This window comes from Streptomyces sp. NBC_01591, assembly GCF_035918155.1.
GTDB lineage: Bacteria > Actinomycetota > Actinomycetes > Streptomycetales > Streptomycetaceae > Streptomyces.
Genome location: NZ_CP109327.1, coordinates 2870186 through 2926731, shown reverse-complemented (window position 1 = coordinate 2926731; position 56546 = coordinate 2870186). Strand labels below are relative to the sequence as shown.

Below are 56546 nucleotides of genomic sequence, written 5' to 3'. Positions count from 1 at the left end.
GACATCAGGCCGTGCGGTTCGGCGGACTTCCGGGCCGGCCCGCGCACCGTGACCATGACGGTCGTCTCCGTGTCACCCGGCGGCAGATAGCCGTGGACCCGGACCGAGGCGTCCCGCACCCCGGCGCCGTCCAGCGCGTGCCGGATCAGTTCGCGGACCCGTGCCCCGTCCAGACCGCGCTCGAACAGCTCCTGATTGGCGGCGTCCAGCCGTGCCAGATGCAGATCGAGGCCGCGTACCTTCCCGTCCCTGACCTGCATGGCCGTGAAATGGCCGTAGCCGAGGAAGGCCGGAATCCGCAGGTCCGATTCGGTCGCCGGGTGTCCATCGAACTCGGCGTACGGGAAGGGCGCGGGCGGGGGAGTCGTCATGCGCTCCACCGTATGCCGCGACGCCCGGTGGCGGGGCCCGGCGGAAGGGCTTGACCTCAACCATGGTTGACATATGAGTCTCTTCGCATGGACCTCACCACAGCACCCTCATCCACCGCACCCACGACCGGCTCCACCGCACCCCTGAAGGTCGCGGTCATTCTCGCCAGCAACCGCGAGGGACGGTTCGCCCCCGTCATCTCCGACTGGTTCCTCTCGCACACCGGCCCCCGCCCCGACATCCGGACCGACCTGGTCGATGTCGCGGAACTCGACCTCCCCGTCGCCCTCTCCTTCCGGCCCGACGCCGACGCGCAGCCCCGACTCGCGGCCGTTTCATCCAGGTTGGCGGCGGCCGATGCCTTCGTCGTCGTCACCCCCGAGTACAACCACTCGTACCCGGCCCCGCTGAAGAACCTCATCGACTGGCACCGCGACGAGTGGCAGGCCAAACCCGTTGCCTTCGTCTCGTACGGCGGAGTCTCCGGCGGGCTGCGCGCCGTCGAACACCTGCGGCAGGTCTTCGCGGAACTGCACACCGTCGGCATCCGCGAGACCGTGTCCTTCCCCAACGCGGGCGCCCTCTTCGACGACGAGGGCAGGCACCGGGACCCGGCGGGCTGCGACGCGGCGGCCAAGGCGCTGCTCGACCAGCTGGTCTGGTGGGGGCACGCCCTGCGCGACGCCAAGGCCGTCCGCCCGTACGGCGTCTGACCCGGCGGCGCTGCGCCGCGCCGCGGCGTCCCCGACAATCGACGGGTACCGGGACACCCCCGCAACCCGACCCCGCAGGAGCCGAAGGTGACGACGCCGGCATGGCTGACCGTACTGACCACGACGGACAGCGAGGAGAAGGCCCGTTCCCTGGCGCAGGGCGCGGTGGAGGCGCGGCTCGCCGCCTGCGTACAGATCGCCGCGCCCGTCACCTCGGTCTACCGCTGGCAGAACGCCATCGAGACCACCGAGGAGTGGCAGCTGCTGTTCAAGACGACGGCAGAGCGTTACGACGAACTGGAGGCCCATCTGCGGGCGGCGCACGACTACGAGACCCCGGAGATCATCGCGATCCCGGTGGTACGGGGCAGCGCCCCGTACCTTGCGTGGGTCTCGGCCGAGACCGCCCCGGTCACGTCCCTGTAGCGCGGGGGCCGCGGTAGCCCCGGGCCCCTTCCTGGGCTACCGCCCGTGCGCCGCCAGCGCCTCCCCGATCCCGGGCTCCCGCGGCCCCAGGAAGTGCGGATCGGGCTTGAACACGGCGTCCAGCGCCGCCTTCCCCGCCGCGAACACCTCCCGCGTCCCGCCGTAGTACCAGGTCGCGTCGTGCACGGCGTCCACGCCCACCCCGTACGCGTCGATCCCCGCGGACCGGCACAGCGCGATCGCCCGGCGGATGTGGAACCCCTGGCTCACCAGCACCGCGCGGTCGACCCCGAAGATCTTCTTGGCCCGCACGCACGAGTCCCAGGTGTCGAACCCGGCGAAGTCGCTCACGATCCGCTTGTCCGGCACCCCGTGCTCCCTGAGATAGGTGCGCATGGCATCCGGCTCGTCGTACTCCTTCCGGCTGTTGTCACCGGTCACGAGCACGACCTTCACCTTCCCGTCCCGGTACAGCTCGGCGGCGGCCTTCAGCCGGTTGGCGAGATACGGCGAGGGCCTGCCCTGCCAGAGCCCCGCCCCGAACACCATGGCCACCTGCTGCGCGGGCGCGTCCGCGGTCGTCCTGACCCGGGCGTCGGCGACGGCGTACATCCAGGTCGCGGGCGTCAGCGCGAACACACACGCGACCATCACCCCCTGCACGGCCCGCCGCTGCCCACGCCGCGTCCGCGGCCACCGCGGCCGCAACCGCCCGAGCAACTGCCGTCCCGGCCACTTCACCCGCATGGGAGCCCCCCTCTTTCCGTGCCGTGCTCCGTCGTCCCACATGATCGGACGATTCACAGGCCGAAAGGGTTCTCGAGCGGGCAGGATGAATGCCATGAACCGAACCGAAGCCGAGGACGACTGGGTGACGATCGCCGCGTACGAGAACGTGAAGGGCGCCCCGCACCCAGCGGCCGCCGCCCGCGCCTGACTGCGGGACCGGGGCATCGACTGGATGCCGATACCTGCCGGCGAACTGCTCTGCGACCTGGCCTGCGCCCCTGGCCCGGACGGCCACTGGCACGGCTGGATCACCGTCCGTGCCCGCGCCTCGGCGCTGCGCCCCCTGGGCCTCCACCCCGACCAGCCCACCTCCCGTCCCACGGTCCCCTCGCCACCGGGGTGGTGGCACGCGGCGGCGGAGCGGGCGGCACGGCGGTCCCGGTGAACCGGGCCGCGCCCGGCCGACGAGGGAGAACCTGATGAACATCTCCGGGCGGCCGCCTGAGCCCTCTTGTCGGCCCGGCCGTTTACTGTCGGAACCATGGACGGCATGGACGGCACGCACGGCACACAGGACCACGGCACGGCCCCCTACGGCGCGGCCGACGCCGAGCGCTGGGACACCGAGCCGGACAAACGGCCGGGCCGTACCGCGTTCCAGCGCGACCGCGCCCGGGTGCTGCACTCCGCCGCGCTGCGGCGGCTCGCCGGGAAGACCCAGGTCGTCACCCCGGGCACCCGCAGCCATGCCTGGGACGCCAGTCCGCGTACCCGGCTCACCCACTCCCTCGAATGCGCCCAGGTCGGCCGCGAGCTCGGGGCCGCGCTCGGCTGCGACCCCGACCTCGTCGAGACGGCCTGCCTCGCCCACGACCTGGGCCACCCGCCGTTCGGGCACAACGGGGAGCAGGCGCTCAACGACTTCGCGTCGGACTGCGGCGGCTTCGAGGGCAACGCCCAGTCGCTGCGTCTGCTGACCAGACTCGAACCGAAGCGGTTCGTGCCCGACACCCGCACCGGCGAGCTGGTCAGCGTCGGACTCAACCTGACCCGTGCCGCCCTGGACGCCGCCACCAAGTACCCGTGGCCGCGCGGCGCGCACCCCATCGACCCCGGCTCGCCGAAATTCGGGGTCTACGAGGACGACCTGCCGGTCTTCGAATGGGCCCGCAAGGGGGCGCCGAAGGACCGCAAGTGCTTCGAGGCCCAGGTCATGGACTGGTCCGACGACGTCGCCTACTCCGTGCACGACTTCGAGGACGGTCTGCACGCCGGGCACATCGACCCCAACTGCCTCCACGCCGAACCGGAGCGGAACGAGATCTGGGCCGTCGCCATCGGCCGCTACGTCCCGGCGGACACCGAGCCCCAGGAGCTGGCCGACGCCCTGGACCGGCTCATCGCCCAGGACTGGTGGCCGCACGACTACGACGGATCCGCCGTCGCCCAGGCCCGGCTGAAGGACGCGACGAGCCAGCTGATCGGCCGGTTCTGCCTCGCCGCCGAGAGCAGCACCCGGCAGGCGTACGGGACGGGCCGCCTCGGCCGTTACGCCGCCGAGCTGGTCGTCCCCCGCGAGGCCCGCAACGAATGCGCCGTGCTCAAGGCGGTCGCCGACCGGTACGTCATGCAGCGCGCCGAGCAGGAGGCGATCCGCGCCGACCAGCGGATCGTCATCGCCGAGCTGGCCGCCGCGCTGACCGCGCGCGCCCCGGAGGGACTGGAACCGCAGTTCCGGGCGCTGTTCGACGCCGCCCGCGACGACCGGGCCCGCAAGCGGGTCCTGGTCGACCAGATCGCCGCCCTGACCGACGCCTCGGCCCGCTCGCTGCACGCGGCGCTCACGGAACGTAGACACTGGGTGTGACCTGATCGGGGTACACCCTCTTTCGCCATCACGCTGCGTGCGGGACGCTCGCAGTTGGCGGCGCCGCGCAGCAAGCACCGAGGAGGCATCAAGTGGTCGACGCACATCGGACGTTCGTCATCGTCGGCGGAGGACTGGCGGGAGCGAAGGCAGCCGAGACACTCCGGGCGGAGGGTTTCAGCGGCCGGGTGATCCTTCTCGGCGACGAACGCGACCATCCGTACGAACGGCCGCCGCTCTCCAAGGGCTATCTGTCCGGCAAGGAGGACCGCGACAGTGTCTTCGTCCACGAGACCGCCTGGTACGCGGGCGCCGACATCGAGCTGCACCTGGGACAGCCCGTCACCTCGCTCGACCGGGAGGCCCGCGCCGTACAGCTCGGCGACGGCACCGTCGTCCACTACGACAAGCTGCTGCTCGCCACCGGGGCCGAGCCGCGCCGCCTCCCCGTCCCCGGCACGGACCTGGCCGGCGTCCACCATCTGCGCCGCCTCGCCCACGCCGACCGGCTGCGCAACGTACTGGCCGCACTCGGCCGCGACAACGGCCACCTGGTGATCGCCGGGGCAGGCTGGATCGGCCTCGAGGTCGCGGCGGCAGCGCGCGGGTACGGCGCCGAGGTCACCGTCGTGGAACCGGAGCCGACCCCGCTGCACCAGGTCGTCGGCCCCGAACTCGGCCAGATCTTCACCGATCTGCACAGCGACCACGGGGTCCGCTTCCACTTCGGCCTCCGCCTCACCGAGATCATCGGCCAGGACGGCCTGGTGCTCGCCGTCCGCACCGACGACGGCGAGGAGCACCCCGCCCACGACGTCCTCGCCGCGATCGGCGCCGCACCCCGCACCGCCCTCGCCGAGACCGCCGGGCTCGCCATGGCCCCACGCGCGGACGGCGGCGGCATCGCCGTCGACGCCTCGCTGCGCACCAGCGACCCGCACATCTTCGCGGCCGGTGACGTCGCCAACGTGGCCCACCCGCTGCTCGGCGCCCGGCTGCGCGTGGAGCACTGGGCGAACGCGCTGAACAGCGGCCCGGCCGCGGCCCGCGCCATGCTCGGCCAGGACGTCAGCTACGACCGGGTGCCCTACTTCTTCTCCGACCAGTACGACCTCGGCCTCGAATACTCGGGCTGGGCGCCGCCGGGCAGCTACGACCAGGTGGTCATCCGCGGCGACGCGGGGAAGCGGGAGTTCATCGCCTTCTGGCTGAAGGACCGCCGGGTGCTGGCCGGGATGAACGTCAACGTGTGGGACGTCACCGAGACCGTGCAGGGGCTGATCCGGTCCGGCCGGCAGATCGACCCGGACGCGCTGGCGGACCCCTCCGTACCGCTGGAGACCCTGTCCTGAGCCGTGCCGGACAGGCCCGGCCGTCCCGCCCGGCGCTCCCGGACGGGACGACCCGGCCGGTCCGCACGGCACCACCGGGTTCCCCGGATCACATCGGCACGCTCCACGGCTGTCGTACCCCACCCGTAGACTTCACCCGTGGCAGGCAGGATCAATGACGACGATGTGAAGGCGGTACGGGACGCGGTCCCGATCGACGCCGTCGTTTCCGAGTATCTCCAGCTGCGCAACGCGGGCGGTGGCAACCTCAAGGGACTCTGCCCGTTCCACGACGAGAAGTCCCCCTCCTTCCAGGTGAGCCCGAGCAAGGGTCTCTTCCACTGCTTCGGCTGCCAGGAGGGCGGCGACACGATCGCCTTCGTGCAGAAGATCGACCATCTGACGTTCGCGGAGGTCGTCGAGCGGCTCGCCGCCAAGGCGGGCATCACCCTGCGGTACGAGGAGGGCGGCTACAACCCCTCCCACCAGCGCGGCGAGCGCATCAGGCTGGTCGAGGCGCACAAGGTGGCCGCCCAGTTCTACGTCGAGCAGCTGGACGGCCCCGAGGCCGAGATCGGCCGGAAGTTCCTCGCCGAGCGCGGCTTCGACCAGGCGGCCGCCGCCCACTTCGGCGTCGGCTACAGCCCGGCGGGCTGGGACCACCTCACCCGCTATCTGCGCGGCAAGGGCTTCAGCGACAAGGAGCTGATCACCTCCGGCCTCTCCCAGGACGGCAGGCGCGGCCCCATCGACCGCTTCCGCGGCCGGCTGATGTGGCCGATCAGCGACACCTCCGGCGACATCGTCGGTTTCGGCGCCCGCAAGCTGCGCGACGACGACAACGGACCGAAGTACCTCAACACCCCCGAGACCTCGATCTACAAGAAGTCCCAGGTGCTGTACGGCATCGACCTGGCGAAGAAGGACATCGCGAAGGCCAGCCGGGCGGTGGTCGTCGAGGGCTACACCGACGTCATGGCCTGCCATCTCGCCGGGATCACCACCGCCATCGCCACCTGCGGCACGGCCTTCGGCGGCGACCACATCAAGATCCTGCGCCGCCTCCTGATGGACAACGGCAGCGCCCGGGTGATCTTCACCTTCGACGGTGACGCGGCCGGGCAGAAGGCCGCCCTGCGCGCCTTCGAGGACGACCAGAAGTTCGCCGCGGAGACATACATCGCGATCGCCCCTGACGGCATGGACCCCTGCGATCTGCGCCTGGCCAAGGGCGACGAGGCAGTCCGCGATCTGGTCGAACCCCGCACCCCGCTCTTCGAGTTCGCGCTCCGCCAGATCGTCGGCCGGTACGACCTGGAGACCCCGGCGGGCCGCGGCGCCGCGCTCGACGAGGCGGCCCCCGTCGTCGCCCGGATCAAGAACAGCTCCTCGCAGCACGAGGTCGCCGTCCAGCTGGCCGGCATGCTCGGCATCCTGGACACCCAGTTCGTCGTCAAGCGGGTCGGCCAGCTCGCCCGCTGGGCCCGCGAACGGGGCGACCAGCGGGGCCCCGGCCAGACACCCTCCCGCGGCGGCCCCCGGCACCAGCAGGTCCAGGCGCCCGCCGCCGCCCCCTCCGGCCCCGCGCTCAACCTCCGCAGCCCCGCCCACCGCACCGAGCGCGAGCTGCTGAAGCTCGCCCTGCAGAAGCCCGCCCTGGTCTCCCCGGCCTTCGACGCCTACGGGGCCGACGAGTTCACCGCCCCGCCGTACGCCGCCGTCCGGCAGTGCATCGCGGAGGCGGGTGGCGCCGAGCTGGGCGTCCCCGAGACTCGCGAATACCTGGTCCAGGTCCTGGACGTGGCCCCCAACGACACGGTGCGCAATCTGGTCACCGAGCTCGCCGTCGAGGTCTTCCACGGCAAGACCATCGACGAGACCTACGCGGGCATGCAGCTCGTCCAGGTCCGGCTGCGCGCCGTCGACCGCCGGATCAACGACGTACAGGGCAGCCTCGCCCGCCTCGGCAGCAATGTCGCCCCGGACCACCTGGCGGCGGCGCAGAACGAGGTCTGGGTGCTCCAGCAGTACGCCCAGTCCCTGCGCAACAGCGGGGCCGACGCGCTCTGACACGTAGCGCCTTCCGGTGGGAGCGCCCCGCGTAATCGCCCGGTCACGGACCGAACTCAGAAAGTCCCCGCACGCCCCTCGTGGCAGCGATGTGTCTTCCCCCACACTGGGGGCGGTGCCTGAGACATCGGAGCGCGGCCGGCCCATCGAACGGTGGTCCTCCATCCCCGCGGTCCGGCAGCGATCACCTGGAGGTCGCCCCCGTGCAGACCCGGACCCTGACCGAAACCGAGCATGTCTCGGCCATCCCCGCGCAGAACCGGGCCGTGCGCCATCCGGAGGGAGCGGTGGAATCGCCGATACCGAGCGAACCGCCCGAGGCACTCATGGAGGAGACGCCCCAGGCGCCCGAGCCACCCGAGCCGCGGAGCCGTCCGGAGACCGCCGGTCCGTCCTCCGACCTCTTCCGCCAGTATCTGCGGGAGATCGGCCGGATCCCCCTGCTCAGCGCCGCCGACGAGGTGGAGCTCGCCCGCCGTGTCGAGGCCGGGCTCTTCGCCGAGGAGCGGCTCGCGAGCACCCCGGACCCGGACACCCGGCTGGCCGTCGATCTCGACCGGCTGGTGGTCATGGGGAGGATGGCCAAGCGCCGCCTCATCGAGGCCAACCTCCGCCTCGTCGTCTCCGTCGCCAAACGCTATGTCGGCCGCGGGCTGACCATGCTCGATCTGGTCCAGGAGGGGAACCTCGGGCTGATCAGGGCCGTCGAGAAATTCGACTACGCCCGGGGCTACAAGTTCTCCACGTACGCGACCTGGTGGATCCGCCAGGCCATGTCCCGCGCCCTCGCCGACCAGGCGCGGACCATACGCGTCCCGGTCCATGTCGTCGAACTGATCAACCGCGTCGTACGCGTCCAGCGCCGGATGCTCCAGGAAAGCGGCTACGAGCCGACGGCGGAGGAGGTCGCCGGCCAGCTCGACCTCACTCCGGAGCGGGTCGGCGAAGTCCTGCGGCTCGCCCAGGAACCGGTCTCGCTGCACGCCCCGGTCGGCGAGGAGGACGACGTAGCCCTCGGCGACCTGATCGAGGACGGCGACGCCGCGTCCCCGGTCGAGTCCGCCGCGTTCCTGCTGCTGCGCGAGCACCTGGAAGCGGTGCTCTCCACTCTCAACGAGCGCGAGCGGAAGGTGGTCCAGCTGCGCTACGGGCTGGACGACGGGCGGCCCCGCACACTTGAGGAGATCGGCCGGATCTTCGGCGTGACGCGCGAACGCATCCGCCAGATCGAGTCCAAGACCCTCAACAAGCTGCGGGACCACGCCTTCGCCGACCAGCTCCGCGGCTACCTCGACTGACGGCGTGAGGGCTCGCACCGCCGGTCGGCGGTGCGAGCCCTCGGGTCCGAACGGGCGGCGCTCCTAGTCGACTTCGGCGACTGCCTGCGCGAACTGCGCCGAATACAGCCGGGCATAGGCGCCCTCGGTGGCCAACAGCTCCTCGTGCGTGCCCTGTTCGACGATCGAGCCGTTCTCCATCACCAGGATGACGTCGGCGTCCCGGATGGTGGAGAGCCGGTGCGCGATCACAAAGCTCGTACGGCCGTGGGCCAGCCGCGCCATCGCCTTCTGGATCAGCACCTCCGTACGGGTGTCGACGGAGCTCGTCGCCTCGTCGAGCACCAGGATCACCGGGTCGGACAGGAACGCCCGCGCGATGGTGATCAGCTGCTTCTCGCCCGCGCTGACGCCGGAGCCCTCATCGTCGATCACCGTGTCGTAGCCGTCCGGCAGCGTACGGATGAACCGGTCGGCGTGGGCCGCCTTCGCCGCCTCCTCGATCTCCTCGCGGGTGACCTCGCGCGACGCGCCGTACGCGATGTTGTCCGCGATCGAACCGCCGAACAGCCAGGTGTCCTGGAGGACCATGCCGATGCCCTGCCGCAGGTCGTCGCGCGACATCTTCGTCACGTCGACCCCGTCCAGCGTGATCCGGCCACCCGTCACCTCGTAGAACCGCATCAGCAGATTGACGAGCGTGGTCTTGCCGGCCCCGGTCGGTCCGACGATCGCGACCGTGTGACCGGGCTCGACGCTCAGCGACAGATCCTCGATGAGCGGCTTCTCCGGGTCGTAACGGAACGACACCTTCTCCAGCGAGACGCTGCCCCGCAGCTCCTTCGGGCGCTCCTGCTCGCCGGGCGCGGGGTCGGCGCCCTGCTCCTCGGCGTCCAGCAGCTCGAATATCCGCTCGGCCGAGGCGACACCCGACTGCACCAGGTTCGCCATCGCGGCGACCTGGGTCAGCGGCATCGAGAACTGCCGGGAGTACTGGATGAACGCCTGCACGTCACCGATCGACAGCGAGCCCGAAGCGACCCGCAGACCACCGACGACGGCGATCAGCACGTAGTTCAGGTTGGAGACGAACATCATCAGCGGCTGCATGATCCCGCTGTTGTACTGCGCCTTGAAGCCGGCCTCGTACAGTGCTTCGTTCTGCTCGGCGAAGTCCCTCGCGGACTCCTCCTGCCGGCCGAAGACCTTCACCAGGGTGTGCCCGGTGTACATCTCCTCGATGTGGGCGTTGAGCTTGCCCGTCACCTTCCACTGCTGCACGAACTGCGGCTGCGAGCGCTTGCCGACCTTCCTGGCCACGACCACCGAGAGCGGCACCGTCGCCAGTGCGACGAACGCCAGCAGCGGCGAGACCCAGAACATCATGATCAGCACGCCGACGATGGTGAGCAGGGAGTTGATGAGCTGGCCCATCGTCTGCTGCATCGTCTGCGAGATGTTGTCGATGTCGTTCGTCGCCCGGCTGAGCACCTCGCCGCGCTTGGCCCGGTCGAAGTACGACAGCGGCAGCCGCGACAGCTTCGTCTGGATGTCCTCGCGCAGCTGGAAAATGATCCGGTTGATGATCCGGATCGACAGCCGGGTCGCCACCAGCATCAGCAGGCCGGCCCCGACATAGACCGCCAGCGCCACCAGCAGTACGTCGCCCACCGCGCCGAAGTCGATGCCGTGACCGGGGACGAAGTCCACCCCGGAGAGCATGTCGGCCAGACCGCTGTTGCTCTTGCGCAGGCCCTCGATGGCCTGTTCCTTGGTCGTCCCCTCGGTCATCTCCCGGCCGACGACCCCGGCGAAGACCAGGTCGGTCGCCCGGCCGAGGATCTTCGGCCCGATCACCGACAGGCCGACGCTCAGCGCACAGGCTGCCAGCATCACGTACAGCGGGGTCTTCTCCGTCGCGAAGCGCTTCAACAGCCGCTTCGAGGACCCCTTGAAGTCCATGGACCGGTCGGTCGGCGCCCCGCCCGCCATCATGCGTCCGCCAGGCCCGGCCATTACGCGGCCTCCGCTTCCGTCAGCTGGGAGAGCACGATCTCCCGGTACGTTTCATTGCCGTCCATCAGCTCGTGGTGGGTGCCGGAGCCGACGACCCGGCCCTCGTCCAGCACCAGGATCCGGTCCGCGTCGCGGATGGTGGACACCCGCTGCGCCACGATCACCACGGTCGCCTCGGCCGTCTCCTGCGTGAGCGCCCCGCGCAGCGCGGCGTCGGTGGCGTAGTCGAGCGCGGAGAACGAGTCGTCGAAGAGATAGATCTCCGGCCGCTGCACCAGCGTCCTGGCGATGGCCAGCCGCTGCCGCTGCCCGCCCGAGACATTGGTGCCGCCCTGCGCGATCGGCGCGTTCAGACCGTGCTCCAGCGCGGTGACGAACTCCTTGGCCTGCGCGACCTCCAACGCGTGCCACAGCTCCTCGTCGGTCGCGTCCGGGTTTCCGTACCGCAGGTTCGTCGCGACCGTCCCGGAGAACAGATACGGCTTCTGCGGTACGAGACTCACGGTCCTCGCCAGCAGCGCCGGCTCCAGCGTCCGCACATCCGTACCGTCGACCAGCACCTGACCGTCCGTCACATCGAACAGCCGCGGTACGAGACCGAGCAGCGTCGACTTCCCGCTGCCCGTCGACCCGATGATCGCGGTGGTCTCGCCGGGGCGGGCCACCAGATCCACCGACCGCAGCACCGGCTCCTCGGCGCCCGGGTAGCGGAAGTCCGCGCCGCGCACCTCCAGATGACCGCGGGCGAGCAGCTTGCGGACCGGCTCGACGGGCGGGACCACGCTGGACTCGGTCTCCAGGACCTCCTGGACGCGCTCGGCACAGACCTCGGCACGCGGCACCATCATGAACATGAAGGTGGCCATCATCACCGACATGACGATCTGCATCAGATAGGCGAGGAACGCGGTCAGCGCGCCGATCTCCATGCCGCCGCTGTCGATGCGGTGGGCACCGAACCAGAGCACGGCGATCGACGAGACGTTCACGACCGTCATCACGGTGGGGAACATCAGCGCCATCAGCCGGCCCGTGGACAGCGCCACATCCGTCAGCTCGGTGTTGGAGCCGCGGAACCGCTCCTCCTCGTAACCGTCACGGACGAAGGCGCGGATGACCCGGTTGCCGGTGATCTGCTCGCGCAGTACCCGGTTCACCGTGTCGAGCCGCTCCTGCATCGTGCGGAACAGCGGGCGCATCCGCTTCACGATCAGGCTCACCGCGATGCCGAGCACCGGCACCACCGCGAGCAGCACCGCGGACAGCGGGACGTCCTGGCCGAGCGCCATGATGATGCCGCCGACACACATGATCGGGGCCGACACCATCAGCGTGAACGTCATCAGCACCAGCATCTGGATCTGCTGGACGTCATTGGTCGTACGGGTGATCAGCGAGGGCGCCCCGAAGCGTCCGAGCTCACGTGCCGAGAACGACTGCACCCGGTCGAAGACCGACGCCCGGACATCACGGCCGAGGGCGGCCGCGGTACGGGCGCCGTAGTAGACGGCCCCCATGTTGCAGACCACCTGGCCGATGCTGACGGCGATCATGATGCCGCCGAACTCGAGGATGTAGCCGGTGTCCCCCTTGACGACACCGTTGTCGATGATGTCGGCGTTCAGGGTGGGCAGATAGAGGCTGGCGCAGGTCTGCAGCAGTTGGAGGAGGACCAGGAGCAGGATGGGCTTTCTGTACGGACCGAGATAGGCCCGCAGGAGTTTTATGAGCACACGTGTCTCTCGGAGTCGGCAGAGGGCGGGAGTCGACCCATTTTCCGGCACCGGCGGCCGCGACTGCGAGCGATTTTACTCAAGACCAGGTCAAAAAACAGACCGAGTACACAAGTGGAGGGGCTCACCCCCACCGGTGTACCCGGCCCTGTCGTGCAGGCGTACGGACTCAGTTCGCGGAGTCGAACGCCCCCGGGTGGATCTGGTCCCGCGTCGCCACGTACTGCTGGCGCACCGCCTGCCCGACCGCCAGCTCCTCGCCCGGCTCCAGCACCTGCGCCGCGGCACCCTGCCAGGCCGGGGGAGTGAGCGGATCGCCCGTCCCCTGCGAGACCCCCAGTGCCCAGGCCGCCTGCCGGGCCGCGCCCAGCGCCGCGTATTCGGCGGGCTGCGGTACGACCACCTGCGTACCGAACAGCGCCGGAGCGAGCCCCTGCACGGCGGGCAGTTCGGCCGCCGCCCCCAGCAGGAACACCCGGCGCACCTCGACGCCCCGGCCGCGCAGCACGTCGAGCGCGTCGGCCAGCGAGCACAGCATCCCCTCGAACGCCGCCCGCGCCAGGTGCTCCGGCTTCATCGACTCGCGCCGCAGTCCGCACAGGGTCCCCGCGGCGTGCGGCAGATGCGGCGTCCGCTCGCCCTCCAGATACGGCAGGAGTACCAGCCCGGACGCGCCCGGCGTGGACTTCAGCGCCAGCGCGGAGAGCTCCTCCAGGCCCTCCACGCCGAGCATCTCGGCGGTCCCGCGCAGCGCCCGTACCGCATTGGACGTGTGCACCACCGGCAGATGCTTCCCGGTCGCGTCCGCGAACGAAGTGATCATCCCCGACGGATCGGACAGCGCCTCGTGGTGCACCGCCATGACCGAGCCCGACGCACCCAGCGACACCACCGCGTCGCCGACCCCGACACCGAGCCCGAACGCCGCGGCCATCGTCTCGCCGGTCCCCGCGGAGATCAGCAGCCCCTCGGGCGTCGTCCCGGCCGCATCGGCGGGACCGAGCACCTCGGGGAGCGCGGCCTGGTGCCCGAGTGCGAGCTCCACCAGGTCGGGCCGGTAGGAACCGGTGTCCGCCGACCAGTAACCGGTGCCGGACGCGGCACCCCGGTCGGTGGTCCGCCGGGTGGGACGCCCCAGCAGCTGCCACACCAGCCAGTCGTGCGGCTGCAGCACCGCGGCCACCCGCTGGGCGGCCTCCGGCTCGGTCCGTGCCAGCCAGCGCAGCTTCGCCACCGGCTGTGCGGCCTGCGGCACCGCCCCGACCGCCTCGGCCCAGGGCTGCCGCCCGCCGAGTCCGTCGACCAGATCGGCCGCGGCGGCCTGCGCCCGCTTGTCGTTGCCGAGCAGCGCCGGGCGTACGAGATTGCCCTGGTGGTCCAGTGGCACCAGGCCGTGCTGCTGGGCGGAGACGCCGATGGCCTGCACCCCTTCGAGCAGCCCGCCGCCGGCGGCCTCGCCGAGCGAGAGCAGCCATGCCTGCGGGTCGACCTCGGTGGCCTTCGCTTCGACGGGGTGTGCGGCGAACCCCCGGCGCAGCACGGCGCCCGTGTCCGTATCGCAGACGACGATGTGTGTGAAGGCGGAAGAACTGTCCAAGCCGGCGACTATCCCCATACCCAAGATTCTGCCGCACCGCCGGAGCGTTTCCGTACCGGTGGTGCGGCAGTGGCGGGGGCGGTATCGCTACGTGTTGCTGGTGCCCCAGTCGTCCTCGCCGTTCCGGCCGCGGTCCCGCAGCGAGTGCACCCGGTCGGCCACCGAGGCCGGGACCTTCTCGCCGACCTTCTCGCTCACCGCGTGGTACGCCTTGCCGGCCAGCTCACGGCCGCTCTGGGCCGCAGACTCGGCGGTATTGCGCACGGCCGGATTCTGGGCGAACTGACGTGCGGACTTCTTCAGCTGCTCGTAGCGCTCGCGCCCGGCCCGTGCCCCGATCACGTATCCGAGGGCCAGTCCGGCGATGAACGTGAGCCGGTACCGCATGGCTGCCACCCTTCCTTGCTCAGTGCGACGCTCAGTGCGACGTGTGCTGCCCGCCTACCCGCGGGCACCGGAGATCACCCCGGGGGATACCGATTGGCAAAGCACCCCCCTGCTTGCGCTAATGTATGTGTCGCAGCGAACGCGCGCCGCCCGGCAGCAGCCAGGCAGGTAGGGTTCGGTGCATACGCAGCAATCCCCTGTAGCTCAATTGGCAGAGCAGCCGGCTGTTAACCGGCAGGTTACTGGTTCGAGTCCAGTCGGGGGAGCGCGATCCCCTGTAGCTCAATTGGCAGAGCATTCGGCTGTTAACCGGAGGGTTACTGGTTCGAGTCCAGTCGGGGGAGCGGAACGGAAGAGGACCCTTCGGGGTCCTTTTTTCGTGTGCTCGCCGACGGTCGTCACCGTGGTGCGTGTGGGGCGCATGTGACTCTTTCGCGTGCACTTCGCTCCATCCGGAACCGGACGGCCGACGGCGCGGTCTTCATGGTCAGGCGAAGCCGACCATCCGGAGCGAGAGATCGTATGACCGGCTATGCTGCGGCAGACGGCACGCACACTTGTACGCGCCACGCCGAAAAGGGGCGGTAGCTCAGCCGGTTAGAGCAGCGGACTCATAATCCGTCGGCCGTGGGTTCGAGTCCCACCCGCCCCACCAAGAAAAACGTTCTGACCTGCGAAAACGCGGCTGGAGGGTTGTTTTCGCGTGTGGCGTTCGCTTCTCGTCGGCGACGCGGGGCGGGCGCTCCTGGCCTGGCTCACCGGGTCCTAACCCCCTTGACCTGGGGTTTTAGGCGAAACGCGGGTTTGAGTTCATGGCGATGATCTCACGATGAGCCCATGGCCCCTCAGTGTGACACGCAGCACAACGCGCCGAATGTCTTGCGGCCTCTGACCGTCGTCTCGGGGGACGGCTTCGTCGCGGAGATCGACATCGTCACCGGCACGTCTCGTCGCTTTCGACCCGGTCGCCGGGCGTGAGCTGTGGCGCTTCGACCTCCCCCCGAACCTGACCACGGGAGTGGCCGCGCTGGCGACCCGCGGCCGACACCTGGAAGTCGACGAGGCGGTCCGCCATCGCTGCGGCGATGGCGGACCGCTCACCCCCGCACGGCCTGACCACCGCCCAGGCGGGGCAGAACGGCCAAATCCCGTAGTGCCGGGCTGGCTGCCCTACGGTCGACCCGGCTAGCACCAGGAATCCGATACGTGGCTCGCGTCGGCGTTCCAGCAGAGGCAGTACAGCGAGGGCGAGCGTGGCCAGCACGGTGAAGGAAGTGATCCGCCCTTGCAGCACTTCAGCGACGGCCAGTACGAGTAGCAGCCAACCGCTGACATACGGATAGCGGGCTGAACGCGGCCAGGCGGTGGGCCGGAGTGACGACGGATGCATGTACCAAATTGTCGCGCGGGGCCCGTGCGAGGTCATCACCGCACGGGTTGACTCCAAGCCCCCGGCTGGTACTGAGGGGTGACTCCGAGAACCACACCCCGGTGTGACGATTCGCCCCGCCCTCTTGCGAAGACTGTTGAGCAGGAACGCAAGAGGACTGGAGGGATCGATGCACGGGCTGCGGCAGGTGTTGTTCGACTCGACCGGACCTGACCGGGCAACTGCTTCTGTGTCTGAACCAGTGCGGCTTGCTTCTGCGCGGGTGACCGCGGCAGTTGAGGACCTCGCTGCGCCCGGGGCTGCCCGCAAGTCAAAGCAAGACCCTGACCGGAGTCCGCGTAGCACGAAGTCCTCGCAGAGCCTGCGCATACCCGCTCAGGCGGAGACGCTCTGCTGGTTGGCATGCATGTTGTTTGCGACGCTGCTCTCCCTGCTGACAGACCTCTTGCCGCACCGGGTATGGGGGGCTGTGCCGCGGTCGGATACGGTGCGGCGGCAATACTGTCCCACCGGGCCAGTGCCCCTTGGGCAAAGCCGAGCTCTGTGGCCGCGGTGGTGGGGGCTGTACTGGCTCCGCTGCTTCTCCTGGTCGTAGCGGGGACACGCCAGCTCGAAGTTCAGGTGGTTGAGCAGTCCGGGGTGCTGCTGCTGGACTCCGGAAGCCCCTATGTGCCGGCCCCGGCCGCGCTGTGGGAATACAACCCGTACCTGCCTGGGATGGCGCTCTTCGGACTCCCGCGGGCCGTACTGGGTACGGGCTTCCTCGCGGATGCCAGGCTCTGGTTCGGCCTTGTCTTCCTCGGTGCCATGTTCCTGGCCGCGCGTACGGCTGCAGGGAGGACCGGCCGTCGTGCCGTGTCCTGGAGGGTCCTCGGCGGCTCGCCTTCCGGCAGCGTCTTGCCTGCGCTGTGGCTCGCCGCTGCGCCGGTCGTGGCCCTGCCACTTGCAGTGGGCGGTGTTGATCTGCCGGTGATCGGTCTGATGTGCCTGGCTCTGGCCCTCGCGGGACGCGGCGGTTCGGGCGTCGGGGCTGGGCTGGCCATGGGTGCTGCGGCGGCACTCAAGTGGACGGCCTGGCCGCTTCTGCCAGTTGGCCTGGCGCTCCTCCTGGTCACCGCTGGGCGTCGCGTCGCGGTGCGTGCCGCTCTCGTGGCCTTCGCGGTGAGTGTGCTCGCGGTACTGCCCATAGCACTCGCGGCCCCGCATACCTTCGCTGAACATGTCCTGCTTTTCCCGCTCGGAGAAGGGGGTACAGGATCGCCCGCGACCAGCCCCCTGCCCGGCTATCTCCTGACGGCCCACGTTCCGGGGGGCTTCGTGCTCGCGGTGGCAGCTCTCGTGCTGTCTGCGCTCGGCGTGGCCGCCTCGCTGGTCGTCCGGCCGCCGCGTACCACGGTTGCCGCCGCTGACCGGCTGGCTCTGGGGCTTGCACTTGCGATGTGCCTGATTCCCGCCACCCGGTTCGGATACCTCGTCTACCCGCTGGTGCTGGTCTGCTGGTTCCGACTCACGTCGGCCACCCGGCCGACACGGGAGCGCGGATGACTGGCAAAACCGCCGCGCGCTACCGCTCCGGGTGCCTCGTCACTTGGACATATGCGGTACTGCGTGCTTTGAGCAGGCGATTCTCCTTTGTCGAGTCGGAGATCGACGGCCTGCACAAAGTGATCGGGGAGGGGGACGTCTGTCTGGACATCGGTGCCGAGTACGGGCTCTACACCTACGCCCTCTCCCAGGTCACGGGGCCGAAAGGCAGTGTGCACAGCTTCGAGCCATTGCCGGGAGCCCATCGCGTGCTCAGAACCGGAATCCGACTGCTCGGCTGCACGAACGTACACGCCCACCAGCTCGCGTTGAGCATGTGTCCCAAGGAGCAGGCAGTCATGAGCCTGCCCTACCGCCGATGGTTGCCAGTGCACGGCCGCGCCTTCGTGACTGACGGAGCCCAGGGGCTCGGGCCCAACGCTGAGTTCGCCAAAGAAATCCGGCTGAACGTGCGGCTGAGCACCGTGGACGAGATGGTCGCGGTCTCTGCGCTGCATCGAGTGGACTTCATCAAGGCCGACGTCGAAGGCGCGGAACCCTTGGTGCTGGCAGGAGCGGAAGAGACCTTACTGCGTGACCGGCCCACTCTTCTGCTGGAGATCGAAGAGCGTCACCTGGCGAAGTACAACGCGCGCGCCGACGAACTGGCTGATCGGCTGCGATACGCCGGCTATGGAATGTTCCTGTGGCGAGAAGGCAAGTGGCGCCCCGTAGACCAGGTCACCTCCGCGCACCGCAACTATCTGTTCACCGTAAAACCGCTGGAGAGCTGACCCACACATGCCACGAACCCTGATCGTCACCAATGATTTCCCGCCCCGTCAGGGCGGCATCGAAACCTTCGTGCACGCCATGGCCGCACGGTTCCCGCCTGACCGTGTTGCCGTCTACACCTCCAGCAGCCCGGGTGACCGTTCCTACGACGCAGGGCTACCGTTTCCGGTGGTGCGGGACCGCACCCACATGCTGCTGCCGACCCCCCGGGTAACTGCACGCGCCGCGAGGCTGGCACAGGAGTTGGACTGCGACAGCGTCTGGTTCGGTGCTGCGGCCCCGCTGGGGCTGATGGCTGGAGAACTGCGGCGACGCACAGCCGTGGAGCGGCTCGTCGCCACCACTCATGGGCACGAGGTCTGGTGGGCGCGCACTCCCGGGGCCCGGGCACTATTGCACCGCATCGGCGCACAGACCGACTCTGTCACCTATTTGGGGTCCTACACCCGGCAGCGCATCGCTTCTGCCATCGGGCCGAAGTCGGCGGCACGCATGTCCCGGCTTGCGCCCGGCGTGGATCCTGATGTGTTCCGCTGTTCCGGCGAAGGCGCAGCCCGGGTCCGTGACCGATACAGGCTTGGTACGGCCCCCGTCGTGCTCTGTGCGGCCCGCCTCATTCCTCGTAAGGGGCAGGACACGTTGATCCACGCACTGCGACTCGTGAGGCAAAGCGTGCCTGATGCTGTCCTGCTGCTGGTCGGCACGGGGCCGTACGAAGGAGCTCTGCGTCGGCTCGCGGCCAAACAGGGCCTGACGGGAAGCGTGATCTTCGCGGGCGGGCATCCTCATGAGGAAATGCCCGACTTTTACGCGGCCGCACAGGTATTCGCAATGCCGTGCCGTACCCGCCGCGCGGGCATGGAGGTGGAGGGCCTTGGGATCGTCTTCCTCGAAGCTGCTGCAGCAGGGCTGCCCGTGGTAGTGGGTGAATCGGGAGGAGCCCCCGACGCGGTACAGGACGGGGAGAGCGGATTCGTCGTGGATGGCAACGAGCCGCGAGGCGTCGCCGACCGACTCACCGCGCTGCTGAGCGACGCCGAAAGCGCGAGTCGGATGGGCGCGAAAGGAAGGGAGTGGGTGCGCAGGGAGTGGGGTTGGGATACGGCGTACAGCCGGCTGGCTGAACTGTTGAAAGTGACAGGAGAGTGCGCTGTGACGAGTGGGCCCGAGGGATCGCGTCTGCCGTGAGCGGTGGGGGAGCGCCGGACAGGCGGGGGGTATCCGCCCATCCGACGCCGGCTGCCTACGCGCAGCTCATGAGCCACTTGGCGACGATGCCTGCACGGTTGCGTACCCCGTAGCGGTCGAAGAGACGCTGCATGTGAGATTCCACGGTCTTGGGCGACATCCGAAGGGTTCGGGCTATCTCCTTTCCGGAGTACCCCTCCGCGATGAGAGCGACGATCTCAGCCTGGCGTCTGCTGAGCCGCATGGTGTCTTCCTGACGGGTAGCACCACCATGCACTGCAATGGGCGTGGTCAACGTGATCGGCCTCTCCGGTATCAGTGGGCCCTGGATCTCCATGGCCCGGGCTGCGAAGTTGCGGTCGCACAAGATCCTTACTTCATTGACACGATTCCGCGCCGGAGGAACCCCCGGTCCACCCCGGGGGCCCGGGGCCGGTTTGTACCGAACCCAGGGTTCTTTAAATGCCGCAACGCCAGATATATGCCTCTATATGCGATGTGGGCGTTCTTGTTGATGCATGAGCAAACAGTCCGGGGTACGCCGCGCCCCACATGCAAAATGATCATCAACCGGAGCTCTAGCAGGGGGATGTGTGCACAACATGGGGGCCGACCTCCTCGAGAGAGAAAGAGAAGTAGAACAAATCGAGTTGGCGCTTGCGGATGCCTCGGCGGGGCGCGGGCGGGTGGTGGTGATCGAAGGTGACCCAGGAGTCGGCCGGTCGTTGCTTCTCAACGCTGTACGGAAGAAGGCCCAGGGTGCCGGGATGCGTGTGCTCTCGGCTCGAGGCAGCGCGGCGGAGCATGACGTGCCTTACGGGGTCTGCCTCCAGCTCTTCGAGGAACTCTTCGAGAACGAGGAGCGGGAGGGGGGAGAGAGGGCGGCAACCGAGAACAGCACTGCTCCAGGCGGCATGGTCCCCGTCGGAGGAAGCGAGCTTCTTGCTGCTCTCAGCGGAAGCGTCGGGAAAATTACCACAGTGATGGGCCTGGGCGGCGGCGATTCAGGGCCGGCGGCAGCTGCCGGGATAAAACTACTGTGCCGTCTTGCCCTCCGTCTGGCCGCACGTTCTCCGCTTGTCCTGCTGGTCGACGACATGCAGTGGGCAGACGACCTCTCTCTCCAGTTCCTGGCTCACCTTGCCAATCGGCTGGACGACCGGTCGGTCCTGCTTGCGGTTGTGACCGATGCGCGTCACACAGGAACAACTGCCGGCCGTACGGCGGACCTGATGGCCGGGTTGGATTCCACCGTGCCGCTGTGGCTGGCCCCTTTGTCCTTGACTGCTACCGCGCGCGTGGTGGGGGCTCACTGGGCGGCGCCGGCGGATGATGAGTTCGTCTCGGCCTGCCATTTGATGACACGTGGCAACCCGTTCCTGCTGCAGGAACTGTGCGCACAAGCTGCGCGGGATGGAAGGGTTCCCGCGGCTTCGGACATCTCGCGTCTGCGCGCGACACTGCCACGGACCGTCATACGGCGGACTCGTCTCAGACTCCACTCCCTGTCTCCAGAGGCACTGCGCCTCGTCGAAACGGCGTCACTCTTCAACGATGAGGGGGCGACTCTCGACGAAGCCGCCGAAGCTTCGGGCTTGGAGTCAGGGGCGGCGTCGCAAGCCATAGATGAAGCCCTTGCCGCAGGCATGCTGCGCGACGCGGGCCAGGTGTGTCTGGCGCAGCCGTTGCTGGGCAAGGCCATCGCCGAGTTGATACCGCAGGAAGCGCGAGAACGGGGGCACAGGGCCGCCGCACGAGTCCTCGGCATCCGAAAGGCTCCCCCGCTGGAGATCAGCCGTCACTTGCTGCACGTCCTCCCTCTCGGTGATCCATGGACCGCGTCCATCCTTCGCAGCGCCGCCCGCGAAGCCATGGGCCAAGGTCACCCGGGCCAATCAGTCAGACTTCTCCGCCGTCTCCTGCGGGAAAAGGCTCCAGGGACAAGGGAGTACGACGTGCTCGCGGAACTCGGGGCTGCGGAGCTGGCGGCCGGCAGTGCTGAGGCACCACATCATCTGCATCAAGCGATGACCCAGGCACCCACTCCTGAGGCCTGGGTCACCACCGGCATTCACTATGCGCTGGCCCTGGCCCGGCAGGGCCGGCATCCGGCTGCCTTTGCGCTGCTCGACGAACTCTCGTCATGGACACCGAGCCTGGACGACCGCCTGCGCGCCCGGCTGGATGCGGTGACAGCACTGCTGACGCTGGGCCCTGTGGAAAGCCGCTCTGCCATCCGTGACCTCGTTACTGCCAGACAACTCGATCGGGCCGGCCCAGGGCCGGACACATCACTTCTGTGGGCGCTACGTCTGGCGGTGGAACAGGACCTCGACGCCACTGCGGAGAGCATCACACTGCGCACCAGAGACACCAGACACTTGATCGAGTCAGCAAGCGACGAGGTCGTTGGCGTTCCTGCGGTACACATCACCGTCTGTGGACTGGCTGCCGCGGGGCGCCTCACCGAGGCGCACACCCTGCTCGTCGAGGCGTTACCCCATGTCCTTGAGCTCGACGCTCCCATCCACCACCCGGATACCGTCGCGCTGCAGGCCATGCTGGCCTACGGCCAGGGCTGCCTGGCCGACGCGGAACAGCGCGCACGGGCCGTTCTCGACACGCGGACAGAAGCCTGGCCGACCAGCCCTGCCGCCCCCCTTGCTGCAGCAGTTCTCGGCCATGTCCAACTGGATCGGGGGGATAGGCCAGCAGCTGTGCAAACGCTGAAGAGCAACGTGTTGCCCGACCGAGTGCCGGACCACCTGTACTTCGCGCCACTCGCCGATGCCCGCGCACGCCTCTGCGCCGAACTGGGTCTCTTTGATGAGGCGCTGGAAGAGTGGCGCCGCAGCCGCCGCCTGACCTCCAGTGGGCGACTGGGGCTGCACATCACCGGCTCGTGGCATCACATCGCCCTGGCACTCATCGAAACCGGCCGGGCAGAGGACGCCAAAGACCTGGCACGCCAAGAGACGGAGACGGCCGTCTCATTTGGTGCTCCCTTCGCCCTCGCGCGAGCCATAAGAGTCAACGCGGCCCTCTACGGGGGGAGCCGGGGGAAGGGCTGACCATGCTGCTCACCGCATTCGGTATGGCAGGCCGCGCGTTCGACGAAGGCTGCATCGAGCAGGGTGGCGTGCTGCCCGTACGGCATCAGGGACCGCACGCTACCTCTACCGGCTCCTCAGCGGTGACCCCACCACCGCACTGCCGGATCGCAATGCAATCGTGCACCCCGTCGGGTTCACCGAGGAAGCGGGGGCTCGCGTCACCCAGGCTCTGCGCGAGGCCGCAGACCGTGCCCGTGACGGCCTGCACGCAACAATGAGACGAAACGGCTGGAGCCCCCGGCGGCTTCCTCAAGGCGTTACGTCACTCTTCATGCTTGGCCAGTCTTTCAGCACAGCGAACCTGCAGGCTGCATGGCTCAACTACGCTCTGCCCAAGCACCGCCTGATCAGCACGCCCTTCGCGGATCGAGACGTCGTCGAGTACGCGCTGGCGCTTCCCGACCGGCACCGTATCGGGTTCGGGCACGGTCTCACCGTCGACAAGTTCGCCCTGCGTCTTGCCTATGCGGATCGCGGCGTCCCCGCAGGGATCGGGCACCGGATGCAGCAGGCCCGCATCGATTCCATCTCCGCGGTGTTCGCGAACCAGAACTTCGATCTCTGCCGTTCCATCCTTACTCCGGATTCCGTGTTGTGTCGCACGGGCGTGCTGAGTCATACCTTCATCGAGGGGCTCAACCAGGCCCGGGTGCACCGCAACGGGGAAGAGATCGCCCGCCTGTGCGTGATCGAGCGTTGGCTGGAGGGACTGGAAGATGCGTAGCAACAATTCGATGGACGATGGCGAGATTCCAGTCACCGAGCAGACTGGCGATATGAGAATCGCCGACCATCTCATCTTTCGGGAGCTTCCCTTTTGCGGAGTGCTGCTCGACACGAAGCGGTTCACGGTCCATCGCCTCTCCCAGCGCGGATCCGAGGCCCTGCGGACAGCGCTGCATCCCGGCACCCCGAGCCCCTACGAGTTGATTCTCGATAGCAACGCCGAGAACACTGCGCCCCTGTTCCGTCAGCAACTCATAGCGCGCCTCACCGCCGCTGGAATGTTGCACCAGGTCACCGGGGAGCATGACCGTTGAACCCTGGGCTGCCTGAGTTGTCGATGCCCACGGCACCAGATGCCGGAGCGTCAGATGCTCTGAAATGGATCAGCGACCGGCTTGCATTTTTCATGCCGAAACCGCAGCGGGATGCTCCCCGCGACGGGCTCAAGCCACTGAGTGAACTGGCTCTCGTCTATTTCCACCTTGTCCAGGGGCCCGGTGCCCACCTACAACTTGACCGTTGGCGAGAATTCATCACGGCGACATGTTCTGGGGACGTCGTCGACAGAGCCACTACAGCCCCGGCTGCAGACGGCATTTACCTGATGCAGCCCTACCTGTGGCTTAGAGCTGCTGGTCACCGCCACGGCAGATGCGAAGATGCCCTGCGGAAATTGGCACGCGCGGGGGCACGGCCTGGTTCGCCCGGCACCCTCCATGCCCTGAGCCTCGCCGGCCTGGTGCGCACCGAACAGGACTGGTCCCACCTCTGCCGCACTCACGCAGAGCGCGCTGCTTGGACCGACGCGGAACTGGTTCATGAGGCATACCGGATCACCCACGCAATCTTTTACGCCACAGCCATGGGCGCACGTCCCGCAGATCTGACCATCACAGCCACCGAACAGGAACGACTTGTCAACCTGGTCGAACGTCTCCGAAGTTACGCCTTCGGCGCCGGTCGCTGGGACCTGCTCATCGAGACTCTGATAGCCCTGCGCGGTCTCAACTCCGCCAACCGCGCCGCAGAAGCGGCGTGGATGGTGCGGCGTGGACTTCTAGGGCCTCCCTGCCACGGTGGGGTCCCACTCGATGACGCTGCTGCCCGGCAGATCACCCTCCTTGCACCCACACCGCGAGATCCGGTGCTGTTTCGCTCGTGCTATCACGCCACCCTGGCCCAGTTGCTGCTCCAGGCCCTGCTGGCCCCCGCACAGGAAGTCACCCGTCATGTCTGAGGCCGACACATCTCAGCTCCCTGCCCTCGACGCGGAGGTCATTGTCATAGGTGCCGGGCCCGTAGGACTGATGCTGGCCTGCGAACTGTCACTGATGGATGTCGACGTGCTGGTGCTGGAGCGCGCAGACGACTTCGATCGGCGTCTGCGCGCCCCCGGTATTACCGCACGCAGCATTCAGGCTCTGGACCGCCGTGGCTTGCTGGACCCACTGATGGCTGCCACGGCCGATGTCGAGCCGGCATACAAGACAGAGCGTGGGCCGCTCGGGGAAGCCCCCGACATGCTGCCGATCCGGGCCGGGGTATTGGAAGAAGTCCTGCATGGGAGGCTGTCACAGCTTGGAGGGCGACTGGAACGGGGAGTCAGTGTCACCTCCGTTGTGGAGCAATTCAACGCATCTGGCACAGCGGGCACTGAACCTGAGCAGACCGATCAAACGGATCACGTGGCCGTGACTTCCACTGACGCTGAAGGCACTGAGAAAACCCTTCGCGCCCAGTATGTCGTTGGCTGTGATGGCGGACGCAGCACCGTGCGTAAAGCAGTCGGTATCGACTTTCCTGGTGGCGGCCCCGAAGTGACCGGCTATCAGGCAGTTGTAACGGTGGAGCCGGAAGGAATTCTGGAACGAGCCTGGCGCCGTACTCCGCGAGGCATTACTGCCTACGCTCTCGGCCCCAGCCGCATCGTCAGCGTCGAATTCGACACTCCTTCCATCGACCGCAGCAGTGAGGTAACCCTTGACGAAGTTCAGGACAGTCTGCGCCGTACCAGCGGCGTCGAAGTCACTTTGCGCGACCCAGTCTCTCTGAGCCGTTTCACAGGCAACTGCAGACTGGCCGACCGGTACCGAAACGGTCGAGTCCTGCTGGCAGGCGACGCGGCCCACGTGCATCCGCCTTTCGGTGGACAGGGTCTCAATCTAGGACTTCAAGATGCGGTCAACCTGGGGTGGAAACTGGCCGCAACCGTCCACGGCACTGCTGCTACCGGCCTGCTTGACAGTTACGAGGACGAACGTCGCCCCGTAGCAGCACGTGTGCTGCGCAATTCCGAGGCCGCAACAAGACTTCTTCATCCCGGTGTGGACAACACAGCGCCGTATGAGCTCTTCTTTCAAGAGCTGATGACGGATCCAGCCGTGAAACGGCGCCTCCATGAGGTGTACGCGATGAAGGATCTGTTTTACGCGATGAGCGCAACCGAGGCTTCCTCCGAAAGAGTGGGCCGCGCCGCACCCGACCTTGTCCTTACGTCTCACGTGAACACTTGCAGAGAAGCGGCCCGAATGGCTGCACGCCAACGGTCTGGACTTGCCGTGCTGGTGTATCCAACTTCTCAGACATGGCCTTTGGAAACCGTTGGTCATTGGCGGGACCGGGTAGAGGCCGTGCCTGTCGATCCTCTGTCCGATGAAGAGACGGCCTTGATGCTGGTGCGACCTGATGGCTACGTGGCATGGGCTCCGCTTCCAGGATCCACACCAGATCCTGGAAGCCTGGCTGCCGCCCTGAAGCGGTGGTTCGGCGAACCCTTGAGCGAGACCGAGCACGCTGTCGTAGCCCCTACGACTGCTGAGGCTCCGGGCTCGGTGTCGTCAAGCTGAGCTCCGTCGCGATGCAGCAGGGTTCGGGCATGGTCGGCCCGCTCGCCGAGCAGGCCCGGATCGGCCGGCAGGCCGTCGCCCACCTCGCCTACGACCTCATCGACATCACTTCCGGTGGCCTGCCCATCACCCTCGGACGCATCGGCCTCACCCGCGAGGCCGGCGCCACCCAGCTCACCCGGCTCGTCGCCGAAGCCACCCACCGGCTCCTGCCCGCCGCCACCCTCCAAGCCATCCTCCTCGTCCTGGCCGACCGCGCCTACCGCGACAGCTGCCGCCTGTCAGCCCCTACGACATCACGCCCACAGGCTCAGTAGCAGGCTGGCCATCCGTGCGACAGGGAAATCGGTGCAGCGAACGCTGCACCGATGCGGATCGAGCAGGGTCGACGGGGATGCGGTCAGATGGAAACGGCCAGAGATGTCCGACCCTGCGGCGAAACCGCAGGTGAGAAGGGACACCGGGATTGGTTCGAGTCCTCCCGCCCCACTGCCGATGTCCCGGCAGGAACGTTATGACCTGCGTATATGTAGGCAGGAGGGCCCTCACGGATTCCGTGGGGCCCTCACCATGGCCCCGTAGCAAGATCAAGTGGCCGCGCGCCGACCCGGCGGGTCGCGCGAGCGGGGCCCGGCCGGGGGTCCCTCCCGTTCCACGTCGGTGCGTCGGTACGTCAGCTCGGTACGTCAGTGTCCGTACGGGCGGCCTCGATTGTGTGCGGCCCGGCGGCGGCCGTCATGGCATCGCGAAATGTGCACCATCCCTGGCTGCCCCGAGGGGTGTCCGGAGAGTCACTTATGACAACGCTCTGAAGGAATACGGCATTTCGTCCCTTTTAATCCTTGATTTCGGCTTCTACGACTTGTTGGCCGCAGGGGGCGGACGTAGTGTCGAAAGTGCCGCAGCAAGAGCAAGGAGCGGCACAGCGAAACCCTCCAGAGGAGGCGAAGATGAAGGTACGTAGCATCTTCGACCACGGCGGACACGGTGGCGGCGGCTATGGCGGCCGTGGCGGTTACGGCGGACGCGGTGGATACGGCGGACGCGGCGGTTACGGCGGCCGTGGATACGGCGGCCGTGGTTACGGCGGCCGTGGATACGACGGCTACGGCGGCTACGGCGGCTACGGCCGGGGTGGTCGCTGGGGTTGCTGACACCGTTCAGTCCCGACCCCCTGATCCCAATTCGAGGCAGGCTCGCGCACACCGCGCGGGTCGGCCTCGTATTTTGGGGCCCATTTCCATGGCCAGATCCATAGCCCGAGCACCTCTGTGATGTGATGCCCATGCGCTTTCACAGCTCGCTCAAGCGTTCCGACCGTACTGAAGAGCCGCCCGAGGACCCGGTGACGGATGTTCCGATCCGTACCGACCCCGTCAGCATCCTGGCGTCCTTCCGGCGCTTCTGGCCGTTGACCAGAGGCGACCGGCGCTGGCTCATCGTCATCTTCCTGTGCGCCGTCCTGGCCGCACTCGCCGAGACCGTCACCGTCCTGCTGTTCGCCAAACTCACCGACACCGCCCTGCAGAGCGGCGACGTCAGCGCCTTCTGGAAGCCCGCCGGCCAGTGGCTCGCCGTGGCGGTCGCCGGTGCCGTGGTGGGGTACCTGGGCAGTTCGCTCGCGGTCTGGACCGCCGAACGCTTCGTGCTGCGGCTGCGGGCCCGGGTGTTCGGCCATCTCCAGAACCTCCCGCCGCACTTCTTCCAGCGCAATCGCCGTGGCGACCTGGTGGAACGGCTGACAGGTGACGTGGAGGCCATCGAGGCGCTCGTGGTCTCCGGCATCGTCGGGGCGGCGTCGGCGCTGTTCGGCACCGTTTTCTACGCCGGCGCGGCCCTGTTGCTGCGCTGGGACCTGGCCCTCGCCACGTTCGTCATGGTCCCGATCCTGCTGGTCGTCACCCGCGGGTTCGCCAAACCCCTGCGCGCGGTGTCCCGGCGCGGGCGTGCGGCGGACGGCGCCATCACGGCCGTGGTAGAGGAGACGCTGGTCAACGTCGTCATGACGCAGGCGTACAACAGGCAGCAGGACGAGGAGGACCGGCTCCGCAACAAGGCGCGGGTCCGGTTGCGGACCGCGGTGAAGGCCGTCCGTCTCACCGAGTTCTACGAGCAGTTCATCGAGGTCCTCGAAACGCTGTGCGTCCTCACGATCATCGGCCTGGGGGCGTGGGAGATCTCGGCCGGCCGGATGACCCTCGGACAGCTGCTGGCCTTCGCCGCCTTCATCGGCTACCTCTACCCGCCGATCCGTTCGCTGGGCCAGCTCGGTCTGACGGCCACCGCCGCGACCGCGGGCGCCGAACGACTGCTGGAGATCCTCGACGCCGAGCCCGCCGTCACCGACCCGGGCGACTCGGTACCGGTGCCGGAGCGCAGCCGGGCGCTCGGCGAGGTGGAGGCGCGTCAGGTGTTCTTCCACTACCCCGGAAGCAGCGAGATGGTGCTCCGGGACCTGTCGTTCACCGCAAGTCCCGGGGAACTACTGGTCATCACCGGTCCCAGCGGTGCGGGCAAGTCGACGCTGGCGGCGCTGCTGCTGAGGTTCTACGACCCGGAGACCGGCAGCGTCCTGCTGGACGGCGTCTCCGTGGACCGGACGCCGCTGACGTACCTCCGCCAAAACATCACGCTGCTGCCGCAGGACACCCTCGTCCTGCACGACACCATCGAGGAGAACATCGGCTGCGGAAGCCTCGACGCGAGCCACGACGACGTCGTGTGGGCCGCGCGGGCGGCCGACGCCCACGCGTTCATCGAGGCGCTCCCGGAGGGATATGACACCGTCATATCCACCGGCACCTCCCGGCTCTCCGGCGGCCAGTTGCAGCGCATCGCCATCGCCCGCGCCATGCTGCGTGATGCACCCGTGCTCCTCCTCGACGAGCCCACCACCGGACTGGACCGGCTGGCCGCGGAACGCATCCTGGAGCCCCTGCGACGGCTGGCCCGGGGCCGCACCACCATCGTGATCACCCACGACCTGGCCCTGGCCGCGGACGCCGACCGCATCCTCGTTCTGGACGAGGGGCGGCTGGTGGAGTCCGGCACGCACACCCAACTTCTCGGAAGGAGCGGCCTGTACGCCACGCTGTTCGAGCGCCGCACCCAACGGCACAACGGGACCTTGTACAAGCCTGCCCGGCCGTCAGGGATCCACTGGAGGTAGCTGCCCGGCGCCACGGAGCCCGAACGGCACGGCCCGGCACGCTTCCTGACACCCGCCGGACCACCGAGGCGCCCGGTCGTTACTATCCGCTGTGACCGAAACGACCGGAGAACCTGCCCCCCGCACCCGCATATTCGCCGACCTGACGCCCCTGCGGACCTCCCCCGACTACCGGCGGCTCTGGTTCGGGAACACGGTTTCCTGGGTCGGGCAGGGGATGACGGCGCTCGCCGTGTCTCTCCAGGTCTACGACATCACCGGGTCCGCCTTCTCGGTCGGGCTCATCGGGTTCTGCTCGTTCCTGCCGCTGGTCGTCTTCGGGCTGTACGGCGGGGCCGTCGCCGACACCATCGACCGGCGCAAGCTGGGCCTGGCCAGTTCCGCCGGGTCGTTCGTGCTCTCCGTCGCCCTTGTCGCCATCACCGTCGCCGGGGTGGAGCAGGTGGGGCTGCTGTACGCGATCGTCGGCCTCCAGGCTGCCTGCTTCGCGGTCAACTCGCCCGCCCGCAGCTCGATGATCGCCCGACTGCTGCCGGCCGAGCAGCTGCCCGCCGCCAACGCCCTCAACTCCATGACCGGCACCACCGGAACGCTGGTCGGGCCGATGCTCGGCGGGCTCGTCGTCGGCTGGTGGGGCTACCGGGCCGCGTACACCGTCGACGCCATCACCTTCACCGCCTCGCTCTACGCGATGTGGCGGCTGCCCTCCATGCTGCCCCAGCGGGAGGAAGGCGCGGGGGACAAGCGGGCATCCGTCGCGGACGGGCTGCGCTTCCTCGGGACCAGGCCCAATCTCCGGATGACCTTCTTCACCGATCTGTGCGCCATGGTGCTGGCCCATCCCCGGGCGTTGTTCCCCGTCGTCGCCGTCCTCTGGTACGGCGGTGACGCGAAGACCACCGGACTGCTGGTCGCCGCTCCGGCGTTCGGGGCGCTGCTCGGCGGGGTGTTCTCCGGCTGGCTGGGGCGCATCCGGCGCCACGGCCTCGCCGTGCTGCTCGCCGTCTCCTGCTGGGGCACCGCCATCGCGGTCTTCGGCCTGACCCGGCAGCTCTGGCTCGGGCTGATTTTCCTGGCGCTCGCCGGGTGCGCGGACACCATCTCGATGGTCTTCCGCAACACCATGCTCCAGGCAGCCGTGCCGGACGAGATGCGAGGACGGCTCCAGGGTGTGTTCATCGTCGTCGTGGCGGGCGGGCCGCGGCTCGGCGACTTCCTGGCGGGATCGGTCGCCGACCTGACCTCGCCCGGCCTGGCGGTGACCGGGGGCGGGATCGCCTGTGTCGTCGCGGTGGCCCTGCTGGGGCTGCGGTGGCGGGGCTTCGCACGGTACGACGCGCGGGACCCTCAGCCGTGACGGGCCCCGGCCATGACTGGGCCCGGCTGTGACGGGGCCCCAGCCGTGACGGGGCCCCGCCCGCGCCTCACTCCCGCGGCAGGTCCCCGGTCCCGTCCCGCGGCGGCCCCACCACCGAGCGGGCGAAGCCCAGTTCCACCAGGTCCTGGGGGCGCAGCCGCAACTGGTCGGCCGTGGCGTGCACCTGGTCCGGAGCGCGCTTCAGGATCGCTGCCGCCAGCTCCGGGGCGATGACCGAGAAGTAGCTGTCCCGGGTGACATGGGTGTTCCCCGGCGCCGCGAGCGCCAGCGCGCCGCCCGAACCGCCCTCGCCGATCACCAGCGTGGTGACGGGGACCCGGGCCTCGGCTATCGCCGCGAAGGCGCCGGCGATGGCGGCGCCCGCGCCCGTCCGTTCCGCCTCCGCGTCGTTGGCCGCGCCCGGGGTGTCGATCAGGGTGAGCACGGGAACGCCGAGCCGGTCGGCCAGCCGGATCACCCGCGCCGCCGTGCGGTATCCGGCCGGGCGGGTCGCGGTGCCGCACTGGGCCACGTACGCGACCGACCGGCCGCCGCGCCGCCCGAAGCCGCAGAGCAGCCCCGGGTCCGTACCCCCGCAGCGGTCGCCGCCGAGCGGGAGCCGGTGGTCGAAGTACGCGTCCAGATACGCCTCGGCGCGCGGCCGGGAGGGCGAGCGGGCCTGCCGTACCGCGTCCCAGCCGGTCACCGGGAGCCCGGTGGCGGACAGGGCGTCCGGCACGGGGGCGGGGAGCGCCGGGGAGTCCGGGGCGTGCAGTGCCCGCAGCCAGTGGGCCACCGTCTCCGGGAGCTCGTCCGGCGGGACGACGGCGTCGATCTGGCCCGCGGCCAGCTGGCCCTCGGCGGTGTACGCGTGGGGGTCCGCGTCCGGCGGCCGTACCCGGGAACCGGCGAACCCGACCTGGGCGCCCGGCAGCGCCAGGATCACATCGGCGCCCGCCCCCAGAGTGGCCCAGCCGCCTCCCGTCGTCGGGTCGCGCAGGACCGCTAGCTGCGCGGGGCCCGCTGCCCGCAGCCGCGCCGAGGCGCGGGCCACCCGCTGGAGCTGGGTCAGGGCGACCATGCCCTCCTGCATCCGGCTGCCGCCCGTCGCGATGAGCGAGACGAGCGGCAGCGCCCGGGTCCGGGCGGCCTCGTACGCGGCCTCCAGCCGGTCCCCGGTGCGCTGCCCCAGCGAGCCGCCCAGGAACCCGAACTCGAACGAGATCAGCACGCAGCGCCGGCCGCCGACCGAGGCGAGGCCGTGGACGACGGACTCCTCCTCGCCGGTCCGGGCGGCGGCGCGGGCCCGGGAGTCCGCGTACCCGGCCCAGGAGAGGGGCCCGTCCCCGGCGCCGTCGTGGCCGGGCGTCGCGGTTTCCGTGAGCTCCTCGAAGTCCGCGGTGAGTGCCGCGATCGCCGCTCTCGCGCCCATCCGGTCAGTCATGGAGCGACCGTTTCATGATCTTGCCGAGGTCGTTGCGGGGCAGCGCCTCCAGGTAGCGGACCGTGCGCGGACGCTTGTGCGGGGACAACTGGGCGGCCACATGGTCCGCGAGCTCGCCCTCGGACGGCGGCGACGCAGGGTCGGCCGGCACCACCCAGGCGACGATCCGCTCGCCCAGATCCGGGTCCGGCTCACCGGTGACGGCGGCCTCGCGGACACCGGGGTGGTCCAGGAGCGCGTTCTCGATCTCCCCGGCGCCGATCTTGTAACCGCCGCTCTTGATCAGGTCGGTGGCCTTGCGCCCGACGATCCGTACGTAGCCGTCGGCGTCCCGGGTGGCCATGTCCCCCGTACGGAACCAGCCGTCCTCGGTGAGCGCGGCGGCCGTGGCGTCGGGGCGGTTCAGATAGCCGGTGAAGAGATTCGGGCCGCGTACCTGGATCTCGCCGATGGCGTCGGGGCCGGTGCTGCCCTCGGTGAGGACGGTGCCGTCCTCCTCGACCAGGCGGAGCTCCACGCCGCGCAGGGGCGCGCCGACCGTTCCGGGGCGCGGCTCGCCGTCGGCCCGGACGCCCGTGTTCATCAGAGTCTCCGTCATGCCGTACCGCTCGATGACCCGGCGGCCGGTGGCCGCCGCGATCCGCTCGTGGTCGTGCACCGGCAGCGCGGCCGACCCGGACACCAGCAGCCGGGCTCCGGCCAGCGCCTTCGCCAGCCCCTCCGCCCCGGGGCCGTCGAGGGCCTCGGCCAGCCGGTGGTACATCGTCGGTACGCCGAAGAGCATGGTGCCGCCGGACGACAGTTCCCGGGCCACCCCGTCGGTGGAGAACCTGCCCAGGTGCCGCACCGATCCGCCCCGGCGCAGCGGCCCGAGCACGCCCAGGATCAGACCGTGCACGTGGAACAGCGGCAGGGCGTGGACGAGTACGTCGTCGCCGGTCCACTGCCAGGCGTCCTCCAGCGCGTCGAGCGAGGCGGCGATCGCCCGTCGCGGCAGGATCGCGCCCTTGGGCGGGCCCGTGGTGCCGGAGGTGTAGACGATCAGCGCGGGGGACTCGGGGGAGGGCTCGGGGAGCGTGGCGCGGGCGCCCTCGGCGGCCGTGTCGACGTCGATGCGGTCCAGCGCGTCCAGCACCGGCGGGAGCGTGTCGCCCGCCCCGGCCAGCACCGCGGTCGGTTCGCTGTCGGCCACGATGTGGGCGAGTTCGCGCGTTCCCGTCTTCGGGTTGAGCGGAACCGCAGGCACCCCGGCACGCAGCGCGGCCACGACGGCGACCACGGTCTCGGGTGTGGGAGTGGCCCAGACGGCGACCCGTCCGGCCCCGGCGAGACGCTCGGCGAGCGCGGTGGAGGCGGTGGTCAACCGGTCGTAGGTCATGGTGTGTTCGCCGAACCGGGTGGCTTCCCGGGTCGAACCGTCATCCGGCACAAACAGAAGAGGAGTCACCCACCGCACCTTAAGGGCTGCCCCAGGTGACGCCCTAGGGCTTGTCCGGCGGAACAGGGTCGGACAGGGCGCGGCGTCTGGTGCGGTGCATCGCAAGGCGCCGGAGCGTCTTAATAGCGGAGCTATTCGGACGTTTCGGCAACGCCGCGAGGTGCCGTGCCAGACGCCGCGACCCCGGCCGCGATCCGCCGGACCGCCCTAGTCCCGCTGGAGTCCCCGCATGCGGCCGTACGCGTACACGCACCCCGCCAGCGCCAGGTCCGACAGCAGCATGAAGCCGATCGAGTACGACCCCTTCGCGCTGTAGATCGCCCCCATCACCAGTGGCGGCACGAAGCCGCCCAGCCCGCCCATCGCGCCGACGATCCCGGTCACGCTGCCCACCTTCGCCTGCGGCGTCACCTGCGAGACCAGGGCGAAGACGCTGCCGCTCGCGGTGCCCAGGCCCGCCGCCATGCAGAGCAGCGCGATCGTGCCGCCCGGGGCCAGCGGCGGGTCGAAGGCCTGGACGATCGCCATCAGGGCGGCCAGGCCGAGCGCCGCCGCCGTGACCACGGCCGGGTGCACGCGGTCCGAGAGCCAGCCGCCGATCGGCCGGAAGACGACCGTGACCAGGGCGAACCCGGCGGCCTTCGTGCCGGCGTCGGTGGGCGACAGGTCGTACCAGGTCTTCAGATACGTGGGGAGGTAGACGCCGAACGCGACGATGCCGCCGAACCCGATCGCGTACAGCGCGGACAGCTCCCAGGTGACCCGCAGCCGTCCGGCGTCGGCCAGTCGGTGGGCGAGCGAGTCGGTCGGCACCGGGCGGCCCGGACGGTCGGTGATCAGTACCGCGGCCAGCGCCGCGTACACCACGAGCGCCGCCGCGACCACCAGGTACGGCAGGTTGTCGCCGTGCCCGGCGATCCGCGGGGTGAAGTACCCGGACAGGGCGACACCGCCCATGCCCATGCCGAACACCCCGAGCGCGAGACCCCGCTTGGCGGGCGGGAACCACGAGTTGACCAGCGGGATGCCGATCGCGAACGTGGTGCCGCCCAGGCCCAGCAGAAAGCCCACGGCGAGCATCGCGCCGTAGGAGTCCCGCGCCGGGATCAGCAGCAGCACGGGCACGATGGTGAGGGCCGAGACCAGCGGGAACATCAGCCGTGCGCCGTACTTGTCGGTGAGCGCGCCCGCCGGGATCCGGCCCAGCGAACCGACCAGCACCGGCACCGCCACCAGCAGCGACTGCTCGAACGAGCTCAGCCCCAGCCGCTCCTTGTAGTCCCCGGACAGCGGCGCGATCAGATTCCAGGCCCAGAAGGTGAGCCCGAAGCCGATCGTGGCCATCGCGAGGTTGCGACAGGCGGCCGAGGACGGCGCGTCGACCGGTGCGGGGGACTGCTTGACAGCTGTATCCACCCCCTCAGTCAAGGGCGGGCAGGGGCCGCGGGCCTGCCGAAATGCGCCATGCGGGTCACACCCGGCGGGGGGACCGGTAACGGGGGAGGGGTACCGGCGGACACTACTTGCCCAGTCGCAAACCGGACAAAGCTGCGACAATCGCAGTATGGACCGTCTGGACAGGGAAATCCTCGGCATCCTCCAGGAGGATGCCCGGATCTCGTACCGCGATCTGGGCGTACGGGTCGGGCTCAGCGCCAACGCGGCGGCCGACCGGGTGCGCAGACTGCGCCGCGACGGTGTCATCCGCGGCTTCACCGTGATCATCGACCCGGCCGCCGACACCCGCACCGGCCTTGTCGTCTTCATCGAGGTGTCGCTGCGGATCGATACGACGAACGAGGTGTTCGAACGGGCGGTGCTCGCCCTGCCCGGCATCACCGAAGTGGTCCATGTGACCGGCGGCCACGACTATCTCGTACGGGCCACCGTCGCCGACACCGCGGCTCTGGACGGGCTGCTGCGCAGGCTCAAGCGGGAGGCGGGGGTCGCCCACTCCAACACCCGGGTCGCGCTCAGAGCGGCGCCTGCCAGGTGACGGTCGACGAGCGCGAGCCGTCCTCCTCGCGGCCGTCGTCGGCGACCGTCAGCCGGACCGCGGCCCGCCCGTCCGGCAGCTCGGCCGTCGCGTCCACCTCCACCTCGATCGCCGACACCCCGGCCCGCCGGTGCGCGGCCGCGAGTGCGCCCCGCAGCGCGGCGAGCAGCTGCCGGTCCACGGGATCCCGGACCAGTGCGTCGACCGCCCCGTTGAAGTGCACCGACGGCGGGAAGCCGAGTACGGCGGCGGCGCCCCCGGTCTCCCGCAGCACCCGGCCGCGGAAGGTGGCGGGGGCCTCGGCGGGCGGCTGCTGGAGGGCGAAGATCGCCGTCCGCACCTCCTGAATGGTGGAGTCCAGCTCGTCGACGGCCCTGCCGAGCAGCTCGTCCGTATCCGGGGCGGCGGCCCTGCGACGGGTCGACTCCAGCATCATCTCGGTCGCGAACAGCCGCTGGACCACGAGGTCGTGCAGATCGCGGGCGATCCTGTCCCGGTCCTCGTACACCGCGAGCTGTTCCCGGTCGTGCCGGGCGTCCGCCAGGACCAGCGCCAGTGCGGCCTGCGAGGCGAACTGTGTGGCCAGCAGCCGGTCCACGGCCGTGTACGGGCGGTCGCCGCGTCGCCGGGGCAGGGCGAGGGTGCCGATCAGCCGTCCGCCGCTCTGCAGCGGCAGCATCATGCTGGGGCCGAACCGCGACCGCACATGTGTCGTCATCCGCGGATCGGTCGCCGAGTCCTCGATGAACACCGGTTCCCCGCCCAGCAGTTGGGCCAGCACATCGGAGCCGGGCGCGATGGCCGTACCGACGATCCCGGCCGGGTCGTCGAGCGTGGACGCGGTGACGATCTCCATCCCGCCCTCCTCGTTCGGCTGGAGGATGACCCCGGCACAGGCGTCGGCGAGCGTCCTGGCCCGTTCCGCGACGGTCATCAGCGCGTCGTCCGCGCTCCCGCCGGTCAGCAGCGTGGTGGTGACGGCGGCCGCCCCCTCGATCCAGCGCTCCCGCTGCCGGGCCGCCGCGTACAGCCGGGCATTGGCGATCGCGATGCCGGCCTGCGCGGCCAGCGCCCTCAGCACCGCCGCGTCCGAATCGGTGAAGCCGCCGGTGTGCTTCTCGGCGAGGTAAAGGTTGCCGAAGACCTGGTCGTGGACCCGGATCGGCGCCCCGAGGAAGGAGCGCACCGGCGGATGGCCGGGCGGCACCCCGCCGGCCCGCGGGTCGGCGGTCAGGTCGTCGCGGCGCAACGGCTCCGGCTCGTCGACGAGAGAGCCGAGCATCCCGGAGTGCCCGTCCGGGAACCGGCCGATCCGCTGCCGCTCGGTGTCGTCGAGCCCCGAGGTGTACAGCTCACCGATGGTGCCGTGCTCCGGGTCGAGCACGCCGAGCGCGCCGTACCGGGCCTCGGTCAGGGCCGTCGCGGTGTCCACGATCTGCTGGAGCATGGCCCGCAGTTCGAGGTCGGAGCCGATGCTGAGCACCGCTTCCAGGAGCATCGACAGCGGGGGTTTCTCCGGGACGGAGGCCGCCACGGCGGCCTCCTCGCCGGGCCGCCCCACGGCCGTGTCCGTCGTGTCGTCGGTCATGCGCCGCACCCCCAGGGTGTGCTCAGCAGGCGAGCGGGTCGAGGACCAGCGGCTCGATCTTTCCGTCCAGCATGGCACCGAGCCCCAGCACCGCGCAGACGTCCGGCCGCTCCGCGATGTGCACCGGCACGCCCGTCGCGTCCCGCAGCATCTGGTCGAGACCGGGCAGCAGTGCGCTCCCGCCGACCATCATGATTCCGCAGTCCACCAGGTCGGCCACCAGATCGGGCGGGCAGTCGCGCAGGATCGTGCCCAGCCCGTCCAGGACCGCGGTCAGCGGGGCGTGGATGGCCTGGCGCACGGCTGCCGTGTCGACCTGCACCGAGCGGGCCAGACCGGTCGCCACGTCACGGCCGTGGATCTCGGTCGTGGCGGGCCCCTTCGAGGTCAGCCCGGAGCCGCTGAGCGCCAGCTGCAGCGGGCGCACCGACTGGCTCGGCAGCATCAGCTCATGGTGCTGGCGCAGATGCTGGATCACCGCGTGGTCGATGGCGTCGCCGCCGACGGGGATGCGTACGGCGCTCACGATCGAACCGAGCGAGAGCACCGCGATCTGGGTGGTCGCGGCCCCGCACACCATGATCATGGTGGCGGTCGGCTGCTCGACCGGCAGCCCGCAGCCGACGGCCGCCGCGATCAGGGTGTCGACCAGTTCGACCCGCCGGGCACCGATCCCGACCATCGTCTCGACGGCGGCCCGCTGAGCGAGCGGATCGCTGTCGTGCGGGGTGCAGGCGGCGGCCCGCAGCCGCGGCTTGCGGCGCAGCTGGCGGCGGAGCTTCTCGCCGAGCAGATGGCGGAGCATGCGCTGGGCCATCTCGATGTCGACGACGGTTCCGCCGGTGACCGGGCGGGCCACCCGGATGTAGTCGGGGGTACGGCCCGTCATCTGTTCGGCGAACGCGCCGACGGCGATGAGCGACCCGGTACGGGTGTTCACCGCGGCGACGCTCGGCTCGTCGACGACGAGCCCGAGGCCCTTGACGTACACACGGGTCCGGGCGGCCCCGAGGTCGACGGCGACATGGCAGCGGCGCAACTGCTCAAGACTGACGGTCACGGCAGATCTCCCGAGAGCGCGGACGGTGGCACCGGCGGCAGCCGGTCTCTCTCGCATCGTGCGCCGTTCGGAGTCGTGGCGCGCGCTGGGGTGAGCCGTAGGAGGTACTGAGTTGACGGGCCGACAGAAGGGTGCGGCACGCGGGAATCAACCCGGCAGCAGCCGCTGGAACAGTCCCCAGGTGAACTCGGCGGCGTACGGCCTGCCCGTTCCCGGCGCGGTGATCGCGAGCGCCCACCGGGTCGGCGCACTGCCCTCCATCGGGCGGGCCGGCGCGAAGGCCCGCGCGACCTCGTCGACCGTGCCCGACCAGGGCCGCAGATCCTCGACCGTGCGCAGCTCGGGGCCCGGTGCCCCCGGCGTCCGGACCAGCCACTCGTTCCACACCGTGCCGCCCGGCGCGACCATCACCTCGAAGCACAGATCCGGCCACAGCTCCATCGGCCACCGCAGCGCGTCGCACTCCAGGTCGCCGATCGAGCGGCGCACGGACGACACGGGCTCGCCGAGCACCGAACGGTAGCGGCGCAGGGCGCCCCGTCCGCCGGGCGCCCGCACCATGGCCTGCCAGCGGCGGTTGGCCTCGCGCATCTCGGCGAGCGACGCGCCCAGCTCGTGCCGGGCGTCCTCGACGAGGCCGGGCTGATGGTCGGCCATGCGGCGCAGGAGGACCAGCTGGAACTCACGGGGGCCGAAGGGCGACGCGGGCGCGGTCATGGCTCAACGGTTCCACACCCCGGCCCCAGGGCCTATCCGGCGGACCGGCCCGGCTCGCCCAGCATCCGGCGCAGCAGGTCCCGCAGTATCGCCCGGTCCCCGTCCGACAGCTCGGCCAGCGGCTCCCGGGCGAAGGTGAGCGAATCGCGCAGCTGCTGCGCCGTCCGCGCGCCCAGCTCCGTCGGAGCGGCCAGCTTCACCCGCCGGTCGGCCGGATCCGGCCTGCGCTCCACCAGGCCGCGCGTCTCCAGCCGGTCGACGATGCCGGTGACGTTCGACGGCTCGCACTTCAGCTTCTGGGCGATCCTGCGCATGGGCATCGGCTCCAGCGAGAGCAGCCCGAGAACCCGCGCCTGCGCACCGGTGAGCGAGTGGGCTGCCGCCGCCTCGTCGTACTCCTCGTAGTAGCGCGCCACGACGGTACCGATGAGCTCGACGACTTCGAGGGTCAGAGGGTCTGTACGGGTGGTGGCCATGACACCCAGGATAGCCGGTTGCTTGACAACATGAAATATTCAGGAGCATGGTTGTTTCACCACCTGAAGTATCTCGCTTCCCCGGTGCGGCCCCGACCGCCCGGCCGAGCTTCCCCCAGCTCGTAGGACATTGAGGAGACCCCGAGCCCATGTCAGCAGCACTTCCCACGTCCGGCCGTGAATGGCACCTCGTCGCCCGCCCCCACGGCTGGCCGAAGGCCGAGGACTTCGCGCTGCGTGAGGCCCCGGTCGCCGCTCCCGGCGAGGGCCGTGTCCTCGTCCGCAATCTGCACTTCTCGGTCGACCCGTACATGCGGGGCCGGATGAACGACGTGAAGTCGTACACCCCGCCCTTCAAGCTCGACCACCCCATGGACGGCGGAGCGGTCGGCGAGGTCATCGCCTCGAACGCCGAGGGCTTCGCGGTCGGCGACCACGTCCTGCACGGCCTCGGCTGGCGCGAGTACGCCGAGGTCCCGGCCAAGCACGCTGTGAAGGTCGACGCGTCGCTCGCCCCGCTCTCCGCCTACCTCGGGGTGCTCGGCATGACCGGGCTCACCGCCTACGCGGGCCTCTTCGACGTGGCCTCCTTCAAGGAGGGCGACGCCGTCTTCGTCTCCGGCGCGGCCGGCGCGGTCGGCAGCCAGGTCGGCCAGATGGCGAAGATCAAGGGCGCCTCGCGGGTCATCGGCTCGGCCGGTTCCGACGAGAAGGTCAAGCTCCTCGTCGAGGAGTACGGCTTCGACGCGGCCTTCAACTACCACAACGGCCCGGTCGTCGAGCAGCTGCGCGCGGCCGCCCCCGACGGCATCGACGTCTACTTCGACAACGTCGGCGGCGAGCACCTCGAAGCGGCGATCTCCTCGCTCAACCTGCACGGCCGCGTCACCGTCTGCGGAATGATCGCCCAGTACAACGCCACCGAGCCGACCCCCGGCCCGCGCAACCTCGCCCTCGTCATCGGCAAGCGGCTGCGCATCCAGGGCATGCTCGTCAGCGATCACGCCGCACTCCAGCCGCAGTTCGTCCAGGACGTCGCCGGCTGGCTGGCCTCGGGCGAGCTGAAGTACCGCGAGACCTTCGTCGAGGGCATCGAGAACGGCTTCGACGCCTTCCTCGGTCTGCTGCGCGGCGAGAACACCGGGAAGATGATCGTCTCCCTCGCCTGACAGCCGCCCCGGCACACCCGTTAGGCTCATCCAACAGGCCGCCGCGATCGTGGGCGCGAGTCGCGGCGCACAGCAGGAGGAATCCTCAGCATGACCATTCAGGACATCACCGTTGCCTACACCGCCGTCGCCACCGCCGAGAACGGCCGTGACGGCCGCGTCTCGTCCGACGACGGCAACCTCGACGTCATCGTCAACCCGCCCAAGGCCATGGGCGGAAGCGGCGCGGGCACCAACCCGGAGCAGCTCTTCGCGGCCGGCTACAGCGCCTGCTTCCAGGGTGCGCTCGGCGTGGTGGCCCGTCAGGAGAAGGCGGACATCTCCGGCTCCACGGTGACCGCCGAGGTCTCCATCGGCAAGACGGCCGAGGGCGGCTTCGGCCTGGAGGTGGCGATCAGCGCCACCATTCCGAACGTCGACACCGCCACCGCGCAGTCGCTCGTCGAGAAGGCCCACCAGGTGTGCCCGTACTCGAACGCCACTCGGGGAAACATCAAGGTCGAGCTGTCGGTCGCCTGACCGCCGGCCCATCCGCAACAGGCCTGGGGTCTTTCGTTTGGATCCGGCCTGAACCAAACGAGAGGCCCGAGGGCCGCATCCCGCGAAGGGGTGCGGCCCTCGGGCGTGTCCGCGACAACCGCCGGTCCGACGGCGGCCCTTCCCCGCCAGTACGCTGACGTCATGCGTGATCTTGGGGCGGGCTTCGGGTACTTGATAAAGGGACAACGCTGGGTCGGCCGGCACGGACGCTGGTTCGGCTTCGGGCTGCTGCCCGGACTCGTCACCCTCGTCCTGTACGCGGCGGCGCTCACCGGTCTCGGCTACGGCGCCGACGACTTCGTGGACTGGGCGACCCCGTTCGCCGACGACTGGTCCTCGCCCTGGCTCGCCCTGCTCCGCAACACCCTGACCGTGCTGGTCTTCGGCCTCGGGCTCTTCCTCGCCGTGATCACGTTCACCGCCGTGACCCTGCTGGTCGGCCAGCCCTTCTACGAATCGCTCTCCGAGCAGGTCGACCGCACGGAGGGCGGCGAGGTCCCCGAGTCCGGGCTGCCGCTCTGGCGGGAGCTGTGGATCTCCGCCCGCGACAGCGTCCGCATCCTGGTAAGGGTGGGGCTCTACGCGGTGCTGCTCTTCGCCCTCGGATTCATCCCGGTGCTCGGCCAGACCGTCGTCCCCGTGATCGGCTTCTGTGTCACCGGCTACTTCCTCGCCGAGGAGCTCACCGCCGTCGCGCTCCAGCGCCGCGGCATGGTGCTGAAGGACCGGCTCGCCCTGCTGCGCGGTCGCCGTCTGCTGACCCTCGGCTTCGGTGTACCGCTGGGACTCGCCTTCCTGATCCCGTTCGTCGCCGTGTTCCTGATGCCGGGCGCCGTCGCCGGGGCGACTCTGCTGGCGCGTGACCTGGTGCTGTCCGACGAGGACGAGGACGAGGACGCGCCGCCCGCCCCGTACACCCTCGACAAGGACTGAGGAGATCATCCGCCCATGACCGAGCTCATCGCTGTCGCCGTCATCACCGTCCTGGCCGTCATCAGCCCGGGCGCGGACTTCGCGATGGTCATCCGCAACAGCTACCTCTACGGCCGTACGACGGGGCTCATGGCCGCACTCGGGGTCGCCGCGGGCGTGCTCGTCCACGTCACGTACACGATGCTCGGCGTCGGGCTGCTGATCGCTTCGTCGACCGCCCTGTTCACCGCGATCAAGCTGGTCGGCGCGGCCTATCTCGTCTACATCGGGCTGCGGACCTTCTTCGCCCGCGGCGATCTCGATGTCGACCTGGAGTCCAAGCCGCAGCTGACGCGGTTCGGGGCCCTGCGCACCGGCTTCCTCACCAACGCGCTGAACCCCAAGACCACGCTCTTCGTCGTGTCGACCTTCACCCAGGTCGTCGGGCCCGGAACCAGCGTGTGGCAGCAGGCCGGCTACGGGCTGTTCATGTCCGCCGCCCACTTCGGCTGGTTCGCCCTGGTCGCGCTGTTCTTCTCGAACTCGCGCCTGCGCACCTCGATGCTGAAGTGGCAGAAGGCCCTCAACCGGGGCATCGGATCGGTGCTCGTCGGACTGGGCGTCACCCTGGGCCTGGCCCGCTGAGCGAACGCCCGCCCTGCGCGGGTCAGCTGCGGTGCACCTCCAGCGCCGACCTGACCGCCGACTCCAGCGCCCCCTCGATCCAGGCCGGCTTGATCGAGGTGTGGCAGCCGGCGAAGTGCAGTGGCCCCTCGACCGACCTCACATCGGCGAAGAGTTCGGTGTGCTGGCCGGGCAGCAGCACCGAGGCCTCGCCGTACGCGTACGGGTCACGCATCCACGACTGGGTGGCGCCGACGCCCGTGTAGAACACCTCGACGCGCTGCCCGTACACGTCCTGCACCCCGCCCAGGGCGTGCGGATAGCGCTCGTCGTCGTCCAGCGAGTCCCACTTCAACGCGTCGTCGGCCCAGCTGTACGAGGCGAGGACGACACCGCCCGCGCTGCCCTCGACCGGGTGGGAGGGCTGGAACATGAAGCGGTTGGGGTTGTCGGTGACCGATCCGCCGCCGATGACATGCGCCGCCTCGGGCTGGTTGCGGGCGGTGGCCCGGTACGCCGCGTAGTGCACCCGCTGGTTGGGCGGGAGGTGGCCGGGCGGTACGGAGGGGTGGGCGCCCAGCAGTGAACCGTCGGCCGGCGCCTTGCCCAGCCGGTAGGCGTCGTACAGACCGGGCTTGATCCTCTCCAGCTCGGTCTTCCAGTCCTTCTCCTCGAACTCCCACCAGCGGCGGCTGAATTCGAGCAGTACCTTGGTCGCCGCGTCGTAGTGGATCTCGGTGATCGCGCGCCGCTTGCCGTACGACAGCGCGGGCGCGACGGGGATGTGGCGCAGCCCGGAGAACGGCACGGTGATGATCGCCCGGTCGCCGGTGAACTTCTGACGCACCAGCGGCTTGCCGTCGCGGCCCTCGGACACGGTCTCGACCTCGACTCTGTCGGTGCCGTAACTGATCCTGGTGGCCCGGCGATCCAGCCGCACCACGTCCTTGACCCGCTTGTACATCGCGTCGGCCAGGGTGGCCGTGCCGTCCGGCAGCTCGAAGAACGCGGTGTCCGGGCTGATCAGGGAGGCCCCGATGAAGCTGTGCACAAAGGCGAGATGGAGGCGGGACGTGAGGTTCTCGACCGTGCCGATGAGGTCGACGGTGCGCTCGTCCAGCTTGGCCGCCTCGGTCAGGAAGCGGAACATCGACCAGTGCCCGTACCGCTGGATGACCCGCGCCCAGCCCTCGACGAGCTCCCGGCCCTCCTTGCCCTCGAACTCCTGCCGCACGGGCTTGAAGGCATCCCGCACGATCGTCGCGGCGGTCTTGTTCTCGAACTCGGCGGGGACCCCGAACGAGCGGTTGATCGCCTGGGGCTTCGCCGCGTAGTCGGCCTTGCGCATCCGGATGCCGTTGACGTGGATCCAGGTGTGGTTGACGGGCCGGCCCTCGGCGTCGACGTCCACCAGGTAGAAGGGGCGGCGCTTCAGGCCGAAGCTGTCCATGAGGCCGGTGACCAGCGGATGGCTGTCGGGGATGCGCATCGCGCCGGCCTCGGCGTACTGGTTCGGGTCCGCGAACGGCGCCTTCGCGTTCTCGTGACCGCCCTTGCGGAAGGTCTTGATCCGGCCGCCGACGCGGTTGCCGTTGGCCTCGATGACGGTGACGGTGTGTCCGGCGGCGCGGAGCAGATGGGCGGCGGTGAGCCCGGCCGGGCCGGCGCCGATGATCAGCACCTTCTTGGGGCTCTTGCGGCTGCGCGGCAGGCCCTTGGACAGCAGGATGTCGCGGTAGACGGGGACCAGCGGCTGGTCCTGTTCATCGCGTACGAGGATGGCGCGGGCGATGGTCAGGCAGGCGTCCCAGTCCGAGCCGGTGGCCGCGGGGGCGAGCGCGGTACCGGACGCGGCGGCGGATCCGGCGGCGGCGGGCGCGGCGGCGCTCGCGGATCCGGCGGCGGAGACGGCCAGGGTGGCGGCACCGGCGGTGACACCCGTGATCAGGGTGCGACGGGAGGGCAGGCCGGAGGATGATCCGGCGGGCTTGGAAGTCATGCGGCAACCCTGGGGCGCCGGGGAGGGTGCCCTACGCCCGGACGCGCGTAGACCGCCCCGAAATCACCCGCAGGTGGCGCTCATTGATCAGGTTCTCCCCCGTGTCGCCGCAGGTCATGTCATGATTGCGGGTTCTCCGGAGTCCCTGGTCCCGTCGGCTGCAGCAGCGCCAGGAAATCCCCGAACGCCGCGGGCATGTCCACCGAGTCCGGGTCCAGCAGCCATTGGTACTGGAGCCCGTCCAGCACCGCCACGAGCAGCGGTGCCGCGCGCTCCGGGGTCAGCCCGCCGGGCAGTTGTTCGCCGTACTCCGCGCGCAGTATCGCCGCCATGCTCGCCCGGACCTGGGTGTAGCGGCGGGTGAAGAACTCCCGCGCGGGATGCCCCTCCGTCACGCTCTCGCCGAGCAGCGCCGAGAACGTCTGGACGATGCCGGGCCGCATCGCGTTGTACTCGACGAGGGAGGCCAGCAGTTCGATCCGCCAGACGCCGTCGCTCCGGGTGCCGCCACCGGTGTCCCACTGGTCGCGCTCCTTCAGCACGGCGACGAGCAGCGCCTCCTTGGTCGGGAAGTAGTGCAGGAGCCCCTGCTGGCTGAGGCCGACCCGCTCGGCGACGGCGCTCAGCGAGGCGCCCCGGTAGCCGCGCTCGGCGATCACTTCGAGCGTGGCCCGGACGATCTCCGCCCGCCGCTCCGTACTTCTGGCCCGCACCATCGCCCCGGCCCCTTTCGGCGCTCCATCGGTCCCGCACTGGGACCGTACGCCATCCCCAATTATCACAGAGTGATAACGAAACCTACTGGTCTACCTGTGATGGAGTCAGTATGGAGGCATTCAGTACAGAATCCGACGAGGAGGAACGGCCGTGGCAGACGCGTCCACACCCACCAACCCCGATGCGGCCCGCGAGGCCGTGGTCGACGCGGCCCTCGCCGCGCTGGGGCTCGACGACAAGGCGCGGCTGCTGGCCGGCCAGGACATGTGGTCGCTGCCCGCGCTCCCCGCCGTCGGGCTGCGCTCCCTGGTGATGTCCGACGGGCCGATCGGGGTCCGGGGCGTCGCCTGGAGCGCCGACGACCCGTCCGTCGCCCTGCCCTCGCCCACCGCGCTGGCCGCGACCTGGGACCCGGCCCTGGCCCGCCGGGCCGGCCGGCTGCTGGCCCAGGAGGCCCACCGCAAGGGGGTGCATGTCCTCCTCGCCCCGACCGTGAACCTCCACCGCTCCCCACTCGGCGGGCGCCACTTCGAGACGTACAGCGAGGACCCGTACCTCACCGGCGAGATCGGCACCGGCTATGTGCTCGGTGTGCAGGACGGCGGGGTCGGCACGACCGTCAAGCACTTCGTCGCCAACGACGCCGAGACCGACCGCTTCACCGTCGACAACATCGTCGCCCCGCGCACCCTGCGCGAGATCTACCTCGCCCCGTTCGAACGCATCGTCAAGAACGCCCACCCCTGGGGCATCATGGCCGCCTACAACCGGGTCAACGGCCCCACCATGACCGAGCACCGCTACCTGCAGAACGCGGTGCTCCGCGGCGAATGGGGATTCGACGGCTACATCGTCTCCGACTGGCTGGCCGCCCGCTCCACCGTCGCCGCCGTCAACGGCGGCCTCGACGTCGCGATGCCGGGCCCGAAAACGGTGTACGGCAAGGCGCTCGCCGACGCCGTACGGGCCGGTGAGGTCGAGGAGTCCGTGGTCGACGGCGCCGTACGCAACGTGCTGCGGCTGGCCGCCCGCGTCGGCATCCTGGACGGCGCCCCGCCCGTCGTCGACGAGGCCGGCCGCCCCGAAGCCGTCGACGGCGACGCCCTGGCCCGCGAGATCGCCCGCCGCTCCTTCGTCCTCGTACGCAACGAACGTGCCGCCCTCCCCATCGACCCGGCGGCCGTCCGCAAGGTCGCGGTCAGCGGGGCGCTCGCCCGGGACGCCCGGGTCCTCGGCGGCGGCTCCGCCCAGGTCTTCCCGCACCACATCGTCACCCCGCTCGACGGCCTCGTCGCCGCCCTCCCCGAGGACGTCGTCGACTACCGCGTCGGCGCCGACCCGAACACCGAACTCACCCCCGCCGAGAAGGGCTTCGAGCTCAAGGCCGTCTGCTACGACGAGGCCGGCAACGTCATCGGCTCCGCACCGCTGCGGGGCGGCACCCTCCAGTGGATCGGCGACGACTTCCCCGAAGGCGTCAGCCGCCGGACGCTGCACAGCGTCGAGATCACCGGCACCCTCGTCCCGCGCGACAGCGGCGAGCACGTCTTCGGCACCCGCGGCACCGGCGCGCTCACCCTCACCGTCGCGGGCGAGACCCTGTACGACGGGATCCACCGGGTCACCGGCTCCGACGACCCGGGCGAGGCCTTCTTCGGCAACCCGCTGGAGCGCGGCCGGATCACGCTCACCGCGGGCGAACCCGTCCAGGTCTCGCTGCGGCAGGTCCCCGAGACCCTGGGCGACGACGCGCCGATCCCCGGCGTCTCGTTCGCCTTCTGCCACCTCGGCCCGCGCCGCGACCCCCAGGAGCTGATCGCCGAGGCCGTCGAGTCGGCCCGCGCCGCGGACACCGCGATCGTCGTCGTCGGCACCACCGAACGCGTCGAGTCCGAAGGCTTCGACCGCACCGACCTCAGGCTCCCCGGCCATCAGGACGACCTCGTCAGGGCTGTCGCGGCCGCCAACCCGAACACCGTCGTGATCGTCAACTCCGGCTCCCCGGTGGAGCTTCCGTGGCGCGACGAGGTCGCCGCCGTCCTGCTCGGCTGGTTCCCCGGACAGGAGGCCGGCCACGCCCTGGCGGACGTCCTGCTCGGCGCGGACGAACCGGGCGGCCGCCTCCCCACCACCTGGCCCGCCGCGCTCGCCGACGTCCCGGTCTCCAACACCGCCCCCACCGACGGCGAACTCCACTACGACGAGGGCGTCTTCGTCGGCTACCGGGCCTGGGAGAAGGCCGGCACCGCGCCCGCGTACCCCTTCGGCCACGGACTCGGCTACACCACCTGGGAGTACGAGAGCCTGGCGGCCGGTCCGGACTCCGTCACCGTCCGCGTCCGCAACACCGGCACCCGGCCGGGCGCCGAGACCGTCCAGATCTACCTGGCGCCCCGGGACGACACCGCCGAACGCCCGGCCCGCTGGCTGGCCGGCTTCGCACGGGTCGAGGCGGCGCCCGGCGAGAGCGCCGAGGCGGTGATCGCGCTGGAGCGGCGCGCCTACGAGATCTGGGACGAGGAGGCGTACGACTGGGTCCTCGTCCCCGGCACGTACGAGGTGCAGGCGGCCCGCTCGCTCGGTGACGTACGCGGGACGGCCACCGTGGACATCAAGGAATAGCGGCCGGGCGGCAGGGGTACGGGGCGGCGCCCCGTACCCCTGCCGCGCCGTCAGCGCACTCCGAACCCGTACACGGTCGTCGAGACGAACTCCTCGCCCGGCCGCAGCACCGTGCTCGGGAACGCGGGCCGGTTCGGGGAGTCGGGGAAGTGCTGGGTCTCCAGCGCGATCCCGGCGCACGGTCCGAACGGCCGCCCGTCGAAGTGGTCCGCCGTGTACAGCTGGAGCCCCGGCTCCGTCGTGGCCACGGTCAGCACGCGACCCGAGGCCGCGTCGTACAGCTCGGCCGCCGGGCCCGTCCCCGCCCCGTCCAGCACGAAGTTGTGGTCGTAGCCCGCGCCGACCGGCGCCGGCGCACGGAAGTCGAACCGGGTCCCGTCCACCGGCAGGAACTCGCCCGTGGGCAGCGACTCGGCGTCCGCCGGAGTGATCCGCCCGGCCGCGATCCGCAGCGTCTGTCCGAGCGCGCTGCCGCTGCCGTCGCCCGCGAGGTTCCAGTACGTGTGATTCGTCAGGTTCAGCACCGTCGGGGCGTCGGTCGTCGCCCGGTACGCGATCCGCAGCGCCCCGCCCTGGTCCAGGGTGTAGGCCGTCGACACGGCGAGACGGCCCGGGAAGCCCTCCTCGCCGTCCTCGGAGACCAGCGAGAGCTCGACGCCGTCCGCCACCTCCCGCGCCTGCCACACGCGCTTGTCGAAGCCCCTGGCCCCGCCGTGCACCTGGTTGCGCCCCTCGTTCGGCGTCAACCGGTGCGTGCGCCCGTCCAGCTCGAAACGGGCGCCGCCGATCCGGTTCGCGTACCGCCCGACCAGCGCGCCGAAATAAGGGCCGGAGAACGTCTCGTACCCGGCGAGGTCCGGCAGCCCGAGCGCGACACCCGCCCGCGCCCCGTCCCGGTCCGGCACCTCGACCGACTGCACGATGCCGCCGTACGTCAGCACGCGCACCCGCGTACCGTCCCGTTCCAGCGTCCAGCGGTGCACGGGTGTGCCGTCCGCGAGGGTGCCGAAGTCTTCCGTACGTATCGCCGTGCCCGAACCAGTGACCATGATCACGGACCTTACGCCGGGGGCCGGGCGGCGGTGACATTGCGGTACGCGATCTCCGCCAGCCTCGCCTGCCCGTCGCGCCCCGGATGGAACCAGTCCCACGGGCTGAGCTGCCTGCCGGTGAACGGGTAGTCGAAGACCGCCCCGCCGTCGTAGCGGCAGCGCAGGTCCTTCGCGCAGACCTCCCGCAGCACCTTGTTGTACGCCACGACCCGGTCCTGCACCGATGCGCGGCGGGCCGCCGCGGGCGCGCCCATGTCGTCCGCGTCGCCCAGCATCGACTGGCAGATCCCCAGCTTCCAGATCTGCTTGCCCAGCGCGTTGCCGCGCCCCGTCGACCAGAGCCGCTTGAGGTCCGGCACGCTCGACACGTACACCTGCGCCTTGGGCGCCCCGGCCCGCAGCTGACGCATCGACGCCTCGAACGACGCACGGAAATCCGCCACCGGAGTCATGTACCGCGCCGAGTCCCGGCAGGCGTCATTGGCGCCGATCATCACCGTCACCAGATCCGGCTTCTCCTTCGCGGCCAGCGCCATCTGCTCCGGCAACTGCGCGATCCTGGCCCCCGTCTGGGCGTGGTTCCAGCTGCGCACGGCGGCCCCCGACTCACCGAGCAGCCGCACGGCGAGGCTGCGCACCTCGTTGTCCGTGCCGGTCGCCCAGGACACCTCCGGACAGTCCGCCAGCACCGAACAGGCGTCGAAACCGCGGGTGATGGAGTCGCCGACGGCGGCCACCGAACCCGGTTCGCGGTCCCAGACCGGGCCGGGCCGGGCGGACGGCTGCGCGGCCGCCCCCTTCGTCGTCCCCTCCCGGCCGGAGTCACAACCGGTCAGAACGGCCGTGCCGAGCAGTGAGACCGCCGCCAGGACAGCGGCCGCGGTACGCGAACGGCGGCGGGAGGAACGATCCTGCATCCCATGGTCCCCTCGGTTATGCCCCCGGCAACCCCTGGTGGCACCGGTCGGAAGGCCCGGCCGCCCTGGCGGGTGAAAGCTGAGCGAATGATGGGCCCAGGACCGACCGTACGTCACACCTGGGACCCCGCCGCGCGGTAGCTTTTCCTCGTCGAACCAGCGGCGCGTTCCCCCGCCCGGCTCCACTCGGGTGGCTTTCTGGAAATCACATCACGTCACATACTTTCCCTTTTCAGGAGTTTCACCCCGATGCTGTTTACTGATGACAACCTCGGGAGCCGGCCGAGAAGAGACGGCACGGGCGCGAGGCCGCTGGGGAAGGCGAACTTCGTCCCACACTGGAGGTCCCGGTGACGACACGTGGAGTTCTGTACGTTCACTCCGCACCGCGCGCGCTCTGCCCCCATGTCGAATGGGCGGTGGGTGGTGTCCTCGGTGTGCGGGTTCAGTTGGACTGGATCAGACAGCCTGCCGCGCCCGGCACCTGGCGGTCCGAGTTCTCCTGGCAGGCCCGCGCCGGCACGGCGTCCAAACTCGCCTCCGCACTGCGGGGCTGGGACCTGCTGCGCTTCGAGGTGACGTCGGAGCCGAGCCCCACGTCGGAGGGCGAGCGCTACAGCTCCACGCCCGGCCTCGGCATCTTCCACGCCGTCACCGGCATGCACGGCGACATCCTGGTCCCCGAGGACCGGCTGCGGGCGGCACTGGCACGGTCGGTGCGGGGCGAGAGCGACCTGGAGGCCGAGATCGCCAAACTGCTCGGCAAGCCGTGGGACGACGAGCTGGAGTCCTTCCGCCATGCGGGTGAGGGCGCGCCGGTGCGGTGGCTGCACCAGGTGGTGTGACGGCGCGAAAATGAGCCCCTCCGGCGATTGAGGAGCGGGGTCCGGGGCGGAGCCCCGGCGGGGGCGTTGCCCCCGTACCCCCGCTCCTCAAACGCCGGAGGGGCTTGATTCATTGCGGGTCAGACGCTGCGGAACGCCAGGACCACGTTGTGCCCGCCGAACCCGAACGAGTTGTTGATCGCGGCGATCGAACCCTCCGGCAGCGGACGGGGCTCATCGCGCACGATGTCCGCCTCCACCGCCTCGTCGAGGTGCTCCACGTTGATCGTCGGCGGAGCCATCCGGTGGTGCAGCGCCAGGACCGTTGCGACGGTCTCGATGCCGCCCGCGCCACCGAGGAGGTGACCGGTCATCGACTTCGTCGCGGAGATCGCGACATGGTCGAGGTCGTCGCCCAGGACCTTGCGCAGAGCCTTCAGCTCCGCGACGTCACCCTGCGGCGTCGACGTGGCGTGCGCGTTGAGGTGCACGACCTCGGACGGCTTGAGGTCCGTCTGGTCCAGCAGGTTCTCCATCGCGGCGGCGATACCGCGCCCGGTCGGCTCGGGCTGCGCGATGTGGTGGGCGTCCGCGGACAGCCCCTGGCCCAGCACCTCGCAGTAGACCTTGGCGCCACGCTTCGCGGCGTGCTCCGCGGACTCCAGGACGACGACCCCGGCGCCCTCGCCGAGCACGAAGCCGTCACGGCCCGTGTCGTACGGACGGGAGGCCTTCTCGGGCTCCTCGTTGTTCTTGGACATCGCCATCATGTTGGCGAACGCGGCGATCGGCAGCGGGTGGATCGCCGCCTCGGTGCCACCGGCGAGGACCACATCGGCACGGCCGGTGCGGATCATCTCGACGGCGTACCCGATCGCCTCGGCGCCCGAGGCGCAGGCGGAGACCGGGGTGTGGACACCGGCCTGGGCGTTGACCTCCAGGCCGACGTTGGCCGCCGGGCCGTTGGGCATGAGCATGGGCACGGTGTGCGGGGAGACGCGGCGTACGCCCTTCTCCTTGAGCACGTCGTACTGGTCGAGCAGGGTGATCACGCCACCGATGCCGGAGGCGATGACTGAGCCCAGCCGCTCGGGCTGGATGTTCTCGTCCTCACCGGCCTTGCCGGTGAAACCGGCGTCCGCCCAGGCCTCACGGGCCGCGATCAGCGCGAACTGCGCCGAGCGGTCCAGCTTGCGGGCGAGCGGGCGGGGCAGGACGTCGCCCGGGTCGACGGCCGCGAGTGCGGCGATCCGGACGGGCAGTTCAGCGAAACGTTCGCCCTCGAGAGGCTTGACGCCGGAACGACCGGCCATCAGACCTTCCCAGGTCGACGCCGAGTCGCCACCCAGCGGAGTGGTTGCGCCGATACCGGTGACGACCACGGTGCGATTGGTCGAGTTCACTGGAAAATCTTCTCCACGTGTAGAGGGTCGTGAATCAGCGGCGCCACCGCCGGGTGGCGACACAGGAGCAGGCCTGATCAGCCCTGGTGCTTGAGGATGTAGTCGGCAGCGTCGCCGACCGTCTTGAGGTTCTTGACGTCCTCGTCGGGGATCTTGACGTCGAAGCGCTCCTCGGCGGCGACGACGACCTCGACCATGGACAGCGAGTCGACGTCCAGGTCGTCGGTGAAGGACTTGTCCAGCTGGACGTCCTCGACCGGGATACCGGCGATCTCGTTGACGATCTCGGCGAGACCCTTGACGATCTCTTCCTGAGTGGCGGCCATGTTGGCGCTCCTTCGATGTTTATCTGCAGGTTGGGGCTTGCGGGCCGAAAAAGGCCTGGTGTGCCTAGGGGAGGGTAACGACCGTCGCGGCGTAGACGAGACCCGCCCCGAAGCCGATGACGAGCGCGGTGTCGCCGCTCTTCGCCTGACCGGTCGCCAGAAGCCGCTCCATAGCGAGCGGAATCGAGGCGGCGGAGGTGTTGCCGGTGGTCTCCACGTCGCGGGCGACGGTGACGTTCTCCGGCAGCTTCAGGGTCTTCACCATCGAGTCGATGATCCGCATGTTGGCCTGGTGCGGAATGAAGACGTCCAGGTCCTCGGGGGAGATCCCGGCCGCGTCCAGCGCCTGCTGGGCGACCTTTGCCATCTCGAAGACGGCCCAGCGGAACACCGCCTGGCCCTCCTGCGTGATGGCCGGGAACTTCTCCGGGCGCTCGGCGTGGAACTCGTCCCACGCCACGGTCTGCTTGATGGTCTCGGACTTGTCGCCCTCGGAACCCCAGACGGTCGGGCCTATGGCGGGCACCTTGGAGGGGCCCACGATGACCGCGCCGGCGCCGTCGCCGAAGAGGAAGGCCGTCGCGCGGTCCTCCTTGTCGGTGAGGTCGCTGAGCCGTTCCACGCCGATGACCAGCACGTACTCCGCCGAACCCTCGACGATCATGCCCTTGGCGAGGGTCAGCCCGTAGCCGAAGCCCGCGCAGCCGGCCGAGATGTCGAAGGCGGCGGGCCTGCCCGCACCGACCAGGTGGGCGATCTCGGTCGCGATGGCCGGGGTCTGCTTGAAGTGCGAGACGGTGGAGACGATCACGGCGCCGATCTGCTCGGGCCTGATCCCGGCATCCGCGATGGCCTTGCCGGACGCCTCCACGGACATCGCGGCCACGGTCTCCTCCTCGGAGGCCCAGTGGCGGGTGGCGATGCCGGAGCGCGAACGGATCCACTCGTCGGACGAGTCGATCGTCTCGAGGATCACCTCGTTGGGCACGACACGGGTCGGGCGGTAGCCGCCGACACCCATGATCCGTGCGTACGGGGCGCCCTGGCTGGGCTTGATCTTCGACATTCTCTCGGGCTCCTTAGACGCCTGCGTGCTCGGAGATGAGCGCGCGGGCCGCGTCGAGGTCGTCGGGGGTCTTGAGCGCGAGCGTCTTGACGCCGGGCAGCGCGCGCTTGGCAAGGCCCGTGAGGGTGCCGCCGGGGCATGCCTCGATGAGAGCCGTGACGCCCAACTCCTTGAAGGTCTCCATGCACAGGTCCCAGCGGACCGGGTTGGCCACCTGGCCGACCAGCCGCGAGATGACCTCGTCACCGGTGGCGACGGCCTTCCCGTCGGCGTTCGAGACATATGTCACGGCCGGGTCGGCGGTCTCCAGCTCCGCGGCGGCCTCGCGCAGCCGGTCGACGGCGGGGGCCATGTGGTGCGTGTGGAAGGCACCGGCGACCTTGAGGGTCACCACGCGGCGCACGCCCTCGGGCATGTCCTCGGTCAGCGCGGCGATCTGCGCGGCGGTGCCCGCGGCGACGATCTGGCCGGCTCCGTTGACGTTCGCCGGGGTCAGCCCGAGCTTCTCCAAGTGCGCGACCGACACGTCGGGGTCGCCGCCCAGCAGCGCCGCCATACCGGTCTCGGTGACCGCCGCGGCCTCGGCCATGGCGAGCCCGCGGGTCCGTACGAGACGTAGCGCGGCCTCGTCGCCGATGACTCCGGCGAAGGCTGCGGCGGTGATTTCGCCAACGCTGTGACCTGCGACGACATCCGGCGACGCGTCGAGCGCGGCGGCGGACAGCAGACCGGCGGCCACCAGCAGCGGCTGTGCCACCGAGGTGTCACGGATCTCATCCGCGTCGGCCTTGGTGCCGTAGTGGGTGAGGTCGAGCCCGATGGCGTCGGACCAGGCCGCGATGCGGTCGGTGGCACCGGGGAGATCGAGCCAGGGAGTCAGGAAGCCGGGCGTCTGAGCGCCTTGGCCGGGAGCGACGAGTACGAGCACCCTCACACTCTCTCTTGTGAACGGTCCGGAACACCCGTGGGGACAGGGACGAAGAACCGTATGGGGAATTGTTGATGTCCGACAAAAGTCTAGGACTGAGGATCTCTCGCGGCCAAGCGCCCCAGAATCAGGGCGATCCGCAGCGTGAACGCCGAGCGGACGTCGGACGGTGACCATCCGGTGACGTCTGTCACACGTCGGAGCCGGTAGCGCACGGTGTTCGGGTGGACGAAGAGCATTCTGGCCGCGCCCTCCAGGCTGCTCGCCTGTTCCAGATACACACTCAGTGTTTCGAGCAGGGCGGAGCCCGCTTCTTCCAGCGGTCTGTAGATCTCCTCCACCAACTGGTCCCGCGCGGCGGGGTCGCCCGCCATCGCGCGCTCCGGCAGCAGATCGTCGGCGAGGACCGGCCGGGGGGCGTCCTGCCAGGCACCGCACGCCTTGAGCCCGGCGGCCGCGGCCTGCGCGGACCGGGTGGCCGCCAGTAGGTCGGGCACCACGGGGCCGGCGACGACGGGGCCCGCCGCATACGGGCCGATCAGCGCCTTCGCGACATGCAGCGGGTTGTCACTGCCGCCCGCGATGACGACCAGGCGGTTGCCGAGCACCCCGGTCAGGACCTGGAGCTTCGCGTGCCGGGCGGCCCGCCTGATCGCCTCCACGGTCAGCTCGCTGTCGCCGTCCGGGGCCGTACCGAGCACCACACAGACGTGCTCGGGGGAGTTCCAGCCGAGCGCCGCGGCACGTGACACGGCACCCTCGTCGGCCTCGCCGGACAGCACCGCGTTCACCACGAGCGATTCCAGCCGGGCGTCCCAGGCGCCGCGCGCCTCGGCGGCCTGCGCGTACACCTGGGCGGTCGCGAAGGCGATCTCCCGGGCGTAGACGAGCAGCGCCTCGCGCAGCACCGACTCGTCGCCGGGCGCCGCGACCTCCTCGATCGCGGCCTCCATGACCTCGATCGTCGTACGCACCATCTCGACGGTCTGCCGCAGGGTGATCGCCCGGGTCAGCTCACGCGGAGCCGTGCCGAACACATCGGTGGAGATGGCCTGCGGGGTCTCCGGGTGCCGGAACCACTCGGTGAACGCCGCGATACCGGCCTGGGCCACCAGTCCGATCCACGACCGGTTCTCCGGTGGCATCGCCCGGTACCACGGCAACGACTCGTCCATGCGGGCGATCGCGTTCGCGGCGAGCCGGCCGGAGGACTGTTCCAGGCGCTTCAGGGTCGCGGCATGCAGGTGGGCGGCGTTCGCAGCGGGCTGCTCAGGATCGGGTCGGGGCACGGAGACAAGATTGCCTTATCGGGCGACCGGCACGGAGGGCCGGGGCGACCGCGGGTCGTACCGACGGGTAGCAGTCGGGGGATCCGGTCGCGCGCCCGCCCGGTTACCGTGGGCAGGTGATTTCCGTACACCGAGCCGAAGACCGCTTCCTGGGCGGGGATCAGGACGCCGGCATCCTGTCCCGGCACGCCTTCTCCTTCGGCGGCTTCTACGACCCGGACAATCTGCGCTTCGGCGCGATCCTGGCGTGCAACTCGGAGCGGCTGGAGCGCGGCGCGGGTTTCGAGGAACACCCTCACAGCCATACGGAGATCGTCACCTGGGTCGTCGAGGGCGAGCTGACCCACCGCGACTCCACCGGCCACGCCACGGTCGTACGGCCCGGTGACCTCCAGCACCTCAGCGCCGCGTCCGGCGTGCGCCACGTCGAACGCAACGACGGGGACGCCCCGCTGACGTTCATCCAGATGTGGCTGGCACCGCTCGAACCCGGCGGCGAACCCTCGTACACGACCGTCCCCGGCATCGCCGACTCCACCCCGTACGCCCTCCCGGCGGCCGGTGCGATGCTGCATGTGCGCAGGCTGGGCGCGGGGGAGCGCGCGGCGGTGCCGGATGCGGCGCGGGTGTACGTCCATGTGGTGGCCGGGGGCGTACGGCTCGGCGACGAGGAGCTGGAGCCGGGCGACTCGCTACGGATCACCGGCGAGGCGGGGCTGGAGCTGGTGGCGACCGGATCGGCCGAGATCCTGATCTGGGAACTGTCGGCCTGAACTACCGCGACTGCCGCTCGTCGCCCCGGCGCCACATCGA

The 56546-nt window shown here is 70.0% G+C and carries 52 protein-coding genes and 3 tRNA genes (2 of these 55 running past the window's edge); 30 read left to right on the top strand and 25 right to left on the bottom strand.

Annotation, left to right across the window (positions count from 1 at the left end; genetic code table 11):
• A protein-coding gene (locus tag OG978_RS13695; RefSeq protein ID WP_326765501.1) for an aminotransferase class IV family protein crosses the window boundary here: on the bottom strand, positions 1 to 371 show its start. Its footprint begins 430 nt before the window's first position; only the first 371 of its 801 coding nucleotides appear in the window; its start codon is at positions 369 to 371; its stop codon lies off the left edge, out of view.
• Between the two features lie 87 nt (positions 372 to 458).
• Here OG978_RS13695 and OG978_RS13690 point away from each other — a divergent pair, with 87 nt between their 5' ends.
• Both OG978_RS13690 and cutA read left to right on the top strand, forming a co-directional pair.
• Positions 459 to 1085, top strand: a complete 627-nt coding sequence (locus OG978_RS13690; protein ID WP_326765500.1) for an NADPH-dependent FMN reductase — start codon at positions 459 to 461, stop codon at positions 1083 to 1085.
• A gap of 87 nt (positions 1086 to 1172) precedes the next feature.
• Entirely contained in the window at positions 1173 to 1511 is a 339-nt protein-coding gene (gene cutA, locus OG978_RS13685; protein WP_326765499.1) for a divalent-cation tolerance protein CutA, read from the top strand.
• 36 nt (positions 1512 to 1547) lie between these two features.
• Here cutA and OG978_RS13680 read toward each other — a convergent pair whose 3' ends face one another.
• A complete protein-coding gene (locus OG978_RS13680; protein WP_326765498.1) occupies positions 1548 to 2258 on the bottom strand; it encodes a SanA/YdcF family protein in 711 nt (236 codons plus the stop codon).
• A gap of 214 nt (positions 2259 to 2472) precedes the next feature.
• Here OG978_RS13680 and OG978_RS13675 point away from each other — a divergent pair, with 214 nt between their 5' ends.
• The 5 genes from OG978_RS13675 (at position 2473) to OG978_RS13655 (ending at position 8806) form a co-directional block, all read left to right on the top strand.
• Positions 2473 to 2685: a hypothetical protein gene (locus OG978_RS13675; RefSeq protein ID WP_326765497.1), complete on the top strand. Its 213-nt coding sequence runs from the start codon at positions 2473 to 2475 to the stop codon at positions 2683 to 2685.
• Positions 2686 to 2781: 96 nt separating this feature from the next.
• Positions 2782 to 4107, top strand: coding sequence for a deoxyguanosinetriphosphate triphosphohydrolase (locus tag OG978_RS13670; protein ID WP_326765496.1), 1326 nt, complete (start codon positions 2782 to 2784; stop codon positions 4105 to 4107).
• Positions 4108 to 4199: 92 nt separating this feature from the next.
• Complete coding sequence (locus OG978_RS13665) at positions 4200 to 5459, top strand: NAD(P)/FAD-dependent oxidoreductase (protein WP_326765495.1); 1260 nt, start codon at positions 4200 to 4202, stop codon at positions 5457 to 5459.
• A gap of 138 nt (positions 5460 to 5597) precedes the next feature.
• Positions 5598 to 7508, top strand: a complete 1911-nt coding sequence (gene dnaG / locus OG978_RS13660) for a DNA primase (protein WP_326765494.1) — start codon at positions 5598 to 5600, stop codon at positions 7506 to 7508.
• 203 nt (positions 7509 to 7711) lie between these two features.
• On the top strand, positions 7712 to 8806 hold the full coding sequence (locus OG978_RS13655; protein WP_326765493.1) for an RNA polymerase sigma factor: 1095 nt from the start codon (positions 7712 to 7714) through the stop codon (positions 8804 to 8806).
• A gap of 63 nt (positions 8807 to 8869) precedes the next feature.
• Here OG978_RS13655 and OG978_RS13650 read toward each other — a convergent pair whose 3' ends face one another.
• From OG978_RS13650 to OG978_RS13635, 4 genes are all read right to left on the bottom strand, one after another.
• Positions 8870 to 10801, bottom strand: coding sequence for an ABC transporter ATP-binding protein (locus OG978_RS13650; protein WP_326765492.1), 1932 nt, complete (start codon positions 10799 to 10801; stop codon positions 8870 to 8872).
• Positions 10801 to 12534, bottom strand: a complete 1734-nt coding sequence (locus OG978_RS13645; RefSeq protein ID WP_326765491.1) for an ABC transporter ATP-binding protein — start codon at positions 12532 to 12534, stop codon at positions 10801 to 10803. Before OG978_RS13645 ends, OG978_RS13650 begins: the two co-directional genes overlap by 1 nt.
• A 169-nt stretch (positions 12535 to 12703) precedes the next feature.
• A complete protein-coding gene (locus OG978_RS13640; RefSeq protein WP_326765490.1) occupies positions 12704 to 14149 on the bottom strand; it encodes an FGGY family carbohydrate kinase in 1446 nt (481 codons plus the stop codon).
• Between the two features lie 69 nt (positions 14150 to 14218).
• Positions 14219 to 14518 carry a YtxH domain-containing protein gene (locus OG978_RS13635; RefSeq protein ID WP_326765489.1) on the bottom strand — a complete coding sequence of 100 codons (300 nt, stop codon included), beginning with the start codon at positions 14516 to 14518 and terminating at the stop codon, positions 14219 to 14221.
• A gap of 193 nt (positions 14519 to 14711) precedes the next feature.
• Between OG978_RS13635 and OG978_RS13630 the strand changes: the two genes are divergently transcribed.
• From OG978_RS13630 to OG978_RS13620, 3 genes are all read left to right on the top strand, one after another.
• Positions 14712 to 14784: transfer RNA gene (locus OG978_RS13630), tRNA-Asn, on the top strand.
• 5 nt (positions 14785 to 14789) lie between these two features.
• A tRNA-Asn gene (locus OG978_RS13625) sits at positions 14790 to 14862 on the top strand.
• Positions 14863 to 15096: 234 nt separating this feature from the next.
• A tRNA-Ile gene (locus OG978_RS13620) sits at positions 15097 to 15173 on the top strand.
• Between the two features lie 279 nt (positions 15174 to 15452).
• On the opposite strand, the gene OG978_RS13615 is transcribed toward OG978_RS13620, so the two are convergent.
• A complete protein-coding gene (locus tag OG978_RS13615; protein ID WP_326765488.1) occupies positions 15453 to 15908 on the bottom strand; it encodes a hypothetical protein in 456 nt (151 codons plus the stop codon).
• 621 nt (positions 15909 to 16529) lie between these two features.
• Here OG978_RS13615 and OG978_RS13610 point away from each other — a divergent pair.
• From OG978_RS13610 to OG978_RS13600, 3 genes are read left to right on the top strand one after another with little or no spacing between them, the layout of a single operon-like run.
• The gene (locus OG978_RS13610; RefSeq protein ID WP_326765487.1) at positions 16530 to 17453 is read left to right on the top strand and encodes a glycosyltransferase 87 family protein; all 924 of its coding nucleotides are present in this window, start codon (positions 16530 to 16532) and stop codon (positions 17451 to 17453) included.
• On the top strand, positions 17450 to 18226 hold the full coding sequence (locus OG978_RS13605; protein ID WP_326765486.1) for an FkbM family methyltransferase: 777 nt from the start codon (positions 17450 to 17452) through the stop codon (positions 18224 to 18226). The genes OG978_RS13610 and OG978_RS13605 overlap by 4 nt, the downstream gene beginning before the upstream one ends.
• 7 nt (positions 18227 to 18233) lie before the next feature.
• On the top strand, positions 18234 to 19415 hold the full coding sequence (locus OG978_RS13600; RefSeq protein ID WP_326765485.1) for a glycosyltransferase family 4 protein: 1182 nt from the start codon (positions 18234 to 18236) through the stop codon (positions 19413 to 19415).
• A 55-nt stretch (positions 19416 to 19470) separates the two neighbouring features.
• Here OG978_RS13600 and OG978_RS13595 read toward each other — a convergent pair whose 3' ends face one another.
• On the bottom strand, positions 19471 to 19659 hold the full coding sequence (locus OG978_RS13595) for a response regulator transcription factor (protein ID WP_326765484.1): 189 nt from the start codon (positions 19657 to 19659) through the stop codon (positions 19471 to 19473).
• Positions 19660 to 20017: 358 nt separating this feature from the next.
• On the opposite strand from OG978_RS13595, the gene OG978_RS13590 reads away from it, so the two are divergent.
• From OG978_RS13590 to OG978_RS13550, 9 genes are all read left to right on the top strand, one after another.
• Entirely contained in the window at positions 20018 to 22486 is a 2469-nt protein-coding gene (locus OG978_RS13590; RefSeq protein WP_326765483.1) for an AAA family ATPase, read from the top strand.
• 313 nt (positions 22487 to 22799) lie between these two features.
• Positions 22800 to 23252 carry an asparagine synthase-related protein gene (locus OG978_RS13585; protein WP_326765482.1) on the top strand — a complete coding sequence of 151 codons (453 nt, stop codon included), beginning with the start codon at positions 22800 to 22802 and terminating at the stop codon, positions 23250 to 23252.
• On the top strand, positions 23245 to 23568 hold the full coding sequence (gene adfB / locus OG978_RS13580) for an actinodefensin-associated protein B (protein ID WP_326765481.1): 324 nt from the start codon (positions 23245 to 23247) through the stop codon (positions 23566 to 23568). Before OG978_RS13585 ends, adfB begins: the two co-directional genes overlap by 8 nt.
• Before the next feature lie 23 nt (positions 23569 to 23591).
• The gene (locus tag OG978_RS48280; RefSeq protein ID WP_442817833.1) at positions 23592 to 24491 is read left to right on the top strand and encodes a DUF6895 family protein; all 900 of its coding nucleotides are present in this window, start codon (positions 23592 to 23594) and stop codon (positions 24489 to 24491) included.
• The gene (locus OG978_RS13570; RefSeq protein WP_326765479.1) at positions 24484 to 26100 is read left to right on the top strand and encodes an FAD-dependent monooxygenase; all 1617 of its coding nucleotides are present in this window, start codon (positions 24484 to 24486) and stop codon (positions 26098 to 26100) included. Before OG978_RS48280 ends, OG978_RS13570 begins: the two co-directional genes overlap by 8 nt.
• 11 nt (positions 26101 to 26111) lie before the next feature.
• A complete protein-coding gene (locus tag OG978_RS13565; protein WP_326765478.1) occupies positions 26112 to 26417 on the top strand; it encodes a hypothetical protein in 306 nt (101 codons plus the stop codon).
• Between the two features lie 633 nt (positions 26418 to 27050).
• Entirely contained in the window at positions 27051 to 27254 is a 204-nt protein-coding gene (locus OG978_RS13560) for a hypothetical protein (RefSeq protein WP_326765477.1), read from the top strand.
• Between the two features lie 131 nt (positions 27255 to 27385).
• On the top strand, positions 27386 to 29269 hold the full coding sequence (locus OG978_RS13555; RefSeq protein WP_326765476.1) for an ABC transporter ATP-binding protein: 1884 nt from the start codon (positions 27386 to 27388) through the stop codon (positions 29267 to 29269).
• Between the two features lie 91 nt (positions 29270 to 29360).
• Positions 29361 to 30626 (top strand): MFS transporter, encoded by a 1266-nt coding sequence (locus OG978_RS13550; protein WP_326765475.1) that lies wholly within the window; start codon positions 29361 to 29363, stop codon positions 30624 to 30626.
• Between the two features lie 67 nt (positions 30627 to 30693).
• Here the strand turns inward: OG978_RS13550 and OG978_RS13545 are convergent, their stop codons facing one another.
• From OG978_RS13545 to OG978_RS13535, 3 genes are all read right to left on the bottom strand, one after another.
• A complete protein-coding gene (locus tag OG978_RS13545; protein ID WP_326765474.1) occupies positions 30694 to 32070 on the bottom strand; it encodes a carboxyl transferase domain-containing protein in 1377 nt (458 codons plus the stop codon).
• Positions 32063 to 33526 (bottom strand): acyl-CoA synthetase, encoded by a 1464-nt coding sequence (locus OG978_RS13540; protein WP_442817683.1) that lies wholly within the window; start codon positions 33524 to 33526, stop codon positions 32063 to 32065. The genes OG978_RS13545 and OG978_RS13540 overlap by 8 nt, the downstream gene beginning before the upstream one ends.
• Before the next feature lie 189 nt (positions 33527 to 33715).
• Positions 33716 to 34924 (bottom strand): MFS transporter, encoded by a 1209-nt coding sequence (locus tag OG978_RS13535; RefSeq protein ID WP_326765472.1) that lies wholly within the window; start codon positions 34922 to 34924, stop codon positions 33716 to 33718.
• Positions 34925 to 35072: 148 nt separating this feature from the next.
• On the opposite strand from OG978_RS13535, the gene OG978_RS13530 reads away from it, so the two are divergent.
• Positions 35073 to 35504 carry an Lrp/AsnC family transcriptional regulator gene (locus OG978_RS13530; RefSeq protein ID WP_326765471.1) on the top strand — a complete coding sequence of 144 codons (432 nt, stop codon included), beginning with the start codon at positions 35073 to 35075 and terminating at the stop codon, positions 35502 to 35504.
• Here OG978_RS13530 and OG978_RS13525 read toward each other — a convergent pair.
• From OG978_RS13525 to OG978_RS13510, 4 genes are all read right to left on the bottom strand, one after another.
• Positions 35482 to 37092: a GAF domain-containing protein gene (locus tag OG978_RS13525; protein ID WP_442817682.1), complete on the bottom strand. Its 1611-nt coding sequence runs from the start codon at positions 37090 to 37092 to the stop codon at positions 35482 to 35484. The two genes, OG978_RS13530 and OG978_RS13525, sit on opposite strands and share 23 nt — an antisense overlap.
• A gap of 22 nt (positions 37093 to 37114) precedes the next feature.
• Positions 37115 to 38152, bottom strand: coding sequence for a rod shape-determining protein (locus tag OG978_RS13520; protein WP_326765470.1), 1038 nt, complete (start codon positions 38150 to 38152; stop codon positions 37115 to 37117).
• Positions 38153 to 38299: 147 nt separating this feature from the next.
• Positions 38300 to 38869 carry a hypothetical protein gene (locus tag OG978_RS13515; RefSeq protein ID WP_326765469.1) on the bottom strand — a complete coding sequence of 190 codons (570 nt, stop codon included), beginning with the start codon at positions 38867 to 38869 and terminating at the stop codon, positions 38300 to 38302.
• 32 nt (positions 38870 to 38901) lie between these two features.
• On the bottom strand, positions 38902 to 39345 hold the full coding sequence (locus OG978_RS13510) for a MarR family winged helix-turn-helix transcriptional regulator (RefSeq protein ID WP_326765468.1): 444 nt from the start codon (positions 39343 to 39345) through the stop codon (positions 38902 to 38904).
• A gap of 149 nt (positions 39346 to 39494) precedes the next feature.
• Between OG978_RS13510 and OG978_RS13505 the strand changes: the two genes are divergently transcribed.
• The 4 genes from OG978_RS13505 to OG978_RS13490 all read left to right on the top strand — a co-directional run bounded on the left by OG978_RS13505 (position 39495) and on the right by OG978_RS13490 (position 42611).
• Positions 39495 to 40514, top strand: coding sequence for an NADP-dependent oxidoreductase (locus tag OG978_RS13505; protein WP_326765467.1), 1020 nt, complete (start codon positions 39495 to 39497; stop codon positions 40512 to 40514).
• Between the two features lie 90 nt (positions 40515 to 40604).
• Positions 40605 to 41033, top strand: coding sequence for an organic hydroperoxide resistance protein (locus OG978_RS13500; protein WP_266419559.1), 429 nt, complete (start codon positions 40605 to 40607; stop codon positions 41031 to 41033).
• Between the two features lie 162 nt (positions 41034 to 41195).
• The gene (locus OG978_RS13495; RefSeq protein WP_326765466.1) at positions 41196 to 41987 is read left to right on the top strand and encodes an EI24 domain-containing protein; all 792 of its coding nucleotides are present in this window, start codon (positions 41196 to 41198) and stop codon (positions 41985 to 41987) included.
• A gap of 15 nt (positions 41988 to 42002) precedes the next feature.
• The gene (locus OG978_RS13490; RefSeq protein WP_326765465.1) at positions 42003 to 42611 is read left to right on the top strand and encodes a LysE family translocator; all 609 of its coding nucleotides are present in this window, start codon (positions 42003 to 42005) and stop codon (positions 42609 to 42611) included.
• Between the two features lie 22 nt (positions 42612 to 42633).
• Here the strand turns inward: OG978_RS13490 and OG978_RS13485 are convergent, their stop codons facing one another.
• Positions 42634 to 44589 (bottom strand): FAD-dependent oxidoreductase, encoded by a 1956-nt coding sequence (locus OG978_RS13485; protein WP_326765464.1) that lies wholly within the window; start codon positions 44587 to 44589, stop codon positions 42634 to 42636.
• Positions 44590 to 44708: 119 nt separating this feature from the next.
• Positions 44709 to 45305 carry a TetR/AcrR family transcriptional regulator gene (locus tag OG978_RS13480; protein ID WP_326765463.1) on the bottom strand — a complete coding sequence of 199 codons (597 nt, stop codon included), beginning with the start codon at positions 45303 to 45305 and terminating at the stop codon, positions 44709 to 44711.
• 151 nt (positions 45306 to 45456) lie between these two features.
• Between OG978_RS13480 and OG978_RS13475 the strand changes: the two genes are divergently transcribed.
• On the top strand, positions 45457 to 47928 hold the full coding sequence (locus tag OG978_RS13475; RefSeq protein ID WP_326765462.1) for a beta-glucosidase: 2472 nt from the start codon (positions 45457 to 45459) through the stop codon (positions 47926 to 47928).
• 50 nt (positions 47929 to 47978) lie between these two features.
• Here the strand turns inward: OG978_RS13475 and OG978_RS13470 are convergent, their stop codons facing one another.
• The gene (locus tag OG978_RS13470) at positions 47979 to 48977 is read right to left on the bottom strand and encodes an aldose epimerase family protein (protein ID WP_326765461.1); all 999 of its coding nucleotides are present in this window, start codon (positions 48975 to 48977) and stop codon (positions 47979 to 47981) included.
• Positions 48978 to 48988: 11 nt separating this feature from the next.
• Complete coding sequence (locus tag OG978_RS13465; protein ID WP_326765460.1) at positions 48989 to 49897, bottom strand: SGNH/GDSL hydrolase family protein; 909 nt, start codon at positions 49895 to 49897, stop codon at positions 48989 to 48991.
• Positions 49898 to 50247: 350 nt separating this feature from the next.
• Between OG978_RS13465 and OG978_RS13460 the strand changes: the two genes are divergently transcribed.
• Positions 50248 to 50742: a DUF3145 domain-containing protein gene (locus tag OG978_RS13460; protein WP_326765459.1), complete on the top strand. Its 495-nt coding sequence runs from the start codon at positions 50248 to 50250 to the stop codon at positions 50740 to 50742.
• A 119-nt stretch (positions 50743 to 50861) separates the two neighbouring features.
• On the opposite strand, the gene fabF is transcribed toward OG978_RS13460, so the two are convergent.
• The 5 genes from fabF to OG978_RS13435 all read right to left on the bottom strand — a co-directional run bounded on the left by fabF (position 50862) and on the right by OG978_RS13435 (position 55733).
• Positions 50862 to 52124 (bottom strand): beta-ketoacyl-ACP synthase II, encoded by a 1263-nt coding sequence (gene fabF / locus OG978_RS13455; RefSeq protein ID WP_326765458.1) that lies wholly within the window; start codon positions 52122 to 52124, stop codon positions 50862 to 50864.
• Between the two features lie 77 nt (positions 52125 to 52201).
• A complete protein-coding gene (locus OG978_RS13450; RefSeq protein ID WP_072483507.1) occupies positions 52202 to 52450 on the bottom strand; it encodes an acyl carrier protein in 249 nt (82 codons plus the stop codon).
• A 64-nt stretch (positions 52451 to 52514) separates the two neighbouring features.
• On the bottom strand, positions 52515 to 53516 hold the full coding sequence (locus OG978_RS13445; protein WP_326765457.1) for a ketoacyl-ACP synthase III: 1002 nt from the start codon (positions 53514 to 53516) through the stop codon (positions 52515 to 52517).
• A 13-nt stretch (positions 53517 to 53529) separates the two neighbouring features.
• A complete protein-coding gene (locus OG978_RS13440; RefSeq protein ID WP_326765456.1) occupies positions 53530 to 54444 on the bottom strand; it encodes an ACP S-malonyltransferase in 915 nt (304 codons plus the stop codon).
• Between the two features lie 89 nt (positions 54445 to 54533).
• Positions 54534 to 55733 carry a PucR family transcriptional regulator gene (locus tag OG978_RS13435; RefSeq protein WP_326765455.1) on the bottom strand — a complete coding sequence of 400 codons (1200 nt, stop codon included), beginning with the start codon at positions 55731 to 55733 and terminating at the stop codon, positions 54534 to 54536.
• A 116-nt stretch (positions 55734 to 55849) separates the two neighbouring features.
• Here OG978_RS13435 and OG978_RS13430 point away from each other — a divergent pair, with 116 nt between their 5' ends.
• On the top strand, positions 55850 to 56506 hold the full coding sequence (locus OG978_RS13430) for a pirin family protein (RefSeq protein ID WP_326765454.1): 657 nt from the start codon (positions 55850 to 55852) through the stop codon (positions 56504 to 56506).
• 1 nt (position 56507) lies between these two features.
• Here OG978_RS13430 and OG978_RS13425 read toward each other — a convergent pair whose 3' ends face one another.
• Positions 56508 to 56546: the end of a GNAT family N-acetyltransferase gene (locus tag OG978_RS13425; RefSeq protein WP_326765453.1), read on the bottom strand. It continues 561 nt past the right edge of the window; only the last 39 of its 600 coding nucleotides appear in the window; the start codon falls outside the window, past its right edge; its stop codon occupies positions 56508 to 56510.

Bases quoted from the DNA above. Each gene is read 5' to 3' on its own strand.
- OG978_RS13515 (WP_326765469.1), bottom strand. From the start codon at position 38,869: ATGACCGCGCCCGCGTCGCCCTTCGGCCCCCGTGAGTTCCAGCTGGTC.
- OG978_RS13470 (WP_326765461.1), bottom strand. From the start codon at position 48,977: ATGGTCACTGGTTCGGGCACGGCGATACGTACGGAAGACTTCGGCACC.
- OG978_RS13605 (WP_326765486.1), top strand. From the start codon at position 17,450: ATGACTGGCAAAACCGCCGCGCGCTACCGCTCCGGGTGCCTCGTCACT.
- OG978_RS13565 (WP_326765478.1), top strand. From the start codon at position 26,112: ATGCAGCAGGGTTCGGGCATGGTCGGCCCGCTCGCCGAGCAGGCCCGG.
- adfB (WP_326765481.1), top strand. From the start codon at position 23,245: ATGCGTAGCAACAATTCGATGGACGATGGCGAGATTCCAGTCACCGAG.
- OG978_RS13640 (WP_326765490.1), bottom strand. From the start codon at position 14,149: ATGGGGATAGTCGCCGGCTTGGACAGTTCTTCCGCCTTCACACACATC.
- OG978_RS13680 (WP_326765498.1), bottom strand. From the start codon at position 2,258: ATGCGGGTGAAGTGGCCGGGACGGCAGTTGCTCGGGCGGTTGCGGCCG.
- OG978_RS13590 (WP_326765483.1), top strand. From the start codon at position 20,018: ATGGGGGCCGACCTCCTCGAGAGAGAAAGAGAAGTAGAACAAATCGAG.
- OG978_RS13585 (WP_326765482.1), top strand. From the start codon at position 22,800: ATGCTTGGCCAGTCTTTCAGCACAGCGAACCTGCAGGCTGCATGGCTC.
- OG978_RS13500 (WP_266419559.1), top strand. From the start codon at position 40,605: ATGACCATTCAGGACATCACCGTTGCCTACACCGCCGTCGCCACCGCC.
- OG978_RS13505 (WP_326765467.1), top strand. From the start codon at position 39,495: ATGTCAGCAGCACTTCCCACGTCCGGCCGTGAATGGCACCTCGTCGCC.
- OG978_RS13525 (WP_442817682.1), bottom strand. From the start codon at position 37,092: ATGACCGACGACACGACGGACACGGCCGTGGGGCGGCCCGGCGAGGAG.
- OG978_RS13670 (WP_326765496.1), top strand. From the start codon at position 2,782: ATGGACGGCATGGACGGCACGCACGGCACACAGGACCACGGCACGGCC.
- OG978_RS13465 (WP_326765460.1), bottom strand. From the start codon at position 49,897: ATGCAGGATCGTTCCTCCCGCCGCCGTTCGCGTACCGCGGCCGCTGTC.
- OG978_RS13545 (WP_326765474.1), bottom strand. From the start codon at position 32,070: ATGACTGACCGGATGGGCGCGAGAGCGGCGATCGCGGCACTCACCGCG.
- OG978_RS13510 (WP_326765468.1), bottom strand. From the start codon at position 39,345: ATGGCCACCACCCGTACAGACCCTCTGACCCTCGAAGTCGTCGAGCTC.
- OG978_RS13485 (WP_326765464.1), bottom strand. From the start codon at position 44,589: ATGACTTCCAAGCCCGCCGGATCATCCTCCGGCCTGCCCTCCCGTCGC.
- OG978_RS13570 (WP_326765479.1), top strand. From the start codon at position 24,484: ATGTCTGAGGCCGACACATCTCAGCTCCCTGCCCTCGACGCGGAGGTC.
- OG978_RS13690 (WP_326765500.1), top strand. From the start codon at position 459: ATGGACCTCACCACAGCACCCTCATCCACCGCACCCACGACCGGCTCC.
- OG978_RS13595 (WP_326765484.1), bottom strand. From the start codon at position 19,659: ATGCGGCTCAGCAGACGCCAGGCTGAGATCGTCGCTCTCATCGCGGAG.
- OG978_RS13600 (WP_326765485.1), top strand. From the start codon at position 18,234: ATGCCACGAACCCTGATCGTCACCAATGATTTCCCGCCCCGTCAGGGC.
- OG978_RS13615 (WP_326765488.1), bottom strand. From the start codon at position 15,908: ATGCATCCGTCGTCACTCCGGCCCACCGCCTGGCCGCGTTCAGCCCGC.
- OG978_RS13450 (WP_072483507.1), bottom strand. From the start codon at position 52,450: ATGGCCGCCACTCAGGAAGAGATCGTCAAGGGTCTCGCCGAGATCGTC.
- OG978_RS13560 (WP_326765477.1), top strand. From the start codon at position 27,051: ATGAAGGTACGTAGCATCTTCGACCACGGCGGACACGGTGGCGGCGGC.
- OG978_RS13635 (WP_326765489.1), bottom strand. From the start codon at position 14,518: ATGCGGTACCGGCTCACGTTCATCGCCGGACTGGCCCTCGGATACGTG.
- OG978_RS13530 (WP_326765471.1), top strand. From the start codon at position 35,073: ATGGACCGTCTGGACAGGGAAATCCTCGGCATCCTCCAGGAGGATGCC.
- OG978_RS13555 (WP_326765476.1), top strand. From the start codon at position 27,386: ATGCGCTTTCACAGCTCGCTCAAGCGTTCCGACCGTACTGAAGAGCCG.
- OG978_RS13495 (WP_326765466.1), top strand. From the start codon at position 41,196: ATGCGTGATCTTGGGGCGGGCTTCGGGTACTTGATAAAGGGACAACGC.
- OG978_RS13650 (WP_326765492.1), bottom strand. From the start codon at position 10,801: ATGGCCGGGCCTGGCGGACGCATGATGGCGGGCGGGGCGCCGACCGAC.
- OG978_RS13480 (WP_326765463.1), bottom strand. From the start codon at position 45,305: ATGGTGCGGGCCAGAAGTACGGAGCGGCGGGCGGAGATCGTCCGGGCC.
- OG978_RS48280 (WP_442817833.1), top strand. From the start codon at position 23,592: ATGCCCACGGCACCAGATGCCGGAGCGTCAGATGCTCTGAAATGGATC.
- OG978_RS13490 (WP_326765465.1), top strand. From the start codon at position 42,003: ATGACCGAGCTCATCGCTGTCGCCGTCATCACCGTCCTGGCCGTCATC.
- OG978_RS13675 (WP_326765497.1), top strand. From the start codon at position 2,473: ATGCCGATACCTGCCGGCGAACTGCTCTGCGACCTGGCCTGCGCCCCT.
- OG978_RS13445 (WP_326765457.1), bottom strand. From the start codon at position 53,516: ATGTCGAAGATCAAGCCCAGCCAGGGCGCCCCGTACGCACGGATCATG.